Annotated in this window: 51 protein-coding genes, 1 tRNA gene, 1 other RNA gene and 1 pseudogene (1 of these 54 cut by a window edge); 40 read left to right on the top strand and 14 right to left on the bottom strand. The window is 68.9% G+C overall.

What is annotated here, in order from left to right; translation table 11 throughout:
- The first annotated feature begins 3 nt into the window (after nt 1-3).
- The gene (locus tag RF650_RS03800; RefSeq protein WP_368814113.1) at nt 4-141 is read left to right on the top strand and encodes a hypothetical protein; all 138 of its coding nucleotides are present in this window, start codon (nt 4-6) and stop codon (nt 139-141) included.
- Nucleotides 142-332: 191 nt separating this feature from the next.
- Here the strand turns inward: RF650_RS03800 and RF650_RS03795 are convergent, their stop codons facing one another.
- Entirely contained in the window at nt 333-494 is a 162-nt protein-coding gene (locus tag RF650_RS03795) for a hypothetical protein (protein ID WP_156523380.1), read from the bottom strand.
- Between the two features lie 27 nt (nt 495-521).
- Complete coding sequence (locus RF650_RS03790; protein ID WP_368814112.1) at nt 522-1,694, bottom strand: glucose-1-phosphate adenylyltransferase family protein; 1,173 nt, start codon at nt 1,692-1,694, stop codon at nt 522-524.
- Between the two features lie 80 nt (nt 1,695-1,774).
- Between RF650_RS03790 and prfB the strand changes: the two genes are divergently transcribed.
- Entirely contained in the window at nt 1,775-2,893 is a 1,119-nt protein-coding gene (gene prfB, locus RF650_RS03785) for a peptide chain release factor 2 (protein ID WP_064845828.1), read from the top strand.
- A 110-nt stretch (nt 2,894-3,003) separates the two neighbouring features.
- Entirely contained in the window at nt 3,004-3,492 is a 489-nt protein-coding gene (smpB, locus tag RF650_RS03780) for an SsrA-binding protein SmpB (protein WP_055085472.1), read from the top strand.
- 10 nt (nt 3,493-3,502) lie between these two features.
- Here smpB and RF650_RS03775 read toward each other — a convergent pair whose 3' ends face one another.
- Nucleotides 3,503-5,245, bottom strand: coding sequence for an ABC-F family ATP-binding cassette domain-containing protein (locus RF650_RS03775; RefSeq protein ID WP_368814111.1), 1,743 nt, complete (start codon nt 5,243-5,245; stop codon nt 3,503-3,505).
- A gap of 274 nt (nt 5,246-5,519) precedes the next feature.
- On the opposite strand from RF650_RS03775, the gene ssrA reads away from it, so the two are divergent.
- The 4 genes and pseudogenes from ssrA (at nt 5,520) to RF650_RS03755 (ending at nt 7,765) form a co-directional block, all read left to right on the top strand.
- Nucleotides 5,520-5,887, top strand: a transfer-messenger RNA (tmRNA) gene (gene ssrA / locus RF650_RS03770).
- A 199-nt stretch (nt 5,888-6,086) separates the two neighbouring features.
- Nucleotides 6,087-6,407 (top strand): DUF3237 family protein, encoded by a 321-nt coding sequence (locus RF650_RS03765; protein ID WP_368814110.1) that lies wholly within the window; start codon nt 6,087-6,089, stop codon nt 6,405-6,407.
- Nucleotides 6,347-6,598 (top strand): annotated as a pseudogene (locus RF650_RS03760) (DUF3237 family protein); the annotation flags it as partial. The gene RF650_RS03765 and the pseudogene RF650_RS03760, both read left to right, overlap by 61 nt.
- Nucleotides 6,599-6,928: 330 nt before the next feature.
- Nucleotides 6,929-7,765: a DUF4190 domain-containing protein gene (locus RF650_RS03755; protein WP_131332652.1), complete on the top strand. Its 837-nt coding sequence runs from the start codon at nt 6,929-6,931 to the stop codon at nt 7,763-7,765.
- Nucleotides 7,766-7,838: 73 nt separating this feature from the next.
- Here RF650_RS03755 and hisN read toward each other — a convergent pair whose 3' ends face one another.
- The 4 genes from hisN to RF650_RS03735 are packed head-to-tail and all read right to left on the bottom strand — an operon-like array spanning nt 7,839 to nt 11,664.
- A complete protein-coding gene (gene hisN / locus RF650_RS03750; RefSeq protein ID WP_131332653.1) occupies nt 7,839-8,645 on the bottom strand; it encodes a histidinol-phosphatase in 807 nt (268 codons plus the stop codon).
- A 4-nt stretch (nt 8,646-8,649) separates the two neighbouring features.
- Nucleotides 8,650-9,765 carry a ribosome small subunit-dependent GTPase A gene (gene rsgA / locus RF650_RS03745; RefSeq protein ID WP_311254109.1) on the bottom strand — a complete coding sequence of 372 codons (1,116 nt, stop codon included), beginning with the start codon at nt 9,763-9,765 and terminating at the stop codon, nt 8,650-8,652.
- Nucleotides 9,766-9,769: 4 nt separating this feature from the next.
- A complete protein-coding gene (aroA, locus tag RF650_RS03740) occupies nt 9,770-11,110 on the bottom strand; it encodes a 3-phosphoshikimate 1-carboxyvinyltransferase (RefSeq protein ID WP_368814109.1) in 1,341 nt (446 codons plus the stop codon).
- A 17-nt stretch (nt 11,111-11,127) separates the two neighbouring features.
- Nucleotides 11,128-11,664 carry a DoxX family protein gene (locus tag RF650_RS03735; RefSeq protein ID WP_064845833.1) on the bottom strand — a complete coding sequence of 179 codons (537 nt, stop codon included), beginning with the start codon at nt 11,662-11,664 and terminating at the stop codon, nt 11,128-11,130.
- A gap of 210 nt (nt 11,665-11,874) precedes the next feature.
- Here RF650_RS03735 and RF650_RS03730 point away from each other — a divergent pair, with 210 nt between their 5' ends.
- Both RF650_RS03730 and rsrA read left to right on the top strand, forming a co-directional pair.
- Nucleotides 11,875-12,555 (top strand): sigma-70 family RNA polymerase sigma factor, encoded by a 681-nt coding sequence (locus RF650_RS03730; RefSeq protein ID WP_131332656.1) that lies wholly within the window; start codon nt 11,875-11,877, stop codon nt 12,553-12,555.
- Nucleotides 12,556-12,558: 3 nt separating this feature from the next.
- Entirely contained in the window at nt 12,559-12,825 is a 267-nt protein-coding gene (rsrA, locus tag RF650_RS03725) for a mycothiol system anti-sigma-R factor (RefSeq protein WP_131332657.1), read from the top strand.
- A gap of 454 nt (nt 12,826-13,279) precedes the next feature.
- Here the strand turns inward: rsrA and RF650_RS03720 are convergent, their stop codons facing one another.
- Together RF650_RS03720 and RF650_RS03715 are read right to left on the bottom strand one after the other, a co-directional pair.
- The gene (locus RF650_RS03720; RefSeq protein ID WP_098054024.1) at nt 13,280-13,879 is read right to left on the bottom strand and encodes a GDSL-type esterase/lipase family protein; all 600 of its coding nucleotides are present in this window, start codon (nt 13,877-13,879) and stop codon (nt 13,280-13,282) included.
- 131 nt (nt 13,880-14,010) lie between these two features.
- Nucleotides 14,011-17,961: a multifunctional oxoglutarate decarboxylase/oxoglutarate dehydrogenase thiamine pyrophosphate-binding subunit/dihydrolipoyllysine-residue succinyltransferase subunit gene (locus RF650_RS03715; protein WP_131332658.1), complete on the bottom strand. Its 3,951-nt coding sequence runs from the start codon at nt 17,959-17,961 to the stop codon at nt 14,011-14,013.
- Nucleotides 17,962-18,184: 223 nt separating this feature from the next.
- Between RF650_RS03715 and RF650_RS03710 the strand changes: the two genes are divergently transcribed.
- The 4 genes from RF650_RS03710 (at nt 18,185) to RF650_RS03695 (ending at nt 22,565) form a co-directional block, all read left to right on the top strand.
- Complete coding sequence (locus tag RF650_RS03710) at nt 18,185-19,642, top strand: GuaB1 family IMP dehydrogenase-related protein (protein WP_131332659.1); 1,458 nt, start codon at nt 18,185-18,187, stop codon at nt 19,640-19,642.
- A gap of 115 nt (nt 19,643-19,757) precedes the next feature.
- Entirely contained in the window at nt 19,758-20,717 is a 960-nt protein-coding gene (locus RF650_RS03705; protein ID WP_131332660.1) for a metal ABC transporter solute-binding protein, Zn/Mn family, read from the top strand.
- A gap of 4 nt (nt 20,718-20,721) precedes the next feature.
- Nucleotides 20,722-21,573: a metal ABC transporter ATP-binding protein gene (locus RF650_RS03700; RefSeq protein ID WP_193519888.1), complete on the top strand. Its 852-nt coding sequence runs from the start codon at nt 20,722-20,724 to the stop codon at nt 21,571-21,573.
- On the top strand, nt 21,570-22,565 hold the full coding sequence (locus RF650_RS03695) for a metal ABC transporter permease (RefSeq protein ID WP_367404761.1): 996 nt from the start codon (nt 21,570-21,572) through the stop codon (nt 22,563-22,565). The genes RF650_RS03700 and RF650_RS03695 overlap by 4 nt, the downstream gene beginning before the upstream one ends.
- On the opposite strand, the gene RF650_RS03690 is transcribed toward RF650_RS03695, so the two are convergent.
- Entirely contained in the window at nt 22,487-23,437 is a 951-nt protein-coding gene (locus RF650_RS03690) for a diacylglycerol kinase family protein (RefSeq protein ID WP_368814108.1), read from the bottom strand. The genes RF650_RS03695 and RF650_RS03690 overlap by 79 nt on opposite strands.
- Nucleotides 23,438-23,442: 5 nt before the next feature.
- A complete protein-coding gene (locus RF650_RS03685; RefSeq protein ID WP_368814107.1) occupies nt 23,443-23,904 on the bottom strand; it encodes a Fur family transcriptional regulator in 462 nt (153 codons plus the stop codon).
- A 105-nt stretch (nt 23,905-24,009) separates the two neighbouring features.
- Here RF650_RS03685 and RF650_RS03680 point away from each other — a divergent pair, with 105 nt between their 5' ends.
- Both RF650_RS03680 and RF650_RS03675 read left to right on the top strand, forming a co-directional pair.
- Nucleotides 24,010-24,672 carry an MBL fold metallo-hydrolase gene (locus RF650_RS03680; RefSeq protein ID WP_313361899.1) on the top strand — a complete coding sequence of 221 codons (663 nt, stop codon included), beginning with the start codon at nt 24,010-24,012 and terminating at the stop codon, nt 24,670-24,672.
- 46 nt (nt 24,673-24,718) lie between these two features.
- Nucleotides 24,719-25,147 carry an HIT family protein gene (locus RF650_RS03675; RefSeq protein WP_368814106.1) on the top strand — a complete coding sequence of 143 codons (429 nt, stop codon included), beginning with the start codon at nt 24,719-24,721 and terminating at the stop codon, nt 25,145-25,147.
- 79 nt (nt 25,148-25,226) lie between these two features.
- Here RF650_RS03675 and hrpA read toward each other — a convergent pair whose 3' ends face one another.
- Complete coding sequence (gene hrpA / locus RF650_RS03670; protein WP_368814105.1) at nt 25,227-29,354, bottom strand: ATP-dependent RNA helicase HrpA; 4,128 nt, start codon at nt 29,352-29,354, stop codon at nt 25,227-25,229.
- Nucleotides 29,355-29,519: 165 nt separating this feature from the next.
- On the opposite strand from hrpA, the gene RF650_RS03665 reads away from it, so the two are divergent.
- Genes RF650_RS03665 through RF650_RS03650 form a run of 4 tightly spaced genes read left to right on the top strand, consistent with a single transcriptional unit; the run spans nt 29,520 to nt 32,760 of the window.
- Complete coding sequence (locus RF650_RS03665) at nt 29,520-30,506, top strand: ABC transporter substrate-binding protein (RefSeq protein WP_064845344.1); 987 nt, start codon at nt 29,520-29,522, stop codon at nt 30,504-30,506.
- A 5-nt stretch (nt 30,507-30,511) separates the two neighbouring features.
- Nucleotides 30,512-31,471 (top strand): ABC transporter permease, encoded by a 960-nt coding sequence (locus RF650_RS03660; RefSeq protein WP_311254110.1) that lies wholly within the window; start codon nt 30,512-30,514, stop codon nt 31,469-31,471.
- Between the two features lie 4 nt (nt 31,472-31,475).
- Nucleotides 31,476-32,384 (top strand): ABC transporter ATP-binding protein, encoded by a 909-nt coding sequence (locus tag RF650_RS03655; protein WP_131332667.1) that lies wholly within the window; start codon nt 31,476-31,478, stop codon nt 32,382-32,384.
- Between the two features lie 4 nt (nt 32,385-32,388).
- Entirely contained in the window at nt 32,389-32,760 is a 372-nt protein-coding gene (locus RF650_RS03650) for a hypothetical protein (RefSeq protein WP_131332668.1), read from the top strand.
- A gap of 97 nt (nt 32,761-32,857) precedes the next feature.
- Here RF650_RS03650 and RF650_RS03645 read toward each other — a convergent pair.
- Nucleotides 32,858-32,933, bottom strand: a tRNA-Arg gene (locus tag RF650_RS03645).
- A 123-nt stretch (nt 32,934-33,056) separates the two neighbouring features.
- Between RF650_RS03645 and argS the strand changes: the two genes are divergently transcribed.
- The 9 genes from argS to RF650_RS03600 all read left to right on the top strand — a co-directional run bounded on the left by argS (nt 33,057) and on the right by RF650_RS03600 (nt 45,458).
- Nucleotides 33,057-34,727, top strand: coding sequence for an arginine--tRNA ligase (gene argS, locus RF650_RS03640; protein ID WP_165489777.1), 1,671 nt, complete (start codon nt 33,057-33,059; stop codon nt 34,725-34,727).
- A gap of 4 nt (nt 34,728-34,731) precedes the next feature.
- The gene (lysA, locus tag RF650_RS03635; RefSeq protein WP_368814104.1) at nt 34,732-36,162 is read left to right on the top strand and encodes a diaminopimelate decarboxylase; all 1,431 of its coding nucleotides are present in this window, start codon (nt 34,732-34,734) and stop codon (nt 36,160-36,162) included.
- 165 nt (nt 36,163-36,327) lie between these two features.
- A complete protein-coding gene (locus RF650_RS03630) occupies nt 36,328-37,644 on the top strand; it encodes a homoserine dehydrogenase (RefSeq protein ID WP_131332670.1) in 1,317 nt (438 codons plus the stop codon).
- Between the two features lie 62 nt (nt 37,645-37,706).
- Complete coding sequence (thrC, locus tag RF650_RS03625; RefSeq protein ID WP_064845337.1) at nt 37,707-38,816, top strand: threonine synthase; 1,110 nt, start codon at nt 37,707-37,709, stop codon at nt 38,814-38,816.
- Between the two features lie 95 nt (nt 38,817-38,911).
- Nucleotides 38,912-39,874, top strand: a complete 963-nt coding sequence (gene thrB, locus RF650_RS03620; protein WP_231885434.1) for a homoserine kinase — start codon at nt 38,912-38,914, stop codon at nt 39,872-39,874.
- 291 nt (nt 39,875-40,165) lie between these two features.
- On the top strand, nt 40,166-42,292 hold the full coding sequence (gene rho, locus RF650_RS03615) for a transcription termination factor Rho (RefSeq protein WP_368814103.1): 2,127 nt from the start codon (nt 40,166-40,168) through the stop codon (nt 42,290-42,292).
- Between the two features lie 48 nt (nt 42,293-42,340).
- Nucleotides 42,341-43,447, top strand: a complete 1,107-nt coding sequence (gene prfA / locus RF650_RS03610; RefSeq protein ID WP_064845335.1) for a peptide chain release factor 1 — start codon at nt 42,341-42,343, stop codon at nt 43,445-43,447.
- A 6-nt stretch (nt 43,448-43,453) separates the two neighbouring features.
- Nucleotides 43,454-44,320 (top strand): peptide chain release factor N(5)-glutamine methyltransferase, encoded by an 867-nt coding sequence (prmC, locus tag RF650_RS03605; protein WP_312917770.1) that lies wholly within the window; start codon nt 43,454-43,456, stop codon nt 44,318-44,320.
- Between the two features lie 109 nt (nt 44,321-44,429).
- Nucleotides 44,430-45,458: an L-threonylcarbamoyladenylate synthase gene (locus RF650_RS03600; protein ID WP_368814102.1), complete on the top strand. Its 1,029-nt coding sequence runs from the start codon at nt 44,430-44,432 to the stop codon at nt 45,456-45,458.
- Between the two features lie 127 nt (nt 45,459-45,585).
- On the opposite strand, the gene RF650_RS03595 is transcribed toward RF650_RS03600, so the two are convergent.
- Nucleotides 45,586-46,554 carry an NAD-dependent epimerase/dehydratase family protein gene (locus tag RF650_RS03595; RefSeq protein WP_368814101.1) on the bottom strand — a complete coding sequence of 323 codons (969 nt, stop codon included), beginning with the start codon at nt 46,552-46,554 and terminating at the stop codon, nt 45,586-45,588.
- 244 nt (nt 46,555-46,798) lie between these two features.
- Between RF650_RS03595 and RF650_RS03590 the strand changes: the two genes are divergently transcribed.
- The 12 genes from RF650_RS03590 to RF650_RS03535 form a co-directional block, all read left to right on the top strand.
- Nucleotides 46,799-47,731, top strand: coding sequence for a glycosyl transferase (locus tag RF650_RS03590; RefSeq protein ID WP_368814100.1), 933 nt, complete (start codon nt 46,799-46,801; stop codon nt 47,729-47,731).
- Entirely contained in the window at nt 47,718-48,575 is an 858-nt protein-coding gene (locus tag RF650_RS03585; protein WP_064845331.1) for a glycosyltransferase, read from the top strand. Before RF650_RS03590 ends, RF650_RS03585 begins: the two co-directional genes overlap by 14 nt.
- A 26-nt stretch (nt 48,576-48,601) precedes the next feature.
- Nucleotides 48,602-50,560, top strand: a complete 1,959-nt coding sequence (locus RF650_RS03580) for a polysaccharide biosynthesis protein (protein WP_368814099.1) — start codon at nt 48,602-48,604, stop codon at nt 50,558-50,560.
- The gene (locus RF650_RS03575) at nt 50,557-51,687 is read left to right on the top strand and encodes a glycosyltransferase family 4 protein (protein ID WP_368814098.1); all 1,131 of its coding nucleotides are present in this window, start codon (nt 50,557-50,559) and stop codon (nt 51,685-51,687) included. The genes RF650_RS03580 and RF650_RS03575 overlap by 4 nt, the downstream gene beginning before the upstream one ends.
- Nucleotides 51,684-52,277 (top strand): hypothetical protein, encoded by a 594-nt coding sequence (locus tag RF650_RS03570; protein WP_368814097.1) that lies wholly within the window; start codon nt 51,684-51,686, stop codon nt 52,275-52,277. Before RF650_RS03575 ends, RF650_RS03570 begins: the two co-directional genes overlap by 4 nt.
- The gene (locus tag RF650_RS03565; RefSeq protein WP_207387886.1) at nt 52,274-52,654 is read left to right on the top strand and encodes a hypothetical protein; all 381 of its coding nucleotides are present in this window, start codon (nt 52,274-52,276) and stop codon (nt 52,652-52,654) included. The genes RF650_RS03570 and RF650_RS03565 overlap by 4 nt, the downstream gene beginning before the upstream one ends.
- Before the next feature lie 30 nt (nt 52,655-52,684).
- Nucleotides 52,685-53,476 carry a F0F1 ATP synthase subunit A gene (gene atpB / locus RF650_RS03560; RefSeq protein WP_064845326.1) on the top strand — a complete coding sequence of 264 codons (792 nt, stop codon included), beginning with the start codon at nt 52,685-52,687 and terminating at the stop codon, nt 53,474-53,476.
- A gap of 113 nt (nt 53,477-53,589) precedes the next feature.
- Nucleotides 53,590-53,790: an ATP synthase F0 subunit C gene (gene atpE / locus RF650_RS03555; RefSeq protein WP_035964663.1), complete on the top strand. Its 201-nt coding sequence runs from the start codon at nt 53,590-53,592 to the stop codon at nt 53,788-53,790.
- A 49-nt stretch (nt 53,791-53,839) separates the two neighbouring features.
- Nucleotides 53,840-54,391, top strand: a complete 552-nt coding sequence (locus RF650_RS03550) for a F0F1 ATP synthase subunit B (RefSeq protein ID WP_064845325.1) — start codon at nt 53,840-53,842, stop codon at nt 54,389-54,391.
- 38 nt (nt 54,392-54,429) lie between these two features.
- Nucleotides 54,430-55,203: a F0F1 ATP synthase subunit delta gene (locus RF650_RS03545; protein ID WP_368814096.1), complete on the top strand. Its 774-nt coding sequence runs from the start codon at nt 54,430-54,432 to the stop codon at nt 55,201-55,203.
- Nucleotides 55,204-55,372: 169 nt separating this feature from the next.
- Nucleotides 55,373-56,998: a F0F1 ATP synthase subunit alpha gene (atpA, locus tag RF650_RS03540; protein WP_064845322.1), complete on the top strand. Its 1,626-nt coding sequence runs from the start codon at nt 55,373-55,375 to the stop codon at nt 56,996-56,998.
- Nucleotides 56,999-57,055: 57 nt separating this feature from the next.
- Nucleotides 57,056-57,671 carry the 5' portion of a F0F1 ATP synthase subunit gamma gene (locus RF650_RS03535; protein ID WP_368814095.1) on the top strand. Its footprint extends 296 nt past the window's final position, so 616 of the gene's 912 nt are visible here — the first part of the coding sequence; it begins with the start codon at nt 57,056-57,058; its stop codon lies beyond the right edge, outside the window.

Raw genomic sequence — 57,671 nt, 5'->3', positions numbered from 1 at the left:
GCCATGACCGATGCTTCGACCACCACAACCGACACCGCACGCGCCACCTCCTGGGCCGTCGTCCAGCACGACGGCGCTCCCTCGGTGTCCGTGGGCCTCCTGATCCTGCGCCTGGCCCCGATGCCCCGAACGGCCCGATGACGGGTGCCGTCACGAGTGACGCTCCGCCATGGGCGAGGCCCCCTACAAGCGAGGTGTCGCTATGAACCACGCACCGCTAGGAGCACGGCCACGCTACGCGTGATGCACCGCACTGAACGAAGCACCGATATGACGAAGGCACGGCCGGGGGATTCCCGGCCGTGCCTTCGCCACATTGCAGTGGGCGTGACTCAGCGGCGCAGCATACGCAGCAAGCGACGGGCGGTGGCCACCCGGCGGTATGCGGCCACGGGAGGCACCACGCCGATGAGGCGGCGGGTGGCCTGGCGGCGCACGGTGGAGCGCAGCACCTGACGCAGCACGGGGCCCAGGGTGGATCGGGAACGGCTCATGACAAGACGACCTTTCGAAGGAGGGGATCAGTACTGTTCATGGTTCCGTGGCAGGACCGCGGAGGTGTCGAACGCTTCTCGCTGGCTCACGGTACCGGTGCGGTCGATCACCGTGACGTGCTGCGCGGAACCGCGCTGCGAACCGCCGGTGATGTCCGCACCCGAATCGGCAACCACGTTGATGAGCTCCACCGTGGGACCCACGTGCACGTCGTCGAGCAGCACGGAGTTGCGCACCACGGCCCCGGCCTCGATCACGCAGTTCTGGCCGATGATCGAGTGTTCCACGGTGCCGGCCACCCGCGCCCCGGGGGCCACGTACGAGCGGGAGACCGTGGCGTCGTCGGCGACGAACGCGGGCGGGAGAGCAACCTGGCCGCTCCAGATGGGCCATGCGGGATCGTCGAGGGTCGCGCCGTCGCCGTCGATCAGCTGCATCTGCGCGGTCCAGTAGGACTGGACGGTCCCGAGGTCCATCCAGTACCCCAGGTGCCGGTGCTCGACCACCCGGTGGTGTTCCAGGACGTAGGGGATGAGGTCCTCGCCGTAGTCGCCCAGCCCGCCCAGTTCGGACTGCAGGGTGTCCAGCGCCGAGAGCAGCACGTCCGTGGAGAAGAGGAACATCTCACCGGCCACAAGGTTGCCCTTGGGCTCCTTGGGCTTGTACGCGAACTCGGTGACCTGGCCGGCTTCGCTGGTGCACACCACGCTGTAGCGGGAGGGATCCTCGGGGACCTCGGTGGTGACCATGGTCAGATCAGCGCGCTTGGTCAGGTGGGTGTCCACCACGGACCGGAAATCGATCGTGTAGAGGTGGTCCGCGGAGAGCACGAGGACCAGATCCGGGTCCGCCTCACGGATGATCGTGCTCTGGCGGTAGATGGAGTCCGAGTTGCCGCTCGCGAAACCCTCGCCGTGGGACCCCTCGTAAGGCGGCAGGATCTGCAGCCCGCCGTGGGAGCGGTCCAGGTCCCACGGGCGACCGCCGGCCATGTAGGCGTTGAGGTCGTGGGGCAGGTACTGCTGCACCATCCACACGTCCGGGATGTGCGAGTGCGCCAGGTTGGACAGGGACACGTCGATCAAGCGGTACGTGCCGCCCACGGGCAACGCGGGCTTGACCACGTGATCGGTCAGGGCGCCCAGTCGAGACCCCTTGCCTCCCGCCAGGATGAGTGCGAGTACGGTGGGGCGTTCCATCGGCGGGCTCCTCGGCAGTGGGGTCGCAGGGAATCCTACCGACTCACGGACCCGGGGGCCATGACGTAAAGTGATGTGTCATGGCCTCCATTGACTACGCTGCAGAAATCCGTGCCCTCCGAGCCACCTACGACTCCGTGGCGGCGGTCAGCGACGTCGAGTCCATGAAGAAGCAGATCGCCGTCCTGTCCGAGCAGGCCGCGGCCCCGGACCTGTGGGACAACCCGGACGAGGCCCAGAAGGTCACCTCGCAGCTATCGCACCAGCAGAGCAAGCTGGACCGGCTCAGGAAGATCTCCGGGCGCATCGACGACCTCGAGGTCATGGTGGAACTCGCGGAGGAGGAGGACGACCAGGACACCCGGGACGCCGCCGCGGAGGAACTCGAGTCCATCCGCAAGGCGCTGTCCGAACTGGAGATCCAGACCCTGCTGGCCGGCGAGTACGACGAACGCGAGGCCGTGGTCACCATCCGCTCGGGCGCCGGTGGTGTGGACGCCGCGGACTTCGCGGAGATCCTCATGCGCATGTACCTGCGCTGGGCGGAGCGCCACGGGTACCCCACCAAGGTCCTGGACACCTCCTACGCGGAAGAGGCGGGTCTGAAGTCGGCCACGTTCGAGGTCAAGGCGCCCTACGCGTTCGGGACCCTGTCCGTGGAGGCGGGTACGCACCGGCTCGTGCGGATCTCTCCGTTCGACAACCAGGGGCGGCGCCAGACGTCCTTCGCCGCGGTGGAGGTCATCCCGCTCATCGAGTCCGACGACACGATCGAGATCCCGGAGTCCGAGCTGAAGGTGGACGTGTTCCGCTCCTCGGGTCCCGGTGGTCAGTCCGTGAACACGACCGACTCCGCGGTGCGCATGACCCACATCCCCACGGGCATCGTGGTGTCCATGCAGAACGAGAAGTCGCAGATCCAGAACCGCGCGGCCGCGCTGCGCGTGCTGCAGTCCCGCTTGCTGCTGTTGCGCCAGCAGGAAGCGGACGCCAAGAAGAAGGAGATGGCGGGGGACGTGAAGGCATCCTGGGGTGACCAAATGCGCTCGTACGTGCTCAACCCCTACCAGATGGTCAAGGATCTGCGCACCAACTACGAAGAGGGCAATCCCAGTTCCGTGTTCGACGGCGGGATCGACTCGTTCATCGACGAAGGCATTCGCTGGCGCGCGGACGCCCGCCAGCACGACGAGGACTAAGGGCTCCACGCCGCACGACGACGCCGCCCCGCCCGGCAGGTGCCCCGCGCACCCCGGGCCGGGACAGCGGCGTCGTCCCCGGCGGGACCCGGTGAAGGAAGAACAGGCCGATGGCCAAGAAGAACGCTGATGACGGCCGCCAGATCGTGGCCAACAACAAGAAGGCGCGCCACGACTACAACATCTACGACACCTATGAGGCCGGTCTGGCGCTCATGGGCACGGAGGTGAAGTCGTTGCGCATGGGGCGGGCGTCCCTGGTGGACGCGTTCTGCCAGTTCGACAACCGCGGCGAGCTGTGGCTCGAACACGCCCACATCCCGGAGTACCTGCAGGGCTCGTGGACCAACCATTCCGCGCGGCGGCGGCGCAAGCTGCTGTTGCACCGCTCCGAGCTGGATAAGATCGCGGGCAAGACGCGCGAAGCCGGTTACACCATCATTCCGCTGTCCCTGTACTTCGTGCACGGCAAGCGCGTGAAGGTGGAGATCGCGGTGGCCCGCGGCAAGCGCGAGTACGACAAGCGTCAGACCCTGCGCGAGAAGCAGGACAACCGCGAGGCCCAGCGCGCCATGCGCTACCGCAACATGCGCGGTTGAGCCCTTCGACTCACGGCGTCCCGGCCGGTACCTCCAGTGCGAGGTGCCGGCCGGTCCAGTTCCTGCGCAACCAGCGGTCGTGGGAGGCCACGAGCACGGTCCCCGGGTAGTCGGGCACCGCCGCCTCGAGCTGCGTGGCGAGCACGAGTGAGAAGTGGTTGGTGGGCTCGTCCAGCAACAACACGTGCGGCGGGTCCGCGAGCAGCACCGCCAGGGCGAGCCGACGCCGCTGTCCCACGCTGAGCTCACCGACCCGCCGGTTCTCGTCCCGCCCGGCCAGCAGGCCGAACGTCCCGAGGGGAACGGTCTCCGCGCGATCCTCTCCCACGAGCTCATGGTAGATATGGGCCGCCGTGTGCTCCGGGTCGGCGCCGGGCAGTGTGGCGTCCTGATCCAGTAACCCCACGCGTACGCCGGGTGCGACGTGCACGGAACCGCGCGTGGGTTCCAGTCGCCGGGCGAACAGGCTCAGCAGGGTGGATTTGCCCACGCCATTGGAACCCGTGATGAGCCACGACTCACCCGCGCTCACGGTCAGGGACACGGGTGCCATCCGTCCCGCGACCTCGGCCGCGGAGGCGGTCAGTACCGGACCCGTGCGGTGCAGTGCGGCCTCCGATCCGGACAAACCCGCGGTGAGTCCCTGGAAGTACAGCTCCCGGGGTGGCTTGCGGATCTGCTCGTCTTCGACGGTGGCCAGGCGGGCCCGCGCGTCGTTGACCCGTCGGGAGACCACCGCGGCGTTGCGGTCCGCGTAGAACTTCTTCGCCGCACGACCCTCCGTCTTGGGGGACCGGTCGCTGTGGCCCACGGTCTGCTGCTCCCGCACGGCCGCGCGGAGCTTCTTCAGTTGCGCCTGTTCGTCCCGGTACGTGCGTTCCCAGCGCTCGCGGGTATCCATGCGGGCGAGCACGTACTGGGAATAGGTGCCGCCGAAGCGGGTCACGCCGATGCCCGTCCCGGTGCCGTCACCCACGAGGTCCGAGGTGACGGCATGCGGTCGGGGTGCGGGGTCCAGGTCCACGAGCGAGGTCACGGCGGTGTCCAGGAATGCGCGGTCATGGCTCGCCAGCAGCACCGGTCCGTGCCACGACCGCAGGGTCGCGCGCAGGAAGTCCGTGGCGGCGTCGTCCAGGTGGTTCGTGGGTTCGTCGAGCAGCAACACGTCCGGGGTGGAGAGCAGCAGCCAGGCCAAGGACAGCCGTGAGCGCTGTCCGCCGGACAGGGCACCCGTGGACCGGTCACGATCCACGCCTCCCAGGCCGAGCCCGTCCAGGGTGACGTCGATGCGGGTGCCCACGTCCCACGCGCCGATCCGTTCGGCAGTGTCCAGGGCGGCGGCGTACGCGGTGGCGGCACCCTCGTCCTCCGGGGCGCGGGCGAGAGCGTCAGCTGTGCGGTCGACGGCGGATGCTGCGTCCCGCACGGTCCGCACCGCCGACTCCACGGCCTGGGCCACGGTGTCGTGCGGCGCGAAGGGGGGTTCTTGGTACAGCAGGCCCACGCGCAGCGGATCGCCGGGGCCGACGGCGCGGACCTCACCGGCGTCGGGCGCGCGCAGGCCCGCCACGATGCGCAGCAGGGTGCTCTTGCCGGAACCGTTCTCTCCGATCAGACCCGTGGGATCACCCGCGGTCACGGAGAAGCTGATGTCCGTGAGCACCCGGTGGGAGCCGTAGGAGGCGGAGATGCCGGACACGCGGATGTGCGCGGCCGTATTAGGGGTGGCGGGAGAATGCGGGGGATGAGCCATGGGTGTCCTCGGATAGCCGGGATCCCCGCCGGGCAGCGGCCACGGGCGCGGGGAGGTCGAATGGCTCATCGGAACATGCGTTACACCCTAGGGCATCCCGCGGGGGAGGGCCAGGGCAGGGCAGCACGGGTGGAGCCGGCGCAGTCCGAGGAGCCCGGTCCGCAATCCCTGCCGATTTGACGGTGTGGCTAGGGCGGGCGTATTCTGATGTGTCCACGCGCGGGCGAGTCACTGAGATCCGTCGGCACGTGGAAGCTCATTGAAAAATGAATACGGGGATGATCGGTTTCGACGATGTGAGTTGAGACAGGGGAAGCGGGTCGAGGACGCAGAGTTATCTCGTAAACGCTCTCTGTAAAACAATAAGTGCCAAATCCAAGCGCACTGACTTCGCTCTCGCTGCGTAAGTAGCGACAGCAGTCTGGCAGCCCAGGTTTACCTTCGACCTGGATCCTGCCATCAGCTAGAAGGTCACTGCTGCGGACGCAGGTTACGGGCGTTCGTGGGACTCTTACGTAACTGAGTTCGGCGGTCACTCGTGTGCGAGATGACCGGAACTGAGAAACCTGTAAGCACACTGCACCCGGAGAAGCCCTGACAATGCTGCATCGGACGGGGGTTCAATTCCCCCCATCTCCACTGTCGTCCTGTCCCAGGACGTGAAAAGACCCTGAACCATTGGTTCAGGGTCTTTTTGTTTGCCTGAGCCCGGGAACATCTGAGTCCCGAAAAAGCACGCGGCCGATGGCTCCGAGTGCGTTATCGGGACATATTTGTGTCCAGGGGTCCGCGTTCGGAAGGGCGAGCACGGGAGCCCGGCGGGCCCGAGGCCCATGTCCGCATGCGTGCCCGACCGGCGGGAGTCCTCGGGCCTAGGGTGGAGGCAGGACGGACCCCACAGTCCCCAGTCCTTCGGCACGCGTTCACCGTGCGGGTGGAAGTGGCCGCACCCCTGACCGTGGGCCGGACCGCCGTCGGGACATGCAGGGTCGCACCGATCACCGGCGGCGCAGTGACCGGTCCTCACGGCTCCGGGCGTGTGCTGCCCGCGGGAGCCGATGACCAGGTGGTTGGAACCAAGGCTCCTGGCTCGAGGCCAAGTACGTTCTGGAAATCGCCCACGGTCACCCGGTCTACGTGGACAACCGCGCCGTGCGGGTGACCAGCGCGGAGGACTCCCGGACCATCGCCCAGGGGATCCCGGTGGACCCACAGCGGGTGTGCTTCCGATGCGCGCCCGTGCTCACCGCGGACGAGGACGGTCCGTGGGGGTGGCTCAACCGCAGCGTGTTCGTGGGATCGGGGGAGCGGGACCCGGACCGTGTCCGCCTGGAGATCTTTGCGGTGCAGTGAGGCGTGGAGAAGTGCGGTGAGGTGGGCCGACCTTACCTGGGGGCGGAGGTCCCCGGCAGGGACCTTCCGCACCTTGCAGCGGTGGGCCCGGGCCTGTGCAGTCCGCACATGGAACGAGGACCAGGACCCACGCCCGCGCCCCGGGAACATCTGTGCTGCGATAAAACCGTGTACCGGCCGGTACATGTGCGTGGTGCAGCACAGTGGTTCAAGGCGGCCGGAAGGGGTGTGCCCGAGCGGGGTGGGCTGGGGCGTCCCCCGGTGTTCCCGGCGCGATGTGGAAGACTTGAGCCGGAAACCCATCATCGAAACCGAGAGGTAGGCGCTTCCATGAGTGAGCGGTCCAACGATCAGGCGGGTTCGTCCTCGGCCTCCCACCGGGACCAGCCGCAGTACGGTCAGTACTCCGACGACCGGGTTCAGAGTGCGGGCGGGACGCAGCAGCCCGAGTACGGCCAGTACAGCGATCCGTCCGCTCAACAGGGCGGCCAGGGTTACGGGAACAACGCCTCCCAGGCCGGCGGCTACGGCACCGCCGGACAGTCCGGCACGTCCGATCAGTACGGCTCGTCCAACCAGTACGGTGCCTCCACCCAGTACGGTGGTGACGACCAGTACGGCCAGTCCGGTCAGCAGTCCTACGGAGGCCAGGCTTACGGTAATCATGGCTACGGCAACCAGGGCTACGGCGCCGGCGGCTACCCCCAGCAGGGTTACGGCGTCCAGGGCCAGGACACCCAGGGTCGCTACCCCACGCACTACCAGAACGAGTACAACCAGGGTGGTTACGACAACCAGGACGGCTACGGCAACCCCTACGCTCCGGTGCCGGGCCGCGGGCTGGGCATCGCCTCACTGGTGCTCGGTATCCTGGGCATCCTCACGTTCTGGCTCGCCGGTCTGGGCGGTGTACTGGGCCTCGTGGGCCTGATCCTCGGCATCATCGGCGTGGTCAAGATCCGTAAGTCGCGCCGTGGTTCCCCGGCACTCGCGGTCGTGGGCATCGTACTCTCCGCACTCGCGCTGCTGGGAGGCATCCTGATGGCCGTGCTGTTCGCCTGGGTCTTCGGTCAGGCCGCCGACTGCATGGACCTCGCGGTGGCCGGAAACGACGCCGCGTACCAGGAGTGCGTGCAGAACGCCCTCAACGATTCCTTGAACTCCTGAGGTCCCCGCGGGTGATCCCGCCCCTCGGATGAGACGGACGAGCCCGGTGTCACGCACGTGACACCGGGCTCGTTCAGTCCTGGGGGGCGCCGGTACCGAGGACGTCCAGAGCGGCGTGGTGCAGGAGACCGTTGCTGGCCAGGGCGTTGTCCCCGAAGGGACCGTCCTGCCCGGCCAGGGACGTGAAACGCCCGCCGGCCTCGGTGACGATGGGCACGAGCGCGGCCATGTCGTAGAGGTTGAGTTCGGGTTCGCACGCGAGGTCCACCGCGCCCTCGGCGACCATACAGTAGGACCAGAAGTCCCCGTAGGCCCGCGTGCGCCACACGGAATCGGTGAGCTCGATGAACTGCTGGCGCACACCCAGATCCCGCCATCCGCTCAGGGACGAGTAGGACAGCGATGCGTCCGAGAGCTGGTTGACTGAGGAGACCGACAAGCGCGTGGCCTGCGAGAGTGAGCGCCCCGTGAAGGCCCCCGACCCGGCGGCGGCCCACCAACGGCGGTTGAGCGCCGGCGCGGACACCACGCCCAACACCACCTCACCGTCCTCGATCAAACCGATCAGCGTGGCCCACACGGGTACGCCGCGCACGTAGTTCTTGGTGCCGTCGATCGGGTCGATGACCCACTGGCGGCCGCCCGAACCCGTGGTCCCGAACTCCTCACCGATCACGGCGTCCCGGTTGCGTACGCGCCCCAGTTGCGCGCGGATCACTTGTTCGGCCTCGCGGTCCGCGTCCGTCACGGGTGTGAGATCGGGTTTGGTCTCCACGGTGAGGTCCTGGGACTTGAACCGTTTCATGGTCAGTCCGTCCACGGAATCCGCGAGGATGTGGGCCAGGCGGAGGTCGTCCGTGTAACTGCTGGGTGCACGCATGCGTCTACGTTATCGCTTGTCCGAGCTGCTTCTCGCTGTCCCCCCGCTGTGTCTGCCCGCGCGACGCCGCGAGCAACCTGCGCAGCGATTCGAGCCGCTGCGGGGCCGCCGGGGAGGCCCCCGGGCGGTGCACCCACGCGTCCAGCGCGCACCCGGGGGAATCCTCCGTGTGCAGGCACCCGCGAGGACAGTCTGCGGTGGCGGGGACCAGGTCGGTGAACGCGTTGAGCAGTTCCTCCTCGGGCACGTGGGCCAGACCCAGGGAACGGATCCCGGGAGTGTCCACGACCCAGGTCCCGGGGCGGGTTCCGGGCACCGTGAGAGCGCGCGCGGAGGACGACGTGTGCCGGCCACGGCCCGTGACGTCGTTGACGCCGCCGGTGGCCCGCTGCGCTCCCGTGAGGGCGTTGACCAGCGTGGACTTGCCCACGCCGGAGGGCCCCAGGAACACGCTCACATGACCGTCCAGCAACGACCGCAACCGCTCGAGGGAATCGGGGGACACGGCCAGGGACTGCTCGTGGATGCCGGCCTCGGGTCGTTCGCCGCGGTCGGTCGCGCGCTGCGTGCTGAGGGTGATCACGTCCAGGTCGTGGAGGTAGTCCAGGAACTCCGTGGGATCGGCCAGATCGGACTTGGTCATGCACACCACGGGGGTGATTCCCGCGTCCCATGCCGCCACCAACCCGCGGTCCACGAATCCCGTGCGGGGGGTGGGAGAGGCCGCCGCGAGCACGAGCACGAGCCGGTCCGCGTTCGCCACGATCACGCGTTCCACGGGATCGGTGTCATCGGCACTGCGACGCAGCACGGTGGTGCGCGGTTCGATCCGCACGATGCGTGCCAGGGTGTCCGGGGCACCGGTGACGTCACCCACGACGCCCACGAGATCCCCGGGCACGATGGGCCGGCGCCGCAGCTCCTTGGCGCGCACGCACGTCACCGTGCGCGGTTGTTCCTCGTCCTCTCCCACCACGCACGTGTACCGGCCGCGGTCCACGGCCACCACACGTACGATCACGGCGTCCTCGTGCGTGGGTCGCCGCTTGGTGCGAGGGCGGGAGCCGCGCTTGTTCGCGCGGATCCGGACGTCGGACTCGTCCCAGGTCCTGCGGGCCACTGCGTCAGGAACCCCGCCGCACGAGGCGGTCCCACATGCCCGGGAAATCGGGAAGCGTCTTGGCGGTGGTGGCGACGTTCTCCACCCGGATCCCGGGCACGCGCAGGCCCAGGATGGCTCCCGCGGTGGCCATGCGGTGGTCGTGATAGCTGTGGAAGACTCCGGCGTGCAGCTCAGCGGGGGTGATCAGGAGTCCGTCCGCGGTCTCCTCCACGTTCCCACCCAGCGCGTTGAGCTCGGTGCTCAACGCGGCGAGCCGATCGGTCTCGTGCCCGCGCAGGTGGGCGATACCGCGCAGCACGGAGGGGCCGGTGGCTAGCGCGCAGATCGCGGCCACGGTGGGCGCGAGCTCGCCGGCTTCTGAGAGATCCAGGTCCACCCCGGCGATCTCGTCCGGGCCGGTCACGGTGAACGTGCCGCCCTGCACACGGACGTCCGCGCCGAACAGGGGCAGGATCCGCCGCCACTGATCCCCGCCCTGCGTGGTGTGGGCGGGCCAGTCGGGGATGCTCACGGTCCCGCCCGTGACCACGGCCGCCGCCAGGAACGGTCCGGCGTTGGACAGGTCCGGTTCCACGGTCACGTCCAGGCCGGCGACGTCGCTCGGGCTGACCCGCCACGCGGCGTCACCGATGCGCTCGGCGGCCACACCGGCGTCGCGCAGCACGGACACGGTCATGTCCACGTGCGGTAGTGAGGGCACACCGGAGCCGCCCTCGTGGTGCAGTACGAGCGGGGAGTTGAAGCGCACCGCGGAGAGCAGTAGCGCGGAGACGAACTGGGACGAGCCGCTCGCGTCGATCGTCACGGTGCCCCCGGTCACCGATCCGGTGCCGACGACGCGCAACGGCAGCGTGCCCCGGCCGTCGTCCTCGACGGACACGCCGAGCTCGCGCAACCCCGCGATCACGGGACCCATGGGACGCACGCGCGCTCCGGCGTCGCCGTCGAAATCCACGACCCCGGAACATAGCGCCGCCAGGGGCGGGACGAAGCGCATCACGGTACCCGCAAGACCGCAGTCCACGGCCACGGGCCCGGTGAGAGTATGCGCGCGGGGCAGGGGGGTGATCCGCAGATCCGGACCGAACGGCCCCGGGTAAGGCAGCGCTTCGATCACCGCGCCCAACTGCTCGAGCGCGGTGATCATGAGCCTGCTGTCACGCGAGTGCAACGGCTTGCGCAGCACGGACGGTTCATCCGCGAGGGCCGCGAGGACCAGATACCTGTTGGTCAGGGACTTGGAACCGGGGACGGCCACCGTGCCTCTCACGGCGGCCCCCTCCGAGAAGGGGGCCCGCCAGTGAGCGGCATCCAGGGCTTGCGGTTCGCCGTTGCTCGGCATCACGTGGCGCGGTGCTCCTAGTTGGAAACGGCGTCCTGGACGGCCTTCTCGGCCTGCTCCAGCTTCTTCTTGGTGTCCTTGCCGACCTTGACCGCGTTCTTGCGGACATCGTCGGCGAGGTGGCTAGCGCGCCACACGAGGGACGGGTTGCCCGAAGTGTCCACGGCCGCGATCATCACGGCACCCAGCAGGGACACGTTCTTGAGCAGGTCCGACCGGCGGGCGGCCTTGCCCTCGGTGGTGCTCGCGTCCGCGGAGCGGTATTGGGTGTAGCCGTTGAGCGCGGTGGTGCCGAGCAGCACGGTGGACGACAGGCGCGGGAGCTTGCTCGCGGCGAGCAGCGACGCCGCGACGACCTGGGCGGCGGCGATGCCCTGTGCGACCTGAGCGCGGTTGGCGGTCACGGGGCGCACCTGCGGGGCGGCGCTCTCGAGGGCCTTGAGGACCGGGTCCAACTGCTTCGCGGCAGCGGACGAGTTGCGGAACGCGTTGACGCCCCCGGCGATGTAACCGGTGGCGAGCAGCGGGCGGGCGAGACGACGAACAATGCTCATGGTTCTCCTCCTTACGGCCCCGGCATCTCCGGGTACGCACTGTAGCCATCCTATCGGCCCGAGTTCGCGCCGCCGCCGGGAATACTCGCACGGCGCGTGCGTGTTATCCACGGTGTACAGAAGTGCCACATATGTGACGTAACACTCGGCAACGACCAGGGAAGTGGGTGACGGCGGAGGATGACGGCCCCCACCTTAGACTGGGACGTGATGAACGATCAGCGAACTCACGATTCCCATCCGGTGGAACACCCCGAAGAGGTGCCCGCCGGAGCGGAAACCACGCAGCAGCGCCGTGAGCGTTTCGAACGCGACGCCATGCAGTACGTGGACCAGCTCTACGCCGCGGCATTGCGCATGACCCGCAACCCGTCCGATGCCGAGGACCTAGTGCAGGAGGCCTACACCAAGGCGTTCTCCGCATTCCACCAGTACAAGCCGGGGACCAATCTCAAGGCCTGGTTGTACCGGATCCTGACCAACACGTACATCAACCTGTACCGCAAGCGGCAACGCGAACCGCGCCAGGCCAACACGGACACCGTGGAGGATTGGCAGCTGCACCGCGCGGAGTCGCACACCTCCACGGGACTGCGTTCTGCGGAGGCGGAGGCGTTGGACCACCTGCCGGATTCGGACGTCAAGCGAGCCCTGCAGGAGTTGCCCGAGGAGTTCCGTCTGGCGGTGTACTTCTCGGACGTGGAGGGATTCGCGTACAAGGAGATCTCCGAGATCATGGACACGCCCATCGGAACCGTGATGTCCAGGTTGCACCGTGGCCGCAAGCTTCTGCGCGAGAAACTGGGCGACTACGCCCAAGAACGAGGATTCGACACGTCCAAGGTCCAGAAGAAGACCAAGGACGGCGCACGAGCGAAGGATCGAGGCTAGAGCATGACCGCGAAACCGTGTCACAACGGCTGCACCGACGAACGCATCCAACGGATCTACGAGTACCTGGACGGGGCACTGACCACCGAGGACCTCGAGGAGATCCACGCGCACCTCACGGACTGCGCCGACTGCGAGCGCGAGTACAACCTGGAGTGCGTGATCCGCTCCGTGGTGAAGCGTTCGTGCTGCGAGACCGCGCCGGACGAGCTCAAGCGCTCGATCCTCGCGCGCATCGACGCCCAGTGCAACGAGCACCCCGCTGCCTGAGGACCGGGCGGCGCCGGTACCGGGCGGGATGAATCGCCGGCGGCACCCAGCGGCGTGAGTGCTCAGCCGCGCAGGGACCCGGGGAACGAAGTACCCGGTGACGCGGATCCCTCGGCCAGAGCGAAGCCCCCGTGACCGATGACGGTCACGGGGGCTTCGGGATGCGTTCGCCGAACCTCAGGAATTGGGCCGCTTGCCGCGGTTTGCCGAGTTCTTGCGACGATCCTTGCGCTTACGTCCACGCTTGCTCATGATGTACCTCCTGCGATGATTGGCTGGGACATCGTCTGTCAGTATCTCACATTCCGGGCGGTGCTCATGCCACCGCTTTGGTGTCGCCCATGCCATAGGGGTGCCCCCGGACCCTGCGGCCAGCGCCGCGGGTGGTATCACCCGGAACCGCCGCCACGCATTGCGGCGGTCGCCGCGGTCGCCACGGCGAGAGGCGAGAGCCTCAGCGCGGCTCGGGCAGCTGCAGCCAGTCGTACCACCCGCGGTGCAGCACAAGCCACGCGATGAGCCCGTAGCCGGCCTGACCGGGGTTGCCGTGGTTGGCGGCGAGGTCCTTGCGCCACTGCTCATGGTGCTGCAGGGGGTTGAACGTGTCCACGTACACGTGGTTGCGCCGCGTGGTCACGTCCCCGTAGGCCGCGGAGAGGTCCGCGATCTTGCGGTTGCGCTGCGGGTCCAGGGTGGGCGGGGGACCCACGACGAGTACCTTGGTGTTGTTCTGGGTGGCCTGGTCCACGATGTTGGCCATGTTCAGCCGGGACCGGGCGGAGGTGATCCCCAGGTCGATGTCCAGGGCGGACGGCGCGATCACCAGACGGTTGTCGCACGCGGAATCGAAGCGGCGGGAAGCTTCCGCGAACCAGTGGTCGTTGAGGGTCTCACTGCCCTGACCAGGCGCGGCGAGATTGTAGGCGTCCACGGGAACCACGTCTCGGGGGGTGCGCGCCATGACTCGTCCGAACCAGCCGAGCGCGCGGGGGTCGTCCACGCCGGCCAACAATTCGTCTCCCACGGCCACAATGCGGATCCTGCGTTGGTCCACTCTTCTTACATCCTTCGCTAGCTGGGACCCGGGGGGCCGTCTCGCGACGGCCCCCCGGGCGGATCATGCCCGGTGATCGGGCGGGGGCGTACGACGCCGCGCAGCTCGCGGTCCCGTGCGCCGGGCGGCACTCACTCGCCGCGGGCGAACGCCTGCTGCACCAGGGTCTCCAGCTCCGCCGTGTGGCGCTTGGCCGAGCCGTTGGCGGGGGAGGCCGAGGCGGGGCGGGACGCGAGCGTGACCGGGCGGTCCAGCTGCGGCACGAGGTTCACGGCCATGAACGGCCACGCACCCTGGTTGGCGGGTTCGTCCTGAGCCCACAGGATCCGGGCCTCCGGGTAGCGCGCCAGCTGTTCCTTGATCTCGTCCACGGGCAGCGGGTAGAGCTGCTCCACGCGCACGATCGCGGTGGAGTGGTCGTCCGACTTCTTCCGCTGGGTCACGAGGTCGTAGTACAACCGACCGGAGACCAGGATGACGTCGGTGACCTTGGCGTCGTCGAGCCCGGCGGTGTCCGGGATGACCGTCTGGAAGCCGCCCTGCGTGAACTCCTCCACCGGGGACGCCGCGGCCTTCAGGCGCAGCAGCTGCTTGGGCGTGGCCACGATCAGCGGCCGGCGCGGGCGCGAGTACGCCTGGCGGCGCAGCAGGTGGAAGTGGTTGGCCGGGGTGGAGGGCTGGGCCACGATCATGTTCTTCTCCGCGCACAGCACCAGGAAGCGCTCGATGCGCGCGGAGGAGTGGTCGGGTCCCTGGCCCTCGAAGCCGTGCGGCAACAGCATCACCAGGTTGGAGCGCTGACCCCACTTCTGTTCCGCGGAGGAGATGAACTCGTCCACGATGGTCTGCGCACCGTTGGTGAAGTCACCGAACTGCGCCTCCCACACCGTGAGCGCCTCGGGGCGTTCGACGGAGTAGCCGTACTCGAAGCCCAGCACGCCGTACTCGGAGAGCAAGGAGTTGTAGATCGAGAACCGTGCCTGGTCCGCGGAGAGGTGGTTCAGCGGGGTCCATTCGGCACCGTTCTCGGCGTCGAAGAACACCGCGTGGCGCTGCGTGAACGTACCGCGGCGCACGTCCTGACCGGACATCCGCACCGGGACACCGTCCATGAGCAGCGAACCGAAGGCCATGAGCTCGCCCATGCCCCAGTCGATCCCGCCCTCGCGCGTCATCTCGCGGCGCTTCTCCGCGAGCTTGTGCAGCTTGCGGTGCATCGTGAAGCCCTCGGGCAGGTCCACGTGGGCGTCACCGATGCGGTGAGCCGCTTCCTCGGAGATGGCCGTGGTCTTGGGCACGGACACCCCGGAATCGGCCTGCTGCGCGGACGGCCGCTCGATGTTGGCGATCGCGGCGGCGTCCCCGGTCACGAGCGGGACCGTGGAGGTCTGGGCCTCATGGGTCTCGGCGAAGACCCGCTCCAGACGCTCCTGGTAGTCCTTCAGAGCGCGGTCCGCTTCTTCCTGCGTGATGTCCCCGCGGCCCACGAGGTTCTCGGTGTAGACCTTGCGCGTGGAGCGCTTGCCGTCGATCAGGGAGTACATCAGCGGCTGGGTCATCGAGGGGTCGTCGCCCTCGTTGTGCCCGCGGCGGCGGTAGCACACCAGGTCGATCACGACGTCGCGCTGGAACCGCTGGCGGTACTCGAACGCGAGCTGCGCCACACGGGCCACGGCCTCGGGATCGTCCGCGTTGACGTGGAAGATCGGGGCCTGCACGGTACGCGCGACGTCCGTGGAGTACGTGGACGTGCGGCCCGCAGAGGGCGCGGTGGTGAAGCCCACCTGGTTGTTGACCACCACGTGGATGGTGCCACCCACGTTGTAGGCCTCGAGCCCGGACATCTGCATGACCTCGTAGACGATGCCCTGTCCGGCCATCGCGGCGTCACCGTGGACCTGGATGGGCAGCACGGGGTACTCACCGTTACCCTCCGGCCCGGCGCCCAGCACGTCCGTCTTGGCGCGGGCGATGCCCTCGATCACCGGGTCCGCGGCCTCCAGGTGGGAGGGGTTCGCGGCCAGGTACACCTGGGTCGCGTTGCCGTTGTCGGAGGTGAACACGCCCTCGGTGCCCAGGTGGTACTTCACGTCACCCGAGCCCTCGGCGGCGCGCGGGTCCTGGCTGCCCTCGAACTCGCGGAACACCTGGGCGTAGGACTTCCCGGCGATGTTGGTCAGCACGTTGAGGCGGCCGCGGTGGGCCATCGCGATGCCCACACCCGCGAGGGAAGCATCCGCGGCCTCGGAGATGATCGCGTCCAGCAGCGGGATCAGCGACTCGCCGCCCTCCAGCGAGAAGCGCTTCTGACCCACGTACTTGGTCTGCAGGAAGGTCTCGAAAGCCTCGGCGGCGTTGAGCCGCTCGAGGATGTGGAACTGCTCCTCGCGCGCGGGCTTCTGGTAGTCACGCTCGAGCTTGGACTGGAACCATTCGCGCTGCTCGGGCTCCTGGATGTGCATGTACTCCACGCCCACGGTGCGGCAGTAGGCATCCCGCAGCCGACCCAGGATCACGCGCAGCGTGAGCAGGCTCTGGCCGCCGAAACCGCCGGTGGGCCACTCGCGCTCCAGGTCCCACAGGGTGAGCCCGTAGGTGCGGATGTCCAGGTCCGGGTGCTTGCGCATCACGTACTCGAGCGGGTTGGTGTCCGCCATGAGGTGACCGCGCACGCGGTAGGAGTGGATCAGCTGCTGGATCCGGGCGACCTTGTTGATCTGGATCTCGGGGTTGACCTGGTTGTCCACGGCCCAGCGGACGGGCTCGTAGGGGATGCGCAGGGCCTCGAAGATGTGGTCGTAGAAGTCATCGCCGCCCAGCAGGTAGTGCTCCACGAGCTTAAGGAACTCACCCGAACCGGCGCCCTGGATCACGCGGTGGTCGTACGTAGACGTCAGGGTGATGACCTTGGAGACCGCGTTGCGTGCGATCGTGCGGGGGGAGGCACCCTTGTACTCGGCGGGGTAGTCCAGCGCACCCACGCCGATGATGCACGCCTGGCCCTTGGACAGTCGCGGCACCGAGTGCACGGTGCCGATGCCACCGGGGTTCGTCAGGGACACCGTGGTGCCCGCGTAGTCCTCCATGGTTAGCGCGCCATTGCGCCCGCGCTTGACGATGTCCTCGTACGAGGTCCAGAACTGCTGGAAGGACATCTCTTCCGCACCCTTGATGTTGGGCACCACCAGGTTGCGGGAACCGTCCTTGTTGGGGATGTCGATCGCGATCCCGAAGTTCACGTGCGCGGGATGCACCGCGGCGGGCTTGCCGTCCACCTCGTCGTAGATCACGTTCTGGGACGGGAAGTTGGCGAGCGCGCGGATCACGGCGTAGCCCACGAGGTGGGTGAAGGACACCTTGCCACCGCGGTTACGGGCCAGGTGCGAGTTGATCACCAGGCGGTTGTCGATCAGCAGCTTGGCGGGCACCGCGCGCACCGTGGTGGCGGTGGGCACGGTCAGGGAGGCGTCCATGTTGGCGGCCACGGCCTTGGCGGGACCGCGCAGCTTGACCACGGTGTCCTCGGCGGGTTTGTCCTGGCCCTTGTCCTTCGCACGGTCCTCCGGCTGCGCCCGGATGGGGCGCTTGGTTCCGGAGCCCTCGCTGGTCTCGGTCTCGGTGTCCACGCCTTCGGGTCGTCCCTTCGCCTTGGAACCGGTGGTCGACGGCGCCGGGGACTTGGCCCGCTGCGCCTTCCTGGGCGCCTCCGCGCCGGCACCGGAGGTGTTCTGCTCGGTCTTGGACGAGGTTGACGCCGTCCCGGAGGCGGGCTTGTTCTCGCCGAACGTCCCGGAGGAGGCCTTGTCCGCGGACGTCTTGGCGGCGGCGTCGTCGCGCCGTCCAGCGGGACGATCACCCCCGGACGTCCGCGCAGCCGCCCCCTGGGACGGGGCGGCTGCTGAGGTCTTGGTGTCGGACGTCTGGGTATCGGACTGGTCGTCGCCGACCATCTGTTCGAAGATGGGCCACCACTTCTTGTCCACCGAGTTCTTGTCCGCCTGGTACTTGTCGAACAGCTCGTCCACGAGCCATTCGTTGCCGGCAAATTCTTCAGGGATAAGGTGACGCGGCTGGTCTGGCACTAGTGATACGCCTCTTCCATCTGTGCTGGGTGTCCCGGGCGGCGAGCTGGTCCTTGCGGCCCTCGTGTGGCTCCCACGGAGCTTACCGGCCGCGGGACTTGCGAACTGGCTTCGCGCACGCAAAGCCGTACCGGTTTTTCAGTCTAGTGAGGCATCTGGACGGTTGCCACCTACCCGCCGGCCCGCCCGCCGGCCCGCGGCGGAGCACGTAGACTCTCCTTTTGTGCGATTCCTGACGACACCCACCACGGACCTGACCTACAATGACGTCTTCCTGGTGCCCTCGATGTCCCGGGTGACCTCCCGGTTCGACGTCGATCTGGCCCCCGCGGACGGCACCGGTTCCACCATCCCGCTCGTGGCCGCGAACATGACCGCGGTGACCGGGCGGCGCATGGTCGAGACCATGGCCCGGCGCGGCGGTCTGGGCATCCTGCCCCAGGACATCCCGCTGGACGTGATCGCGGAGGTGACCTCGTGGGTCAAGCAGCGCTCGCCGCGCTACGAGACCCCCGTGGTGATGCACCGCAGCAACACCGTGCACGACGCCCTGGGGATCATGCACAAACGCCCCCACGGCGTGGTCATCGTCGTGGACGCGGACGAGCACTACGCCGGCATGGTCCTGGACTCCGACTGCCGGGACGTGGACCGCTTCACCCAACTGGGGGACCTGGCGCATTCGGAGGGCCCCGAGTTCCAGGACAGCGACTTCCCCGTGGACTCCGACCCGGAGGTGTTGCGCGCCGCCTACGAGACGATGTCCGCCGCGCGCGTCAACGTGGCCCCGGTGCTGCGCGGACGCGAGGTCGTGGGCATCCTGACCCACCAGGGCCTGGTGCGTTCCACGATCTACGCACCCGCCCTGGACGACGACGGCCGGTTGCGCGTGGGTGCCGCGGTCGGAATCAACGGGGACGTCTCCGGCAAGGCCGAGCAACTGCTCGAGGCCGGGGTGGACGTCCTCGTGGTGGACACCGCCCACGGTCACCAGATCAAAGCGTTGGAGGCCGTGTCCACCGTGCGGGCCCTGCACCCCCGGGTGCCGATCGTGGCCGGCAACGTGGTCACCGCGGACGGCGTGCGGGACCTCGCGGGCGCGGGTGCCGACATCATCAAGGTGGGCGTGGGCCCCGGGGCCATGTGCACCACGCGCATGATGACCGCCGTGGGTCGCCCCCAGTTCTCCGCCGTGGTCGAGTGCGCGGAGGCCGCGGCCGATCTCGGCAAGCACGTGTGGGCCGACGGCGGGGTCAAGCACCCGCGCGACGTCGCCCTCGCGCTCGCGGCCGGCGCGAGCCAGGTGATGGTCGGATCCTGGTTCGCGGGCACGCACGAGAGCCCCGGTGAGATCAATATTGACGCCAACGGGCGCGCCTACAAGGAGTCCTTCGGGATGGCCTCGGCGCGCGCCGTGCGCCACCGCACTGCCGGGGAGGACCGCTTCGCGCGGGCCCGCAAGGCCCTGTTCGAGGAGGGCATCTCCAACTCCACCATGTACCTGGACCCCCAGCGCCCCGGCGTGGAGGACCTGCTGGACCACATCACCTCCGGGGTGCGCAGCTCCATGACGTACGCCGGTGCGGCCACGCTCGAGCAGTTCGCGGCGCGCGCCGTGGTGGGCATCCAGTCCCAGTCCGGGTACGACGAGGGCCGCCCCCGCTCGGAGTCCTGGGCCTGAGCGGCCCGTTCTCACCACGCCCCTTATTGAGAATGGTTCATGATATGCTCACGCACGGCTACATGACATTGATTCTCATTGGCGGGAGACGGGGGTCGGACGAGGGAGATGGACGATGACCGCAGGGCGCAGCGTGCGCAGGGGTAGGACGAGCGTGTTGGGCGCGGGCGTGGTGGTGGGTCTCGCGCTCGCCGGGTGTTCGAGCGGGACCGCGTCGGACGCGCAAGGTTCGCCCGGTGCGGGGAAGATCGCCGTGGTCACCTCCACGAACGTCTACTCGGACCTCGCGTCCCAGGTGGGTGGCGACAAGGTCTCCGCGACCCCCGTGATCGACTCGAGCGCCCAGGACCCCCACTCCTACGAGGCCACCCCCCAGGACCGGCTGAAGGTGGAGAAGGCGGACGTCGTGGTGTGCAACGGGGGTGGGTACGACCAGTTCATGACCGATCTGGCCTCCGGCGGCCAGCACGTGGTGGACGCCGTGGAGGCCTCCGGTCTGCAGCGAGAAGAGGACGCGCACGACGACCACGACCACGGCTCCGGGCACCACCACCACGGCGACTTCAACGAGCACGTGTGGTACGACGTCGAGAGCATGCAGATGGTCGTGGACCGCATGGCCGAGCAGCTCGGCCAGGTGGACCAGCAGAACGCCGAGTACTACCGGGACAACGCCGCACGCGTGAAGAACGAGCTCGGCACGGTCGAACAGAAGGTCGAGGGGATCAAGGCCTCGGGCGGATACATCGCGACCGAGCCTCTGCCCGGGTACCTCCTGCAAGACGCCGGCCTGCACGACGAGACCCCGCAGGCGTTCACCGAGGCCATCGACGCCGGCTCCGACGCCGCACCCGCGGTGCTCAACGACACCCTCGGGCTCGTCAAGGGCAGCGACGTGAAACTGCTCGCCCTCAACAAGCAGACCTCCACGGGGCAGACCGACCGGTTGCGCTCGGACGCCGGGGACGCCGGCAAGCCCGTGGTGGAGTTCACCGAGACCATCCCGGACGGGCTGAACTACCAGCAGTGGATGACGCAGAACGCGGACCGCGTGGCCCACGCGCTCCAGAAGTAGGGACATGAACGCACCCCAATCCGCACCCGAGGTGGCCGCCCGTTCCGGGGCCGACGACGCCGTCGTCCGGCTCAGGGACGCGCGCCTGGCCTTCGGGGACCGCACCCTGTGGTCCGGTCTGGACCTGGACGTCGCCCCGGGGGAGTACCTCGCGGTCCTGGGCTCCAACGGGACCGGCAAGACGAGCTTCCTGCGCGTGCTGCTGGGACTGCTCCCGCTCACGAGCGGGACCGTACGCGTCAACGGGACCCGTCCGCGGGCCGCCTCCGCCCGCGTGGGGTACGTGCCCCAACAGCGCGGCTTCCCGGCGCGCACGCCGCTGCGGGCCCGGGACCTCGTGGCGCAGGGCGTGGACGGGCACCGCTGGGGGATCCGACTGCATCCGCGCCGCGTGCACCGCACCGTGGACGAGTTGCTCGAACGCGTGGGTGCCACCGACTACGCCGACGCCCCCGTGGGCGTCCTGTCCGGGGGCGAGCAACAGCGCCTGCGCGTGGCCCAGGCGCTCGCTGCGGACCCCACGCTCGTGCTGTGCGACGAGGCCCTGCTGTCCCTGGACCTGCATCACCAGCACGTGGTGAGCGAACTCGTGCACGAACAACGTGAACGCAGCGGGTGCGCCGTGGTCTTCGTGACCCATGACGTGAACCCGATCATCGAGCACGTGGACCGGATCCTCTACCTGGCCAACGGCTCGTTCCGGATCGGCACGCCGGAGCAGGTGCTGCGTTCGGACGTGCTCTCCGAGCTGTACGGGACCCGCGTCGAGGTGCTGCACAGCAACGGTCGCATCCTCGTGGCCGGGCGCCCGGACAGCTCCCACCACACCGATTCCCCGGAGGAGCTGATCCTGTGAGCCTGGCCGCGATCGACTGGAACTCATTGTTCGGTTCCGTGTTCGTCTTCGACAACTACGGCGAACTGCTGTCCCTGCTGCGCAACTCCGTGTGGGCGGGCGCGGTGCTTGGCTTGGTGGGCGGGCTCGTGGGCACGTTCGTGATGATGCGCGATCTCGCGTTCTCGGTGCACGGGATCGCGGAGCTGTCCTTCGCCGGTGCCGCCGCGGCCCTGTTGGTCGGCTCCGATGTGGTCACCGGGTCCCTCGTGGGGTCCGTGCTCGCCGCGCTCATCATGGGGTTCATGGGCCTGCGCGCGCGGGAGGGCAACTCGTTCGTGGGCGTGCTCATGCCCTTCGGCCTGGGGCTCGGGATCCTCTTCCTGTCCCTCTACGAGGGCAGATCCTCCAACAAGTTCTCCTTGCTCACGGGCCAGATCGTCTCCGTGTCCTCCCTGCAGTTGACGTCGATGATCGTGCTGTCCGTGGTGGTGCTCGCCACGCTGCTTGTGGTGTGGCGGCCGCTGACGTTCGCGAGCACGGACCCGCTCGTGGCCCAGGCCAAGGGGCTGCCGATGCGCTCGTTGGCGATCGTGTTCATGGTCGTGCTGGGGATCTCGGTCGCGATGTCCGTGCAGATCGTGGGCGCGCTGCTCGTGCTCGCGCTTCTGATCACCCCGGCCGCGGCGGCCATGAACCTCACCTCGAGTCCCGCGCGCACCGTGGTGCTCTCCGTGGTCTTCGCCGAGCTCGCCATGGTGGGCGGGATCCTCCTGGCGCTGGGCGGCAACGTCCCGATCAGCCCGTACGTCACGACCATCTCGTTCGTCGTGTGGCTCGTCTCGCGGTGCGTGCGCGCGGCGCGTGAGCGCTCGTCGTCGTATCGCCGTTCGACACCGCGGTCGACGACGCCGCTCGGCGCCGGTCGCGCGGTTCAGAGCAGGACGCGCACCGCGGCGGGGAGCACCTTGAGCGAGGCGGGCAGCGGACCCAACCGTTCGCCGTCGCCGTAGGCCGCGTCCCGCGGCTCGGAAGGGATACCGTGGGCCGCGACGGTCGCGGCCGTGGCGGGCACCACGGTGACCTCCCGCAGGGATTCGTGCGTGCCCAGGAACAAGCGGGGGAATAGCCACGCGAGCCGCAGCGCGCCCACGTCGGAGACCATGAACAGCTCACCCGAGCCGTCCGTGGGATCCGCGCGGGGAACGATGGTCAGCCCGCCCCCGATCGACGAGGTGTTGGTCAGTGCCAGGAAGGTCAGCGTGCGGTCACTCACGTGGCACGCGCCGTCCGGGCCGGTCCAGCTCAGGTCGTAACGCCGCGCGCGCATTGAGACGGCCTCCACGGCGAGCGCGGCGACGTACTTGACCGAGTGCGTGACGCTGGACCAGCGGTTGGCGCGCGCGTTCACGCGGGCGTCGAGGCCGAGGCACACCGCGGTCGCGCACACGTGGTGGCTGCCGTCCGCGCACGTGACGTGCACGAGGTCCATGCTGCGTTCGGGGGACTCGAGTCCGCGCAGCACCCGGCCCGCCGCGCGTTCGACGTCCCCCACGGGTACACCGTGGAACCGGGCCAGATCGTTGCCGGAACCGGCCGGGATCAGCCCGAACGGGAACTCGACGCCCTGCTCGCGCAACCGGTTCAGTGACTGCAGGACCAGGTGGACCATGCCGTCTCCGCCGACCGCGACGACCGCGGCGATCCGGGTGGACGCGTTGCGCAGGGTCGCGGTGAGATCGCGGGAGAGGGCCTGGGCGGTGGCCGCGCTGAGCGGTCGGGGGTCGAAGCCGCCGGCCCGCAGGATGCCCACGGCGCGCTCGCACGCGTTCCGGCCCACGAGGGAGGCGCCGTTGTGGACGAGCAGGATCTCGCGGCGCGACATCCGGGTCACCGGGCGGGTTTCGCGGTTTCTCGGGCGTCGGAGGACTCGACGCGGCCCCGGGTCCCGCACTCGGCACAGATCCCGGAGATCTCCACGGTGTGGTCCACGTCCGCGTAACCGTAGCGGCGCGCGGTCTCCTCCGCCCATGTCTCGACGTCCGGAGCTTCGAGTTCCACGGCCGCGCCGCACGAGCGGCACACGATGTGATGGTGGTGGTGCTCGGCCTCGCACCGGCGGTAGATGGCCTCGCCCTCGGCGTTGCGCAGCACGTCCACCTGACCCAGCTCGGCCATGGACTGCAGGATCCGGTACGTGGTGGCCAGGGACACCGACTGTCCGCGATCGCGCAACAGCCGGTGCAGGTCCTGCGTGGAGATGAAGTCCTCCAACCCCTGCAGCGCGCCGGTCACGGCACGGCGCTGCTTGGTGTTGCGAACCTCCGCGGTTCCGGTGGTCTTGGTGCTCAACCCAGGTGTCCTTTCCGCGAGCGGTCGTCCGGGACATCTTAACGTGCGGCGCGGACATGCACAGGCGGCGTCGTCACGGCCGGGCCGAGCCGCTAGGGTGAAGCCATGTTGCTGACCAAGTTCACCCACTCGTGCGTGCGCCTCGAGAAGGACGGCGCGGTGCTCGTGATCGACCCGGGTACGTTCTCCGAGGTCGAGGAGGCACTGCGCGGAGCGGACACGGTCCTCATCACCCACGAGCACCCGGACCACTACGACGCCGAGCGGCTGGGCGCCGCCCTTTCGGCGGATCCCGAGCTCACGGTGCATGCCCCGGGCCAGGTGATCGAGAAGCTCGCGGAGCACATCACGGACACGGACCGGTTGCACGCCGTGTCGGCGGACACCACGTTCACCGCGGGGCCGTTCTCCGTGGCCACGTACGGGGGTCAGCACGCACTGATCCACCCCCTCATCCCCACCATCGCCAACGTGGGCTACGTGATCGACGACGCCGTGTTCCACCCCGGGGACTCCTTCACCGTCCCGCACGGGCTCACCGTTCCCACGGTCCTGGTCCCGTTGCACGCCCCGTGGTCCAAGATGTCCGAAGTCATCGACTTCATCATCGCGACCCGCGCGCAACGGGTGTACCAGATCCACGACGCGCTGCTCTCCGAGACCGGCTTCGGTGTCGTGGAGAAGCAGGTCAAGCATTTCTCGCAGGTCTACGGGACCGAGTACCGGCACCTGGACACGCGCGAGAGCGTGGAGCTCCGCACCGCATGACCCATCCGGCCACCAGCCGGTTCCACCCGACGGAAAGGACATCACCGTGAGTTCAGTGTTCACCAGGATCATCGAGGGCGAACTGCCCGGCCGGTTCGTCTGGGCGGACGAGCACTGCGTGGGCTTCCTGTCCATCCAGCCCCTGTCCCAGGGCCACGTCCTGGTGGTCCCGCGCCAGGAGATCGACGCGTGGGTGGACCTACCCGTGGAGCTGGCCATGCACCTCATGAAGGTCAGCCAGTTGATCGGCAAGGCCATCGACTCCGCGTTCACGCCCAAACGGGTGGGGCTCATGATCCAGGGCTTCGAGGTGCCACACACCCACCTGCACGTGTGGCCCACCAATTCGATCGAGGAGTTCGACTTCGCCCAGGTGGATCAGGACCCGGACCCCGCGGTCCTGGACGAGTCGGCCCGCCGGATCCGCGAGGCCCTCGAGGCCCAGGGCCACCACGACGAGGTCCCGCAGCAGTAGCGACCGACGGCCTCGCTCACGGGCACCGGCGGCAGGTCCATTGCACCCGTCGCCGGCGGGCTTCAACCGCCGGTGTCACTCAGCCGAGCTCGCGCAACCGCTTGCGGATCCGCTTCTCCGACACCGTGTGCGCGGTGCCCAGTTCCTGCGCGAAGAACGAAATGCGCAGTTCCTCGAGGTCCCAGCGCACGGCCCGCAGCGCAGAGGGCGTGGGTACGGTCGAGGGGACGGCGTCCACCGCGGCGCGGTACTCGGCCTCGAGATCGTGCACGGTCTGCATGGCCACGGCGTCCCGCTGCAGGTGGCCGGAGAGTTTGTCCAGGCGCACGTTGATCCCCGCGAGGTAGCGTGGCACGTGCTGCAGGGCCCGCCACCCGGTGCGGGCCACGAAGCCGGGATAGATCAAGCGGGAGAGCTGCTCGGACATGTCCTTGAACGCGGCGACCGCCCCGAGTGACCCGGGTTTCTTCAACCGTTTGCGCACGGTGTTGGACTCGGTGAGCGCGGTGGTCACGAGCGCGGTGACGGCGAAGACCGTGTCGATCAGCTCGGCGCGTACGTGCTCCGCGACCGCCCGGAACTGGTCCCGCGTGAACGGCGGCTCCGCGGGTACCAGCCGGTCGATCGCGGCGATCGTGCAATCGGTGATGAGCGCCTCGACCGAACCGTGGGGGTTCTGGGTAAAGATCAACCGTTCCTTCTGGCTCAGGTGGTCCACCACGTAGCGGTGCACGGACGGCAGGGTCCGGTGCAGCAGGGCGATCACGCCGTCGCGTTGCGCGGCGCGCTGTTCCTCCGCGTCGCTCAGGATCCGCAGGTCCACGCGGGGTGGCTGCGAAGCATCGGTGTCCCGCACCGCCACGAGTGTGGGGTATCCCGTGACCGTCTGACCCGCCACGGTCGTCTCCACGCGGCGCGGAGGATCGGGTTCGGGCCACGCCGTGAGGTCGGTGCGTTCCAGCGAGGCGGCCCGGGGTGCGCCGGATCCGGGGGAAGTCCCTGGGACCGGTCGCGCCGAGCCCCGCTTGCCGCGACCGCGACGGGCCGCGGCGGCGTCGTCACCGGACGAGGCCGAACCCTCGGTGCTGCCCCGAGCGGCGTCGTACAGCTGGGCCGCAGCGCCCCCGAGGGACTCGGCGAGCGCGGCGCGGACCTTGGGCCGCAGCCGCTGTTTGAGCTCCGTGAGGTCGTCGCCCCGGCCCAGTACCGAGTTGTGGGCGTCGCGCACCTCGAAGCGCATGCGCAGGTGGGCGGGCAGGGCCTCCGGGTGGAAGTCCGAGGCCTGGACGGGGTGGCCCCGCAACCGCCGCAGAACGGTGGCCAGGGACTCCAGGAGGGAATCGCGGGCCGGATCGAACTCGGCGTCCAGGTGCTTCACGGCGGTGACGGCGGTGTCCGGGGCGGGCACGAAGTTGCGCCGCACGGCCTTGGGCAGCGATTTGATCAGCGCGGTCACGAGCTCCACACGCAGCCCGGGGATGTGCCATTCGAACTGCTCGGGGGCCAGGCGGTCCAGGAACAGCACGGGAACCCGCACCGTGACGCCGTCCGCGGTCTCCGCCCCGGGCGCGAATTCGTAGTCCAGGTCCAGACTCAGCTCGCCGTCCGGGGATGCCACGGTCCAGGACCGCGGGAAGGAGGCCGTGTCCAGCTCCGCGACCTCGGGTGCGATCAGGTCCTCGGGAGTGAGGTCCAGCAGGTGCTCGTCCCGCTGGCGGGCCTTCTTCCACCACGCATCGAAATGCCGCTGGGAGACCACGTCCGCGGGCACGCGCGCGTCGTAGAAGTCGAACAGCACCTGGTCGTCCACGCGCAGGTCCTTGCGGCGCATGCGGTTCTCGAGCTCCTCGACCTGGGCCAGGGCCTTGCGATTGCGCTTGACGAACGTGTGGCGGGTCTGCCAGTCGCCCTCCACGAGTGCGTGGCGGATGAACAGTTCCCGGGAGAGTTCGGGATCGATCCGGGAGAACAACACGGGCCGCTCGGACACCACGGGCAGCCCGTAGAGCGTGACCTTCTCGTACGCCATCACGGCCCCGCGGGAACGGGACCAGTGGGGTTCGGAGTAGCTGCGCTTGACGAGCTGCGGCGCGATCTCCTCGGCCCACTCGGGCTTGATCGCCGCGTTGGTGCGCGCCCACAATCGGGAGGTCTCCACGAGCTCCGCGGACACGAGCCAGTCCGGGGACGTCCTGAACAGGGCCGAGCCCGGGAAGATCGCGAACTTGGTCCCGCGCGCGCCGCGGTACTCGCGCGTGCGTTCGTCCCGCGCGCCGATGTTGCTCAGCAGCCCGGACAGCAGGCTCTTGTGCACGGCCTCCTGGTGCGAGGCGACGTCGATCTCCCGGGACGCCCCGGCATCGATCCCCACCTGGCGTGCGATCTGTCGCAACTGCGCGTAGAGGTCCTGCCACTCGCGGATCCGCAGGAAGTTCAGGTACTCGCGTCGGCACAGCTTGCGGAACTGGGACGAGGACAGCTCGCTCTGCTGCTCCTGCAGGTACTGCCACAGCAGACCGTAGGACAGGAAGTCGGAGGTCTTGTCGCGGAAGCGCGCGTGGAACTCGTCCGCCGCCTGGCGCTTCTCGAGCGGGCGTTCCCGCGGGTCCTGCACCGTGAGCGCGGCCGTGAGCACGAGCACCTCGCGCACGCACCCCCGGCGCTGCGACTCCACGATCATCCGGCCCAGTCGCGGGTCCACCGGCAGCGCGGCGAGCACCTCGCCCGTGCGGGTCAGCGGACCCCGCGGTCCGCTCTGCCGACCGCGGTGGCGCCCGGACCGCGAGCGCCGCCCCCGGTGCCCGTCACGCGCGGACGACGACGCCGCGTCGTCGCCCGCGTCCGCCACGCCCGAGCGCAGGGCACCGAGTTCGCGCAGCAGCACCACGCCGTCCTTGACCGCGCGCGCATCGGGTTTCTGCACGAACGGGAACTGGGTGATGTCGTGGGGTTGCTCCACCACGCCCACCGAGATCATCTGCAGGATGACCGCAGCGAGGTTCGTGCGCAGGATCTCCGGGTCCGTGTACTCCGGCCGGGACTCGAAGTCCTCCTCGGAGTACAACCGGATGCACACGCCGTCGGACGTACGCCCCGAGCGCCCCGCGCGCTGCCGCGCCGACGCCTGGGAGATGCGCTCGATGGGCAGGCGCTGGACCTTGGTGCGCGCCGAGTACCGGGAGATCCGGGCGGTGCCCGGGTCGATCACGTACTTGATGCCCGGGACCGTGAGCGAGGTCTCGGCCACGTTGGTCGCGAGCACGATCCGGCGGTGCGAGGACGGCGCGAACACGCGGTTCTGTTCGGCCATGGACAGCCGCCCGAACAGCGGCAGGATCTGGGTCCCGGCCAGGGAGCGGTGCGAGTCGATGACCTTGTGCAGCGCGTCCTGGGCGTCCCGGATCTCACGCTCGCCCGCGAAGAACACGAGGATGTCCCCGCGGGGTTCGCGCGAGAGTTCCACGACGGCGTCGCACACGGCGTCGATCGGGTCGCGGTCCTCGTCCACGAGCCCGTCGCCGGTGTTGTCCTCGTCCTCGCCGCCGTCCCCGCTGCGCTCCTGGGCCAGTGGTCGGTAGCGGATCTCCACGGGGTAGGTGCGCCCGGAGACCTCGATGATCGGGGCGGGCTCTGGGTCGGCGTCCGGGTGCTGCGGGTCCGCCAGCACGAAGTGCTCGGCGAAGCGTTGCGGGTCGATCGTCGCGGACGTGATGACGACCTTCAGGTCCGGGCGCTGGGGGAGCAGTCGCTTGAGGTAGCCCAGCAGGAAGTCGATGTTGAGGGAGCGCTCGTGGGCCTCGTCGATGATGATCGCGTTGTAGCGCGACAGCTGCGGGTCGTGGCCGATCTCGGCCAGCAGGATGCCGTCCGTCATGAGCTTGATCCGCGAGTCCTTGCCCACCTCGGACGTGAAGCGCACCTGGTAGCCCACGGTGTCGCCCACGCGCTGCCCGAGTTCATGGGCGATGCGCTCGGCCACCGAACGCGCCGCAATCCTGCGCGGCTGGGTGTGACCGATCAGACCGCCGTCCCCCAGACCCAGCTCCAGACACATCTTGGGCAGCTGGGTGGTCTTGCCGGAACCGGTCTCACCCGCGATCACCACGACCTGGTGATCGCGGATCGCGGCCATAATGTCCTCCCGGCGCGCGCTGACGGGGAGGTCGTCCGGGTACACGATGCGGGGCTGGATGCGGGGCTCAGTCATGTCAACGGAAGAGTCTACGGGCCCCGGCCGACACGCGCCCACGGGCCGCTGCGGGAGCCCGACGACGCGCCCGATTGTCAGCACATGTGAGCTGCGTCTCTTTTTCGACCGATTGTTAGATAATATCCACTCATCATTGATCCTCGGGGAAAGGAATTACCCGTCATGAAGCGTTTACTCCCGGTCGCCGCCGTGGCCACCACCGCGGCGTTGCTGCTCACGGGTTGCGGATCCGACAACGGTGGGCAGTCCGGTGAGACCAAGAAGGTCACCGTGGGCATCTCGCAGTTCGTGGAGCACCCCTCGCTCGACGCCGCCCGCGAAGGTTTCGTGCAGGCCCTCAAGGACGGCGGCTACACGGAGGGTGAGAACCTGACCCTGGACGTGCAGAACGCCTCCGGCGACCAGGCCACCGCGACCAACATCGCCTCCAACTTCGCGTCCTCCAACGACGATCTGATCCTGGGCATCGCCACGCCGTCCGCCCAGTCCCTGGCCCAGGCCGTCACGGACAAGCCCGTCCTGTTCACCGCCGTGACCGATCCCGTGGACGCGGGGCTCGTGAATTCCATGGATGCGCCCGGCGCCAACGTCACCGGCACCACGGACATGAACCCCGTGGCCGAGCAGATCCAGCTCATCAAGAAGCTCAAGTCTGGCGCCAAGTCCGTGGGCATCATCTACAGCTCCGGTGAGACCAACTCCCAGGTGCAGGTGGACGAGGCCAAGAAGGCCGCGCAGGCCGAGGGTCTGAAGGTTGAGGAGAAGACCGTGACCACCACGGCTGAGGTGGCCCAGGCCGCCGAGTCCTTCGACACCGACTCCATCTACGTGCCCACCGACAACAAGGTCGTAGCCGGGCTCGAGGCCGTGATCTCCGCCGCGGAGGCCAAGAAGATCCCGTTGATCGCGGGTGAGGGCGACTCCGTGGAGCGCGGTGCCCTGGCAACCCAGGGGATCAACTACACGGACCTGGGCAAGCAGACCGGTGAGATGGCGGTGCGCATCCTCAAGGACGGCGCCAAGCCCGGCGAGATGGCCGTGGAGTCCCAGAAAGAAACCAAGCTCATCATTAACGCCAAGGCCGCCAAGGCCATGGGCGTGGAGATCCCGCAGAGCCTGCGGGACCAGGCCGACCAGGTCATCGAGTAACGCCGGTGATCGCTGGAATCGAACTGGGGCTGATCTACGCGATCATGGCCCTGGGCGTGTACCTCACGTTCCGCGTGCTGGACTTCCCGGACCTGACCGTGGACCAGTCCTTCACGAGCGGGGCGGCCACCGCGGCCATGGTGATCCTGCACGGCGGCAGCCCGTGGTTTGCGACCGTCGTGGGCTTCGTGGTCGGCGCCTTCGCCGGACTGATCACCGCGCTGCTGCACACCAAGGCGCGGATCAACGGGTTGCTCGCGGGCATCCTGACCATGACCGCCCTGTACTCCGTGAACCTGCGGCTTATGGGTGGCAAGGCGAACCTCGCGCTGTTGCGCGAGGGGACCGTCTTCACGCCCCTGCGCGAGGCCGGGCTGCAGGGGACGGTCGTGGGAGTGTTGTTGTTGTTGGTCGGTGTGCTGCTCGTGAAGCTCGCATTGGACTGGTTCCTGTACACGGACGCCGGCCTGGCCATGCAGGCCACGGGTGACAACCCGGAGATGATCCGTTCCTTCGGGGTGAATACGGACCGGCAGAAGATCCTCGGTCTGTGCCTGTCCAACGCCCTCGTGGGCTTGTCCGGTGCCCTGATCGCGCAGTACCAGGGCTTCGCGGACATCGGCATGGGCATCGGCATGATCGTCGTGGGCCTCGCCTCCGTGATCCTCGGCCAGGGCATCTTCGGCACGCGCACCGTGGTGATCGCCACGCTCGCGGTGATCCTCGGCTCGGTGCTGTACCGCCTGGTGATCACCGTGGCGCTGCAGGCGGGACTGAACCCCTCGGACATGAAGCTGATCTCCGCGGTGCTCGTGGTGATCGCGCTCGTGCTGCCACAGCTCGGCGTGTACAAGCGGTGGAAGCGCCACCGCACCCTCAGGGCCGCGCAAGCGGTGCAGGCGGACGTGCGATCCCGCGCCCGGCGCACCGTGGACGCCGGTGTGTCCGGACGAACGGGAGCGTGATCGGATGCTGAACATACAGGACGTGCGCAAGACGTTCTTCGCCGGGACGGTCAACGAACGCGTGGCGTTGAACGGGGTGAGCCTCACGGTCAACCCCGGGGACTTCGTCACGGTCATCGGCTCCAACGGTGCGGGCAAGTCCACCCTGCTCAACACGGTGTCCGGGACGATCATCCCGGACAGCGGCCGGATCATGGTGGGGGACCGGGACGTCACGCGGCTTCCCGAACACCGCAAGGCCACGTGGATCTCCCGGGTGTTCCAGGACCCCATGAAAGGATCCTCGCCCACCCTGAGCATCGAGCAGAACATGGCCATCGCGCAGCGCCGCGGTCGCTCCCGTGGTCTCGCGCGTGGCGTCACCCGCGCCCGACGCCACGAGTTCGAGCAGGAGCTCAAGACCCTCGAACTGGGTCTGGAGCACCGGCTCGGGGCCAAGGTGGGGTTGCTGTCCGGCGGGCAACGCCAGGCGCTGTCCCTGCTCATGGCCACGTTCTCCGCACCCGAGATCTTGTTACTGGACGAGCACACGGCCGCACTGGATCCCCAGCGTGCGCAGCACGTCACGGAGATCACCGAGCGGATCGTGAACGAGCGTCACCTGACCACGCTCATGGTCACGCACAACATGGACCAGGCCCTGCGGCTGGGCAACCGGCTCATCATGATGCACGAGGGTCGCATCCTCTTCGAGCTGGACGCGCAGCAGAAGGCCGAGGCCACCGTGGCGGACCTGCTCGCCGAGTTCCGCACGCTGCAAGCGACCACGGGCGAACCCGCACTGGATGACGCTACGCTTCTGGAGACAGCTCGCAGCGCCGAACCGGCCGGTGCCCCGTCCCGGGGTGCCCCCGCCCACGGCGCCCCAACGGGTGGTTCCTCCGCTCCGGGGGTGTCACCGGAAGGCCATTGATCTTATGAAGCAGCCCCACCGCAGACAACGTTTCACGTCCGTCATCACCGCGGTGGGGCTGCTTTTGTTGTTCGTGTGTTGTTTCACCCTCCCGGAGGCACTCGTGGCCATGAGCCGGGCCGCGGCGGACCACGGCGGGGAGCCCTTGAACACTCGCGGGTGGACCATGATTGCGGTGGGTTTCGGAACCCTCGCGGCGGGTGGCCTGCTCACGATCGTGGGGGTCGTGCTGCGGCGCACGGCTCCACCCCGCCCGGTGGAGGAGGACCAACTGCTCGAAGAGCACTACGGCAGCGACTCCGTGGTCAATGAGTACGACCCGCTCGAGCTGAACCCCCACCTGAGGACCCGCCAGCAGCGCCGCGGTCACCGCTGACCCGCTAGCTCGAACCACCCACGATCCGGGTGCCGGCCCCGTAGGGCGTGGGGGTCCCCGAAACGCGAAAATGCCCTCCCCGAGGGGAGGGCATTCGTGGTGCCCGCGACAGGATTCGAACCTACGACCTTCTGCTCCGGAGGCAGACGCTCTATCCACTGAGCTACGCGGGCGTGCGGTGTCACAGGACCCGAGAACGAGGCCCGCGACGACAACTCGACGATACTACCAGGTCGCGCGGGCGCACCAATCGACGCGGATCGAGCGGGGTGCTCCCGCGCCGTTACACTGGCACAGTGACTCCTGAAGAACTTTCCTCCGCCGTGTCCGCATGCCTGCAAGACGCCGTGGCCGCCGGTGAACTGACCCCGGTGGACGGCGCCGAACTCCCGCACGCGAAGGTGGAGCGACCCAAGAACCGTGAGCACGGGGACTGGGCCACCACCGTGGCCATGCAGGTGGCCAAGAAGGTGGGCCGTTCCCCCCGGGACGTCGCGCAGATCCTCTCCGAGCGCCTGTCGGCCGTCCCCGGTGTGAAGACCGTGGACATCGCCGGTCCGGGCTTCCTCAACGTCACGCTCGACGCCGCCGCGGCCGGTGAGCTCGCGCAGTCGATCGTGGAACAGGGGCGCGCCTTCGGGACCGCGGACACCCTGTCCGGCACGACCATCAACCTCGAGTTCGTCTCCGCGAACCCCACCGGTCCGATCCACCTGGGTGGCACGCGGTGGGCCGCCGTGGGTGACTCCCTGGCCCGGATCCTGGATGCGCAGGGTGCCTCGGTCGTGCGGGAGTACTACTTCAACGACCACGGCAACCAGATCGACCGCTTCGCCCGTTCCCTGCTGGCCCGCGCCCGCGGGGAGGCCGCCCCGGAGGACGGCTACGGCGGGCAGTACATCTCCGAGATCGCGGACGAGGTCCTGGCCCAGCACCCGGACGCCCTGGAGTCCGAGGACCCGCAGGAGGTCTTCCGCGCCGCGGGCGTGGAACTGATGTTCGCCCAGATCAAATCCTCGCTGCACGATTTCGGCGTGGACTTCGACGTCTTCTTCCACGAGAACTCGCTGTTCGAGGACGGCCAGGTCGAGACGCTGCTCGACCAGCTGCGTTCCTCGGACGCGCTGTACTTCGAGGACGGAGCGTGGTGGCTGCGCTCCACCGACCACGGGGACGACAAGGACCGCGTGGTCATCAAGTCGGACGGTCACGCCGCGTACATCGCGGGGGACATCGCCTACTTCAAGAACAAGCGGGACCGTGGCGCGGACCTGTGCATCTACATGCTCGGCGCGGACCACCACGGCTACGTGGCCCGGCTCAAGGCCGCCGCGGCCGCGCTCGGGGACTCCCCGGACGCCGTCGAGGTGCTGATCGGTCAGATGGTCAACCTGGTCAAGGACGGCACCGCGGTGCGGATGTCCAAGCGCGCGGGCACCGTGGTGACCATGGAGGACCTCGTGGAGGCCGTGGGCGTGGACGCCGCGCGGTACTCGCTGACCCGCTACTCCGTGGACTCCAACATCGACATCGATTTGGACGTGCTGACCAAGCGCTCCAACGAGAACCCGGTCTTCTACGTCCAGTACGCCCACGCACGCACGTGCGCTGTGGAACGCAACGCCCACGCCGCCGGTGTCGCGCACACGGACGAGGCCGGCGCCGCCCGGTTCGACGCGTCCCTGCTCGAGCACCCGCGTGAAGCGGACCTGTTGGCCGCGCTCGGACAGTACCCGTCCGTCGTCGCCCAGGCCGCGGCCCTGCGCGAACCGCACCGCGTGGCGCGCCACCTCGAGGCCCTGGCCGGGGCGTACCACCGCTGGTACGACGCGTGCCGGGTCACCCCGCAGGGCGACGACCCCGTGGCGCCCGTCCACCACACCCGCCTGTGGCTCAACGACGCCGTGCGCCAGGTCCTCGCCAACGGGCTGGACCTGCTGGGCGTCTCCGCTCCCGAAAGGATGTGATCCCATGACCGAACTCGCTCCCGCCCACCCGCTCGCCCCGGCCTGGCTGCAGGTCCCCGCGGACCCCGCGGCACTGGACCCCGTGGTCTTCACGTCCCAGTACGCCCGGGATGACACGGGGTGCGTCACCGTGGATTCCGTGCCCGTGACCGAGATCGCCGCGCGCCACGGTTCCCCGAGCTACGTGGTCTCTGAACGGACCTTCAGGGACCGCGCCCGCGGTTTCCGCGAGGCGTTCGAGGCCGCCCTGAATCCTCTCGGCGTGAAACTCGAGGTCTACTACGCCTCCAAGGCCCTGCTGAACACCGCCGTGGCGCGGTGGGCCACGGAGGAGGGCCTCAATATCGACACCGCCTCCGGCGGGGAACTCGCCGTGGCGCTCGCCGCGGGTGTGGCCCCGGGCCGGATCGCGTTGCACGGCAACAACAAGTCCGCGGAGGAACTCGACCGGGCCCTCGAGGTGGGCGTGGGACGCATCGTCGTGGACTCGCTCGCCGAGATCGAGCTCGTGGCACGGCTGGCCCGCGACCGCGGCACCCGCGCGCCCGTGATGATCCGCGTGACCCCGGGGGTGCACGCGTCCACGCACGAGTTCATCGCGACCGCCCACGAGGACCAGAAGTTCGGACTCTCGCTGAACCCGGTGCAGGAGGGGGAGGACTCTCCCGCACTCGTGGCCGTGGCTGCATGCGTTGACGCCTCCGATGCACTGGACCTGCGCGGGCTGCACTGCCACATCGGATCCCAGATTTTCGCGGCGGAGGGCTTCGGTCAGGCCGCCGAGCGCGTCTTCGCGCTGCGCGAGACCGCGGCCGAGCGCTGGGACGTGACGCTGCCCGAGATCGACCTGGGTGGCGGCCACGGTGTGGCGTACACCGCCGCGGACAGTCCGCGCGAGGTCGCCACGATCGCCGCGGACCTCGCCCCGTTGCTCGCCTCCGTGCTCGAGTCCTCGGACCTGCCCGCCCCGCACCTGTCCTTCGAACCGGGCCGGTTCATCGCCGGACCCTCCGGGTGCACGGTCTACACGGTGGGCACCGTCAAGACGGTCACGGTCAGCCCGGGCGTGCAGCGCCGGTACGTGTCCGTGGACGGCGGCATGAGCGACAACGCCCGTCCCGTGCTCTACGACGCCGACTACACCGCCGTGCTCGCCAACCGCGTGTCCGAGGAGACGCCCGTGCTCTCGCGCGTGGTCGGCAAGCACTGCGAGTCCGGTGACATCGTGGTCAAGGACGTCTACCTCCCCGGGGACGTCACCGCGGGTGACCTGCTCGTGGTGCCCGTGACCGGCGCGTACTGCTGGTCCCTGTCCAGCAACTACAACTGGCTGCCCCGCCCCGGGATCGTGGCGGTCGCACCGGACGGGGACACCCGCGAGATCGTGCGCCGCGAGTCCCTCGCGGATCTGCTCGCCCGCGACACCGGGGTGTGAGCCGGCCGGCGCGGTCGAGGTACGCGAGCGACGTCGTACCCCGCCCCCGCGCCCACCGCGCCGGACGCCGCCCCGCCGTGCCCACCCCGCCGCGACCGCCCGTGGGGCGCGGCCCCACCCACTGACACGCCCCGACAGCAAGCCCCCGACAGAACACCAGGAGCCATGAACACTTCACCCGCAACCGACCGCGAGACGCCCGTGCTGAAAGTGGGCCTGTTGGGTGCTGGCACCGTGGGTTCCCAGGTGGCCCGCGTGCTGCTCAACCACGCCCACGAGCTGGCCCTGCGCAGCGGTGTGCGCCTGGAGCTGAGCGGCGTGGCCGTGCGCAACCCGCGGGCCCCGCGGGACACGGAGCTGCCCGCGGAACTGCTGACCACGGACGTGGACGCGGTGATCGACGCCGCGGACGTGGTGGTGGAGCTGACCGGCGGGATCGAACCCACGCGCACGCGAGTGCTGCGCGCCCTGAACGCCGGGAAGTCCGTGATCACGGGCAACAAGGCGCTGCTCGCGGAGCACGGGCGCGAACTGCACGACGCCGCGGCGGCCTCGGGCGCCCAGTTGTCCTACGAGGCCGCGGTGGCCGGCGCGATCCCCATCGTGCGCCCCATGCGCGACTCGCTCGCGGGGGACCGGGTCAACCGTTTCCTGGGCATCATGAACGGGACCACCAACTTCATCCTGGACCAGATGGACACCACGGGGGCCGCGTTCGACGACGCCCTCGCGCAGGCTCAGGAGCTCGGCTACGCCGAGGCGGACCCCACCGCGGACGTCGAGGGGCACGACGCCGCCGCCAAGGCCGCCGTGCTCGCGTCCCTCGCGTTCCACTCGACCTACACGATCGCGGACGTGCACTGCGTGGGGATCACGGGCATCACGGCGCAGGACGTCGCGGCCGCCCGCGAGGCGGGGTACGTGATCAAGCTGCTGTCCGTGGGCGAGCGCTGCGGTGACGGCGTGAATCTGCGCGTGAACCCCGTGATGATCCCGCGCGACCACGTGCTCGCGGGTGTGCACGGCGCGTACAACGCGGTGTTCGTGGAGGCCGCGAACGCGGGTTCCCTCATGTTCTATGGACAGGGCGCGGGTGGTCACCCCACGGCGTCGGCGGTGCTGGGCGACCTCGTCTCCGCGGCGCGCGCGATCGCGCTGGGAGCTCAGGGCATCCCGCTCAACGCCTACGCGGCGCTGCCCGCCGTGAGCATGGACGACGCCACCACGCGGCTGTCCATCACGGTGGCCGTCACGGACCGACTGGGTGCGCTCGCGCAACTGGCCCAGGTGTTCGCGGACCACGGGGTCTCGATCTCCACGATGCTGCAGATCGAGGACCCGGACGCCCCCGGGATGTCCCAGCTGCGGCTCGTGACGCACAGCGGCCGACACGCGTCCCTCATGGCCACGGTCGCGGCCCTGCGCGAGCTGGACGTGGTGCGGGACATCGTGTCCGTCACACCGGTGGAAGCCGGAGAATAATTCTTGAGCGCCCGGCGCACCACGCGGCGCGGGGCCACGAGTCGAACCGAGGAGCACGCGGCATGGCACACGTCTGGCAGGGCGTCATCAACGAGTACAAGGACCGGTTGCCGGTCACCAAGCAGACCGAGGTCATCACCATGGGAGAGGGTGGCACCCCTCTGATCCAGGCGCGGGCGCTGTCCGAGCTCACGGGCTCCACGGTGTGGCTCAAGTTCGAGGGCATGAACCCCACCGGTTCGTTCAAGGACCGCGGGATGACCATGGCCATCACCAAGGCCAAGGAGTCCGGGGCCAAGGCCGTGGTGTGCGCGTCCACCGGCAACACGTCCGCGTCCGCGGCCGCGTACGCCAAGCAGGCCGGGATGCGCAGCGCGGTGCTCGTGCCGGAGGGCAAGATCTCCATGGGCAAAATGTCCCAGGCCGTGGCCCACGGCGCGGACATCATCCAGATCGACGGCAACTTCGACAACTGCCTGGAGGTCGCGCGCAAGCTCTCCGAGTCCTACCCGGTCTTCCTGGTCAACTCCGTGAACCCGTACCGGATCGAGGGTCAGAAGACCGCGGCCTTCGAGGTCGTGGACACACTGGGCGACGCCCCGGACATCCACGTGCTGCCCGTGGGCAACGCCGGGAACATCACGGCGTACTGGAAGGGCTACCGAGAGTACGCGCAGGAGACCCCAGCCACCTCGGGTGAGACCCTGCCTGCGGTGTCCACCCGCACGCCCGCCATGTGGGGCTTCCAGGCGGAGGGTGCCGCACCTCTCGTGCTGGGCCATCCCGTGACGGAACCGGAGACCATCGCGACCGCGATCCGGATCGGCAACCCCGCGTCCTGGGACACGGCCATCGCCGCGCGTGACGAGTCCGGCGGGCTCATCGACTCCGTGAGCGACGTCGAGATCCTCGAGGCCCACCGCTGGCTCTCGTCCCGCGAGGGCGTGTTCGTGGAACCGGGCTCCGCGTCCGGAGTGGCGGGTCTGCTCAAGAAGGCCCGGGCCGGGGAGGTACCCACGGACGCGACGATCGTGGTGACCGTCACGGGTCACGGCCTGAAAGACCCCCAGTGGGCGATCAAGGGCGCCGAGGCCGAGGACCCCACGGCCGCCGAGCCCAAGCGCGTGGCCTTCGACGTGGTCTCCGTGGCCTCGGCCCTCGGCCTGGAATGACCGGCCCCGCCGTGAATAACGCACCATTGCACGCCACCCGCACCGACGCGCCCGACACCGACAGCGCACCCCGCACCGGGAACGTGCCGGGCGCCATCACGCCCGTGGGTACCACCGTGAGCGTGCGGGTCCCCGGCTCCACGGGCAACGTGGGCCCGGGCTTCGACTCGCTCGGTCTCGCGCTGGGTCACTACGACACCGTGACGCTCACGCGCATCGAGCGCGGACTCGAGTTCGACCTCTCGGGGGAGGGCGCGGCGGGCGTGCCGCGCGGTCCCGAGCACCTGGTGATCCGTGCCATGCAGGCCGCGTTCGACGCCGCCGGGGCCGGTGAGCTGCCCCCGCTGCGCTTGCGCGCCCACAACGCGATCCCGCACGGCCGGGGCATGGGCTCCTCGGCCTCCGCGGTGGTCGCCGGTGTCCTCGCGGCCAACGCGCTGCTCCCCGCGTCCCACCGGCTCTCACCGGATGCGGTGCTGCAGGTGTGCTCCCACATGGAGGGTCACCCGGACAACGTGGCCCCCACCCTGCTGGGTGGTCTGACGATCTCGTACGAGGACGAAGGCCGTTTCCACAGCGTGCCCGTGCGCGTGCACCCGGACGTGGTCCCCGTGGTCGCGGTGCCCGACTTCGAAGTCGCCACGTCGGTGGCCCGCGGGCTGCTGCCGGAGATGGTCGCGCATCGCACGGCGGCCGTGAACGCCGGCCGCGCGGCGCTTCTGGTTGCGGCCCTGGGCGAACGGCCCGAGCTGCTCGTGCCTGCGACGTTCGACCTGCTGCACCAGCCCTACCGTGCACAGGCCATGGCACCGAGCTGCGAGCTCATGACCCGATTGCGCGACCTCGGTCACGCCGCCCTGATCTCGGGTGCGGGCCCCACCGTGCTCACGCTCGCGAACGGCGCGGAGCACGCTGGGCGCGTGGCTGCGGCGATCGAGGAGATCGCGGCGGACGCGGCGTCGTCGGCTCACGAGTACCAGGGGCGAACGGTGACGTGGCGTGTTCATGTCCTGCGGGTGCCCGAAGAGGGTGCTAAAGTGAGCGTATCCACGCAATAGGCCCCGGGTTCGCGTCCGTGCCGGACAGTGCAGCCCCGCAGCCGAGCCTCGTGCGCAGTTCCTCAACGCAGGTGTTCGACCGCGTCGCCTCTCTGCGATCCTCTTCCGCGTAGACCAGCCACCTCTGTAATGTGGCGTCCCGGCTCCGCGGGAGATTCGGGGGACTTCATTGCTGATGACGCGCGCCTCCGGCGCGCACTTTCGTGGCCCGCCGCGGGTGGCCCACACCATCATCGTCGGGTTGCTGGCGATCTGAGTGCCGCAACCCTCATCGAGTCAGAAGGAAGCTTCGTGACAGAAACCACCGCCCCCGAACAGGGAACGGACACCTCGAACGCCCAGAGCACCGGTCTGTCCGGGCTCAAACTCGCGCAGCTGCAGGCCCTCGCGGCCCAGTTGGGCATTACCGGCGCGCGCCGCATGCGCAAGTCCCTGCTGGTCGAGGCCATCGAGGCCCACCAGCGCGGGGGCGCCGTCGCCGAGCGCGACAAAGCCGTGGAGGCCAAGATCGAGCAGACCGCTCGCAAGGCCTCCCAGCGCCACTCCTCCGACGCTCCGCGGTCGTCCTCCGCCGACGACGCTCCGGCCGCCGCGTCCGCGGAGGCGGCGTCATCGGACTCCTCCTCGAAGCCCCAGGAGGGCTCGGAGGGCGAGAACGGCGAACAGAACGTCCCGCGGCAGAGCGGTTCGCGCCGTTCCCGGCGCGCCACGGCCAGCGGCACCGGTGAGCACGGGCGCACCGGCCAGGACCGTTCCGCCCAGAACCAGCAGGACAAGGACCAGGCGGAGAAGGGCCGGGACGAGTCCGGGCAGGACTCCGCCCAGGGCTCTGACGACTCCGGCAACGAGTCCGGGCGCGGCCAGCGCAACCAGCGCGGTCGCCGCAACGAGAAGTCCGAGCAGAACGGCTCGTCCCAGGACGAGAACCGGCGCGAGAACAAGCAGGGTCAGGTGGACGGTTCCCGCCACGCCAACCACCAGAAGGATTCCAAGGACAACGGTCAGGACCGGGACAACCGCCGTGACTCCAAGGGCCAAGGCGGTTCCAACGATTCCGGTGACCCCAAGGACGGCGGTCAGGACAACCAGAACCGCAACGACCGGCGCAACCGCAACAACAACGATCGCAACAACGACGGTGAGGGTAACTCCCGCCGCAACCGGCGCAACCGCAATCGCAACGACCGTAACGATCGAAACGACCGCAACGAGCGGCGCAACCGGCGCAACCGGCACAACGGTCCGGACGTGGACGACGTCGAGATCACCGAGGACGACGTCCTGCTGCCCGTGGCGGGCATCCTGGACGTGCTCGACAACTACGCGTTCGTGCGCACCTCGGGCTACCTGCCCGGCCCCTCGGACGTGTACGTGAGCCTGTCCCAGGTCAAGAAGAACAACCTGCGCAAGGGCGACGCGATCGTGGGCGCCATCCGTGCTCCCCGCGAGGGCGAACAACACAACAACTCGCGCCAGAAGTTCTCCGCGCTCGTGCAGCTGACCACGGTCAACGGCCGCAAGCCCGAGGAGAACAAGGACCGGGTCGAGTTCAACAAGCTCGTCCCGCTGTACCCCCAGGAGCGGCTGCGCCTGGAGACCGAGCCCAAGAAGATCGGTCCCCGCGTGGTGGATCTCGTGGCCCCGATCGGCAAGGGCCAGCGCGGTCTGATCGTTTCCCCGCCCAAGGCCGGTAAGACGCTCATGCTGCAGTCGATCGCCAACGCGATCACGACCAACAACCCCGAGGTCCACCTCATGATGGTGCTCGTGGACGAGCGCCCCGAAGAGGTCACGGACATGCAGCGCACGGTCAAGGGTGAGGTCATCGCCTCGACCTTCGACCGGCCTGCGGACGACCACACCACGGTCGCGGAGCTCGCGATCGAGCGGGCCAAGCGCCTGGTGGAGATGGGCATGGACGTGGTGGTCCTGCTGGACTCCATGACCCGCCTGGGCCGCGCGTACAACCTCTCGGCACCGGCGTCCGGCCGCATCCTCTCCGGTGGTGTGGACTCCGCCGCGTTGTACCCGCCCAAGAAGTTCTTCGGCGCCGCGCGCAACATCGAGAACGGTGGCTCGCTGACCATCCTCGCGACCGCGCTCGTGGAGACCGGGTCCAAGATGGACGAGGTCATCTTCGAGGAGTTCAAGGGCACGGGCAACATGGAACTGCGCCTGTCCCGCCAGCTCGCGGACCGGCGGATCTTCCCGGCCGTGGACGTCAATTCCTCCGGTACCCGCCGTGAGGAGAACCTGCTGTCCGCGGACGAGATCAAGATCATGTGGCGGCTGCGCCGCGTGCTCTCCGGTCTGGAACAGCAGCAGGCCCTGGAACTGCTCACGAGCAAGCTGCGGGATACCCAGTCCAACACCGAGTTCCTGCTGCAGGTCCAGAAGACCACGCTGGCCGGCCACTAGGAACCCGCGAGCACCGCGTTCCACCCGTCGATCCCAGGAGAGCACCGTATGTCCGACCCCGTTCAGCCGCTGCTGGATGAGCACGCCGAGCTCCAGCGCGCCCTGGCGGATCCCGCCGTCCACGCGGACGCGAGCAAAGCCAGGAAACTGGGTCGGCGCTACTCCGAACTCAACGGCATCGTCGAGGCGCATCGCCGGGTGGAACGCATCTCCGAGGACCTGGGCGCCGCGCGCGAGCTCGGGAGCGTGGATCCCGAACTCGCCGCGGAGGTCAAGCCCCTTGAGGACGAGCTCGTCGTGGCGCGCGAGGAACTGCGCCGCAAGCTCATCCCGCGGGACCCGGACGACGGCCGCAATGTGATCCTCGAGGTCAAGGCGGGTGAGGGCGGGGACGAATCCGCCCTGTTCGCCGGGGACCTACTGCGCATGTACATGCGCTTCGCGGAACAGTCCGGGCTCAAGACCGAGATCCTCTCGTCAACCCCCACCGAACTGGGCGGCTACAAGGACGTCCAGCTCGCGGTCAAGGGGTCCTCCTCCGATCCGGCCGAGGGCGCGTGGGCCCGGTTCAAGTACGAGGGCGGGGTGCACCGCGTGCAGCGGGTGCCCGTGACCGAGTCCCAGGGGCGCGTGCACACGTCCGCTGCGGGGGTGCTGGTCTTCCCCGAGGTGGACGAGCCGGACGAGATCGACATCAACCAGAACGACCTCAAGATCGACGTCTACCGGTCCTCGGGTCCGGGTGGGCAGTCGGTGAACACCACGGACTCCGCGGTGCGGATCACGCACGTCCCTACGGGCATCGTGGTGTCCATGCAAAACGAGAAGTCCCAGCTGCAGAACCGTGAGGCGGCCATGCGCGTGTTGCGCGCCCGGTTGCTCGCGCACCAGCAGGAACAGATCGACGCCGAGAACGCCGCGGCCCGCAAGTCGCAGGTGCGCACCGTGGACCGTTCGGAACGCATCCGCACCTACAACTTCCCCGAGAACCGCATCGCGGACCACCGCACCGGGTACAAGGCCTACAACCTGGACCACGTCCTGGACGGCGCATTGGAACCCGTGATCGCCTCCGCCGTGGAACTGGACGAGAAGCACCGGTTGGAACAACTGGGTCAGGACTCCGCGCAGCACGGGTCCGCGGGCGGGAAGTAACTTCCCGTGGCCACAACTCTCGCCCAGGCGATCGCGTGGGGCCGGTCCCGGTTGCTTCGCGCGGGTGTGGCCTCCCCGGACGTCGACGCCGTGTTGCTCGCCGCCCACACGCTGGGCCTGGGCCGCGGGGACACCGAAGCGCGGGCCATCCTGGGCGCGCCGGAACCGGACGGGTACCGCGACCTCGTGGAACGCCGCGCACGGCGTGAGCCCCTGCAACACATCACGGGCACGGCCCCGTTCCGTAAGCTCGAGCTCGCGGTGGGTCCCGGGGTCTTCGTCCCCCGCCCGGAGACCGAACTGCTCGTCCAATTGACCCTGGATCTGGTGCGCGTATGGCGCGGGGCCGGCGAGACCCACCCGGGGGTCATCGACCTCGGGACGGGCAGTGGCGCGATAGCCCTGGCCGTGGCGAGCGAGGATCCCGCGAGTAGGGTCACCGCCGTGGAACGCGAACCGGCCGCATTGGAATGGACCCGGCGCAATCTGGCGGGCTCCCGCGTGCGCTTGCTCGAATCTGACTACCGCGATGTCACGGTCGAGTCGGCGGGGCGGTTCTGCGTGGTCGTGACCAACCCACCCTACGTCCCGGACGGTGAGATCCCGGAGGATCCCGAGGTACGCGATTACGATCCACCCACGGCGCTGTACGGCGGGGACGAGACCGGGATGACGTTCCCGTGCGCCGCGATGGACACCGCCGTGCGGATCCTGCGTCCGGGCGGTTCGTTCGTCATGGAACACGCCGAGTCCCAGGTCGCGGCCGTCGCCCGCGCCCTCGAGGACCGGGGGTTCCGGGACATCCGCACGCACCACGACCTGACCGACCGCCCGCGGGCCACGACCGCCACGCTGCCGGGGCCGGGGGGCTGAGAGACCGGGGCGCCGCAGCGCCGTCGTGCCGGGAGACGTACCGTGAACGGGACGGCCGGGTGCGTGGAGCACGGGAAGAACACGAAACACGTCAGCAGAGGAGTTGCTCGTGAGTGAGATCCGATCCTGCGGGACCCCGCAGGAACTCGAAGCGGCCGTGACCGAGGCCGCGGGCGTCGTCGCGGACGGCGAATGCCTCGTGCTGCCCACGGACACCGTCTACGGCATCGGCTGTGATGCGTTCTCGGCGCCCGGTGTCCAGGGACTGCTGGGCGCCAAGGGCCGCACGCGGGAAATGCCCCCGCCCGTGCTGATCGCCCGCCCCGAGGTGATCGACGGCCTCGCGGACCAGATCTCCGACGACGCCCGCGCGCTCGCGCAGGCGTTCTGGCCCGGCGCCCTCACGATCATCTGCTGGGCCCAGCCCACCCTGGGCTGGGACCTGGGGGAGACCCATGGGACAGTGGCGCTACGCGTTCCCGACGACGCCGTGACCCGCGCGGTCCTCGAACGCGTGGGTCCCATGGCCGTGTCCTCCGCCAACCAGACGGGGATGCCCGCCGCACGCACCGCCGAGCAGGCCCGCGAGATGCTGCAGGACCGCGTGGCGCTCTACCTCGACGACGGTCCGCGGCCCGCGGGTGAGGTCCCCGCCGGTGCGCAGGACGTGGCCTCGACCATCGTGGACTGCACGGGGGAGACGCCCGTGGTGCTGCGCCACGGCGCGATCACGCTGGCGCGGCTGCGCGAGGTCGTCCCGAACGTGGACGGCGGCACCGAACCGGCAGCTGCGGCGACCGGTGAGAGCCCGGAGGCGGCCGCTGCAGCCGGCGGTGCCGGCGCGGCGGTCTCGGACGACGACGCCGCGGCTTCGACACAGTCCGCGCGTCAGAACCCCGAAGCGAATGCACCGGAATCGTTCGGCGAGGGCGCGCCCCTCTCGGACGGCTCGACTCCCGCGGACGAGGACCTCGTGGCCGACCTGGTCCGCAGTTCCCCCTCGGAGGCCCGTCCGTTCGTGGACCAGGGACGGGAACGCACACCGGACACCGAGCCGCGCTGGGACGGGACCGGGGCACTGAGCATGGAGGAGGCGCAGCGGCTCGTCGCCGGGGAACCCGAGAACCACGGGGCCTGAACAACAGGCGACCTGACGAGACGATCCCCGCACCATCCCATGACGGGTACGGTGCGGGGATCGTTCTGTCAGCGCGGGAGTGCTCCGGACCGGGCGCGGCCGCGCTGCGAAGAATCCAACGCGCGGCTCAGCGACCCAGCGCGAGGTGCGCCTGGCGCAGCACCTCCTGCACGTGGGGCTCGGGGAGCACACCGTTCTCGTGGGCCCACCCGGGGACCTGGCGCTGACCGAACCACGTGACCTCCAGGCGGCGGATGAGCCCGCCGTAGCGGTAACCGGCAGCGGCCGAGGCCGTGCGCGCGGTCGCGATCACCGCCCGGCACACCCAGGACGGCAGCTGCAGGGGGTGGCGGCGTCCGGCGTCGCGCAGCACGGAACCGGTCGTGGCGCCCTCCCACGGTTGCAGGATCACGGGGGGCAGGACCTCAGGGAACTCGCCCACGGCCACCGTGAACTGCGCGAGGGCGGTCACGGAGGTCACGGGGGTGGGGGCGGAGCCATCCCCGGCGACCGAGCTCAGGGGCGAGGACGCGAACCGTGCGAGCATGCGCGTGGTGCGCCGCCCGCTGCCCATCACGGACGTCGCGCGGATGACGCTCAACTGCGGAGCGCCGGATTCCTCGCGCCATTGGGAGCGCAACCGGTAGAGCGCGGACTCGCCCAGGGCCTTGGAGAAGGAGTAGGGGGAGAACGGTGCGGTGCGGATGGACTCGTCCAGCACGGGTGCGTCCGCCTGCACGGATGCGGAACTCATGTGGATCACCCGGCGCACGCCCGTGCGGTGGGCGGCGAGCGCCACGAGGACGGGAAGCAGCGCGTTAGCCCCGGTCAGGGACTGCTGGTGCGTCTGATCGGGGGCGGCCAGACCGGCGGCGTTGACCACCACGTCCGCGCCGGCGAAGGAATCGGCCAGGTAGTCGATCACGGACTCGAGGCGGTGCGCGTGCCCAATGAGGTGGTGCACCGTGGTCGCGGGCGAGGCCAGTCGGGGGGTGGCCACCGGGGTGACCGGGATGTTCCGGGCCTGCAGGGCAGTGGTGATGGCGGAACCGATGAACCCCGTGGCGCCGAGAACGCGCCAGCTGTGAGCCGTCACTGTTGTGTCTCCTCCTGTGATGGTGTCTTCATCGTACGGTAGCGCCCCGGACCCGTTCTTGGTGGTCAGCCCGTGGTCGTCAGCGCGGCACATCACCCGTGCGGGTGACGTCGAGGTGGCGTCAAGGTACGCGTTGATAGACTCCCGGAGTTCACCGGCGTGCCGGGCGCCCGCGCGAGCGGCTGCGCGTGCGCCGCGGTCGAGCACATCTTCCTTGCACAACACGAGTCGTCCCGGGGGCGCCATGACCGAATCCACCGCGCGGGCGAGCGACCGTCCGGACGCGAACGTGAGCGTCGCGTGCGTCACGCAGGACCGCCCCGAGGACGTCGCGGCGCTGATCGACGCGCTGCGCGTCCAGACCGACCCGATCGCGAGTCTGTGTCTCGTGGACGCCGGGCGCACTGCCCTGGACGAGGCCGCGCTGGGGGAGCGGATCGGGGGAGCCTTCACGCTGCACTACCGCCGCTCCGTGGCCAATCTGGGCGGGGCGGGCGGATTCGCGCTCGCCATCCTCACGGCGCTCGCGAGCGGCGCGGACCAGGTGTGGCTCATGGACGACGACGCCCATCCCGAGGACCCCGAGTGCCTACACACCCTGCGCGAAACAGCGCGCGAGCGGGGGCTCGCCGTGGTGTCGCCGCTCATCGTGGCGCCCCAGGACCACGACGCCCTCGCGTTCCCGTTCCGCTTGGCCGGTGGGATCACCCACCGTCGCGCGGACCTGGAACCGCTGGGCTTCATCGATTCCTACGCCAATTTCTTCAACGGTGCGCTCATGGACGAGTCCGTGTTCTTCCGGGTGGGGTTGCCGGACCTGAAACTGTTCCTGCGCGGGGATGAAGTCGACTTCCTCGTGCGCCTGCGCAAGAGTGGGCTGCCGTTTGGCACGGTCACGACCACGGCCGTGTCCCACCCGCCGGGCTGGGCCGAGGAACACGTGGTGATCCCCGGCAAGCTGCAGGTGTTGATCCCGCCGGGGGAGTTCAAGCAGCGCCACTTCTTCCGTAACCGCGGGTACGTCTCGTGGCGTTACAAGCGCGTGGTGCAACTGGTCGCGGACGCGATCGGCTACCCCGCCCACTACGCGCGCCGCCGTGACCTGCCCGGACTGGTGCGGTGGGCGCGGCTCTACGGCAACGGCATGCGCGGACGTGGTTTCGGTGGCCCTCGCTGACCCGCTGACCCCCGCGCAACTGCCGGCTCGGTTCTCGGTGCTGATCCCCGTGTACGCCGCGGACACCGCCGAGCGGATCCGGCGCGCGGTGGAGTCTAATTCGGTGGAGCAGACCCGCCCGCCCGCGGAGGTGCTGCTCGTCCAGGACGGTCCGGTGTCGGCGTCGGTCACGGCGGAGCTCGAGCGGCTCGCGAAAGAATCCCCGATCCCCGTCCGTGTGCTGCGGATCCCGGAGAACGGCGGCCTCGCCCAGGCGCTGACCGTTGCGTTGCCGCGGTGCGCGTACGACGTCGTCGCGCGCGCGGACGCGGACGACGTCTCCTACCCCCGCCGGTTCGAGAGGCAACTGCCCCTGATCGAGGACGGCGCGGACCTCGTGGGTGCGTCCATGCACGAGATCGGCGACGACGAGACCCGGCCCGTCGCGCTGCGCACAGCCCCCGTGGGGGCCGCGCGGATCGCCGCGGTGAGCCGATACCGCAACCCCATCTCCCACCCCACGGTCGTGCTGCGCCGCAGTGCCGCGCTCGCCGTGGGTGGTTACGAGGACGTCCCCATGGCCGAGGACTACTGGTTGTGGACGCGCATGCTCCATGCCGGCGCGGACGTGCGCAACGTGGCGGAACCGCTCGTGGGTTATCGCGTCTCCGCGGGCTCCTACGAACGCCGCGGCGGGTACCGCGTGCTGCGGGCCGAACTGACGTTGCAGCACCGGTTGCGCACCCTGGGCCACGTGGGGTTCCTACAATGGGCCGTGAACGTCATGGTGCGCGGCGGCTACCGATTCGTCCCCCTGAGGGTACGGGAAACGGCGTACCGGCTCATGGTGGGTCACCGCGACTGACCCGCACCCGAAAGGACTACGACTGCATGGTCACCCCCGCAAGCCCCACCCCTCGAGCGGACAAACCGGTCGCGTGGCTGTGGATCCAGATGATCTTGGATTCCATCGCGTGGATCGTGGCGCTGTGGGTCGCGGCGTTCCTCCGGTTCGAGATGAACGTGGAGCTCATCTCCGTGGGGGGCGTGATCATCACGTGCGTGGTGGCGGTCGTGCTGCAACTGCTCGTGGGCTTCTCGTTCGCCCTCTACAAGGGCCGGTACTCGTTCGGCAGTTTCGAGGAGGCCAAGCTGCTCGTGGTCGTGACCGTGATCGTCACGGCACTGCTCGAGGCCGTCCTGCTGGTCTTCGGTGTGGCCCTGTGGATCCCGCGCTCGCTGGGGTTCATCGCGTTCCCGTTCGCGTGCCTGCTGATGGCCGCGTTCCGCTACCTCAAACGCATGTACCAGGAATCCACAGCCAAGCCGGGCGAGCAGGCGCAGAACGTGGTGATCTTCGGTGCGGGCGCGCTGGGCACGTTCCTGGTACACCGCATGATGCAGGACCCCGCCTCCGGTTTCCTGCCCGTGGCCCTGCTCGACGACGACCCCGCCAAGAAGCACCTGCGCATCTCCTCCGTCCCGGTCATGGGTACGCTGCACGACGCCGCGTCCGTCCTGGAGCACACGCGCGCCGGCGTGCTGATCGTGGCCGTCGCGGACGTGGACCCCCGCACCATGCAACGCGTCTCGGAAGCCGTGGAGGGCACCGGGACTCGCGTGATGACCGTCCCGCCCCTGACCGAGATGCTCACCGGCGCAAACCAGAGCGTGGACCTTCGTGACATCTCCATGGAGGACCTCATCGGACGGCGGCCCGTGGACATCCACGTGGAGGCCATTGCGGGGTACGTGACCGGCAAGCGCGTGCTCGTCACGGGCGCGGGTGGGTCGATCGGTTCGGAACTGTGCCGCCAACTCGTGGGTTTCGAACCCGCGGAGCTGATCATGCTGGACCGTGACGAATCCGGATTGCAGGCCACCCAGATCTCCATCACCGGGCGTGGCCTGCTGGACGGCAACGACACCGTGCTCTGTGACATCCGCGATCCGGACGCGCTCACCCGGGTGTTCCAGGACCGCCGGCCCCAGGTGGTCTTCCACGCTGCGGCGCTGAAGCACGTGTCCCTGCTCGAGCAGTACCCGGACGAGGCGTGGAAGACCAACGTCATGGGCTCGCTGCACGTGCTGAGCGCCGCGGCCGCCGTGGACGTGGACGTGTTCGTGAACATCTCCACGGACAAGGCCGCCAACCCCACCACGGCGCTCGGTCACTCCAAGCGCGTGGCGGAGAAACTCACCGCGTGGATGGGGGACCGCACGGGCAAGCGCTACGCGTCCGTGCGCTTCGGCAACGTCTTCGGTTCGCGCGGGTCCATGCTGCCGCTGTTCGCGGAACAGATCCGCCAGGGCGGGCCGATCACCGTGACCCACCCGGATGCCACCCGGTACTTCATGACCATCCCCGAGGCGTGTCAGCTCGTGATCCAGGCCGGTGCGATCGCGCACGGGGGAGAGGTACTCATCCTGGACATGGGGGAGCCCGTGCGGATCCTGGACATCGCCCGCCGGTTGCGGTCGATGTCCGGGCGCGAGGACATCAGCATCGAGATCACCGGGCTGCGCCGCGGTGAGAAGCTGCACGAGGACCTCATCGGCACGGGTGAGACCGACGAGCGGCCCTTCCACCCCAAGATCTCCCACGCCAAGGCCGAGCGCCTGGATCCCGCGAACCTGGACCGTCACGTGTGGAAGGTGCGCGGCGGGATGATGTTCACGGGGTCCATCCCGCAGGTCGTGGTGAGCACCCAGCCCAAGGTCACAGACTTCTCCGTGCCGCGCGCCGCCGAGTGCGCCCCGGCCACCGGACCCCGCGCCGAGGACGCGGACGCTGACGGTGCGGACGGCGACGCCGCCGAGGGACACACGGGCTGGAGGCGCCACGCATGAGCACCGTCCTCGTGTCCACCGCGTTCCTGCCCGCCCACGGCGTACCCACGGCCACCGCGGTCGACACCGGCACCGCCACTCTCACGGACGGCCAGGCGCTGAACCTGTTGTTGGCCCTCGCCCCGTGGACACTCGCCGCTGCCTTCGTGCTCTCAGTGCTCCTGCCGTTCGCGGTCAAGCCGTTGCTACGCCGGTGGGGCGTGATCGACATCCCGTCCGACCGGTCCTCGCACTCGCGGCCCGTACTGCGCGGGATGGGACTAGCGGTGGCCATCGCCCTGATCCTCACGTACGGGCTGTCCCTGGGGTTCGGTCTGATCCCCGTGGACCGCTCGCTCGCCCTGTCCGTGCTCGCCATGACCGCGGCCAGCGCGGCCCTGGGCTGGGCCGAGGACTACCGCGGCGTGTCCATCGGAGTCCGGTTGGGCATGCAGGTCCTCGTGGGCGCGCTCGGGACCGCCGCCATGATCGTGGCCCTGGGCATCCCCGCGTGGTGGTGGCCCGTGGGTGTGCTCGCGACCGTGGCCTACGTCAACATCGCCAACTTCATGGACGGTATCAACGGGATCTCCGGGCTGCACGGCGGCGTGGTGGGGCTGTTCTACGCGTGGGCCGGTGCGGCAAACGGGATGCCGTGGATGGTGTGCGCGGGCCTCGCGCTCGCCGGTGCGTTCCTGGGCTTCCTACCGTGGAACCTGGGGCGCGGCACGGTCTTCCTGGGCGACGTCGGCTCCTACGTCCTGGGCGGTGCCATCGCCGCGATCGCGATCGGCGCGTTCCTCTCGGGCGTCTACGTGGAGTACCTGCTGTCCCCGCTGCTGGTCTACCTCGCGGACACCGCCGTGACGCTCGTGCTGCGGATCCGCCGCGGGGAGGTCTGGTACACACCGCACCGGCAGCACGTCTACCAGCGCCTCACGGACGTGGGCCTGTCCCACGTGCAGTCCGCCGCGGTGGTCACGACCGCCACGGCGTGCGTCAGTCTGATCTCCCTCTACGGTCTGCGGGCCGCGGGCACGGGTTCCGTGCTCGCCGGTGTGGCCGTGGTGCTCGTGATCGTGCTGTACCTCGTGTCCCCGGTGCTGCTCGACCGCGCCCGGAGCACCGCACGGAGTCTGCACCCGTGACCCCTGACCGCGCTCCGCGTTCGTCGGCGGAATCCGCCGCGCACGACGCCGCCCGCTCCCGACCCCCTTCCTACGCCCGGGGTGTGCGGGCCGGGGCCGTCATGTTCCTGATCCTGGGTGTGATTCTGCTTACACTTTCAGCCGTCGTGGACATGCTCCCGGCACCGCGCTCGGCGCTGCTCGGGGCGGGGATCATCGCGGTCAGCTCCGCAGCCACCGCCCTCGTGGCGGCTCAGATGTACCGCGTGGCACCGGCGGCCACGGCTCCCGCGCTCGCCGCGCTGTACCTCCTCAAGGTGCTCGTGCTGGGCTGGTTCCTGCTGTTCCTGGGGGCCCCGCCGTGGCTCGCCCCGCGCGTGTTCGCCGTGACCGTCCTGGTGTGTCTCGTACTCGCCCTGGCCGGTTTCACCGTGCTGACCCGCGGTGTCACCCGGCAGGACGCGCCCGAGCCCGCACCCCACGCGGCGTCGTCGGCCGTCGAACACGCCCACGACGACGCCGCTGCCGCCCCGTCCGTCCCTCCCGCCCGTGACTCGAGTGGCGGCCGGGCGGGGCACGACCGACCCACTCACGAAAGGCGAACGCCATGAGTTCCGCACCGAACGAGCCGGGAGACCGGCGCCCCACGGACCTGCGGGGGATGTCAACGCGCATGCGGGACAACGCGCGCAAGGAAACCCTCCACACCGCGGGGGAGCTCGTGGAACGTGGCGGTCTGGGTGGTGGGATCGCGGTCCTGCTGTACATCGTGGTCGGTGCGGTGTTTTGGAGTTTGGTAGGCTGGTTCCTGGATCACCTACTGGGAACTCGGTGGATTGTGATCGCGGGAGCTGTCTCCGGGGCGGCCGCCGGGGTGTACCTCGGTTATCTTCATATGAGGGACGCCTTGAACCGCAGTACCGCCCCGCAAAAGACCCCGTCGGAGACGAAGAAGTCATCCGGCATGGGCCCCGAGCCCAGAGTGTGACCGGTCTGGATACCGCAGAAAGGACCCGTATTGAACCCCGCCCTGAGGATTCCGGCCGAATTCGTGGCCCCGTCCACGGAAGATGCGCATCTGCCCCCGTTCTTCGAAGTGGGTTCCTTCGCCCTCGGTAAGCACTCGTTGCTGATCCTGTTGTCGGTGGTTCTGATCGCCGCGTTCTTCATGTACGTGGTGCGGCGGCGAGCGCTGGTCCCCACCAAGGGCCAGTACCTGGGTGAGATGGGCTACGGGCTCGTGCGTAACCACCTGGGTCGCGACATCATCGGCGAGAAGGACTTCCGCCCGTTCGTGCCCCTGCTGTTCACCTTCTTCTTCTTCATCCTGGTGAACAACCTCTTCGGGTCCATCCCCGTCCTGCAGCTGCCCACGTTCTCGCACCCCGGCACCGCGTACGTCTTCGCGGCCATCGCCTACGTCGTGTGGGTCGGGGTCGGCATCAAGCGCCACGGTCTGGGCCACTTCATGGCCAAGATGACCATGCCGCCGAACGTCCCCAAGGTCCTGTACCTCATCCTGATCCCGCTCGAGTTCCTCTCGAACATGATCATCCGCCCCGTGACCCACGCACTGCGTGTGTTCGCCACCATGTTCGCCGGCCACATGGCCATCATGGTCGCGGCGGCCTTCATGGCGTACCTCGCCACCGAGGTGGGCGGCGCCCTGGGCATCGGCGGCTCGATCTTCGGTCTGGTCCTCGGACTGTTCATCTACTTCCTGGAGGTTCTGATCCAGATCCTGCAGGCCTACATCTTCACCCTGCTGTTCGCCGTGTACGTACAGGGCGCACTGCAGGAGGGGCACTAGCCCCACGAAGGAGCGCGACCTCCGGGCCGCTCACGTGACCATCGACCATTCACGGTTTCCCGTAATGGCACCACGGCCCGCTCCAGCGGGCACCCAGAAAGGAAATATCCATAATGGAAGGTTCGCTCAGCGTTATTGGCTACGGTCTCGCTGCCATCGGCGGTGGCATCGGTGTGGGTCTCATCTTCGCGGCTTACATGCAGTCCGTGGCCCGTCAGCCCGAGTCTCAGCGCGTGATCCAGCCCATGCTGTTCATGGGCTTCGCCGTGGTCGAGGCGCTCGCCATTCTGGGCTTCGTCCTGGCGCTGCTCTAAGGGCTCTCCCTTTCGCACTCGCCCTAACTAGAGAACAGGAATCGCGCTCATGAACGCAATGGTGTTGGCAGCTGAAGAGGGGCAGAGCCCTCTGCTCCCCAACGGCTGGGAAATGCTGATTACCTTTGTGGGGTTCGCAATTCTGCTCTTCATCGCGTACAAGTTCATCGTCCCGGCGTTCGAGAAGGTCTTCAGGGACCGCGCTGACGCCATCGAGGGTGGACTGGCCAAGGCCAAGGCTGCTCAGGCCGAGGCCAAGGCCGCTCGCGACGAGTACAACCAGCAGCTCGAAAGTGCCCGGCTCGAGGCCCAGAAGATTCGTGAGGAAGCTCGCTCCGAGGGCGAGAAGATCCTGGCGGACTTCAAGGATCGCGCCAACCTCGAATCCGCGCGGATCACCGAGAACGCGCACAAGGCCATCGAGGCCGAGCGTGCGGCCGCTGTGGTCTCACTGCGTGACGAGGTGGGCACTTTGGCAACACAGCTCGCGTCCAAGATCGTCGGGGAGTCCTTGAACGACGACGATCGCGCCAACCGCGTGGTCGATCGTTTCCTGGCTGATCTCGAGGCCGAGCAAGGTCGCACGGGAGCTGCACGGTAATGGCAGAAGCATCGAACGAACCCTATCGTCCGCTCTCCGTGGACGTTGACCGCTGGGCATCTGCCGCGAGTCCCGAGATCGCACACCAGCTGTTCGAGATCCTGGACATCGTGGACGAGAACGGCGCACTGCGCCGCGCTCTCACGGATCCCTCCCGGCCCGCAGAGGACCGCGCCCGGTTCGTGCACACGCTGCTCGACGGCCGCGCGCACGAGGTGGCCGTGGAGGTCGTCGCCGAACTCGCATCCCAGCGCAGCGCCACCGAGCGCCAGCTGGGTGACGGGATCGAACGCACGGCCGTGTTGTTCGCGGCCGCGTCCGCCGAGAACCGCGGCGGCGTGAACGCGCTCGAGACCCTCGTGGACGAACTGATCCGGTTCAAGTCCGTACTGGATCACTCCACCGAGGTGCAGAACGCGTTCTCGGACTCGCGCGCGAGCGCGCAGGCCAAGGTCACCCTGGCCCGTCGTCTCATGACGACGAGCTCGGAGGAGGTGTCCTTGCTGATCGAACGCGCGGCGAGCGAACCCCGGGGCGCACTACCCGGTCGCCTGCTCGGGCACTTTGCCGAGTGGGTCGCGGACCGTCAGCAGCGCTGGATCGCGCGGATCACCACGGCTCGTCCCCTCCGGGAGGACCAGACGGAGAAACTGCGCCAGGGTCTGAACCGGCTGTACGGACGGGACCTGAAGCTCACCACGGAGGTGGACCCGTCGTTGGTGGGTGGCCTGCGGGTGCAGGTGGGCGAGGAGGTCATCGACGGATCGGTGACCCACCGGCTGGAACAGTTGCAGCAGCGGATCGCAGCCTGATCCCCGCGCGCAGCGGGGATCGCGGGGAGTCGGTCGATGCCGGCATCTCGTCACGTTGCCCCCCGACCGCTGAGGCGGCCGCACGGCGAGGGGGCAACGCATCGCGACAAGTACAACCGTGGTCATGGCTCGAGCGATGATCACAAGACGTAGAGAGCAGGGACAGTAGATGGCCGATGTGACCATCAATGCCGATGAGGTCCGTAGTGCGCTGAATGAGTTCGCGGCGTCCTACGATCCCGGCAATGTGGAACGAGTAGAAGTCGGACGCGTGTCGTCCGCCGCGGACGGTATCGCGCATGTGGAGGGCCTGCCCTCCGTCATGGCGAACGAGTTGCTCAAGTTCGAGAACGGGGTGCTGGGCCTGGCCCTGAACCTCGACACCCGCGACATCGGCGTCGTGGTGCTCGGTGACTTCCAGGGCATCGAGGAAGGCCAGGAGGTGCACCGCACCGGCGAGGTGTTGTCGGTGCCCGTGGGCGAGGGCTACCTCGGCCGCGTCGTGGACCCCCTGGGCGAGCCCCTGGACGATCTCGGACCCATCGCCACCGAGGGTCGCCGCGAACTGGAGCTGCAGGCTCCGGGCGTGACCATGCGTAAGTCGGTGCACGAGCCGCTGCAGACCGGCATGAAGGCCATCGACGCCATGATCCCGATCGGGCGTGGCCAGCGTCAGCTGATCATCGGTGACCGCCAGACCGGTAAGACCGCGATCGCGGTGGACGCCATCCTGAACCAGCGCTCCAACTGGGAGTCCGGTGACGTGGACAAGCAGGTGCGCTGCATCTACGTGGCCATCGGTCAGAAGGCCTCCACGATCGCCGCGGTGCGCCAGACCCTCGAGGACAACGGCGCCCTGGAGTACACCACGATCGTGGCCGCTCCCGCGTCCGAGTCCGCCGGTCTGAAGTACCTGGCCCCCTACTCGGGTTCCGCGATCGGTCAGCACTGGATGTACGGCGGCAAGCACGTGCTCATCGTGTTCGACGACCTCTCCAAGCAGGCCGAGGCCTACCGTGCGGTGTCGCTGTTGCTGCGCCGCCCGCCGGGACGTGAAGCGTACCCGGGTGACGTCTTCTACCTGCACTCGCGCCTGCTCGAGCGTTGCGCCAAGCTCTCCGACGAGCTGGGCGCGGGCTCCATGACCGGTCTGCCCATTATCGAGACCAAGGCGAACGACGTCTCGGCGTTCATCCCGACCAACGTCATCTCCATCACCGACGGCCAGATCTTCCTGCAGTCGGACCTGTTCAACGCCAACCAGCGTCCCGCCGTGGACGTGGGCATCTCGGTGTCCCGCGTGGGCGGTGCCGCGCAGGTCAAGGCCATGAAGAAGGTCTCCGGCACGCTGAAGCTGGACCTCGCGTCCTACCGATCCATGCAGGCGTTCGCCATGTTCGCCTCGGACCTGGACGCCGCGTCCCGTCAGCAGCTGATCCGCGGTGAGCGGCTCATGGAGCTGCTCAAGCAGCCCCAGTACACGCCGTACCCCGTCGCGGACCAGGTCGTGTCCATCTGGGCCGGTACCACGGGCCAGCTCGACGACGTCGACGTCGCCAACGTCGCGGACTTCGAGCGCGCGCTGCTGGACCAGGTCCGGCGCACGACCAACGTGATGGACTCGATCAACTCCACGGGCAAGCTCGAGGACGACGCGGTCGAGGCGCTCAAGACGGCCGTGGCCGAGGTCAAACGGGACTTCCACGGTTCCAAGCACGGGATCGAGGCCGGGGTCGAGGAGCACGAGTCCCTGGGCGCGACCGCTGTGAACCAGGAAACGATCGTCAAGAAGTAACCGTTCTCGTGGTGCGCCGGGATCCGGCGCACCACGGCGGTGCCGAAAGGAAATTTCATGGGAGCGCAGATTCGGGTCTACCGACAGAAGATCGCGTCCACGTCGTCGATGAAGAAGATCTTCAAGGCGATGGAGATGATCGCGACCTCGCGCATCAACAAGTCCCGTCAGAGTCTCGAAGCCGCGTACCCGTACGCCAATGCGCTGACCCGCGCGGTCTCCCAGATCGCCACGCAGCACAACATCTCCCACCCCCTGACCACCGTCCCCGACGATGTGCGGCGTTCGGCCGTCCTGGTGTTCACGTCGGACCGCGGGCTCGCGGGGTCCTACTCCTCCAACGTGCTCAAGCGCACGGAGGAGTTGCTCGAGCTGTTGCGTTCGCAGGGCAAGGAAGCGCGCGTGTACCTCGTGGGCCGCAAGGCCAAGGCGTACTTCGACTTCCGGCACCGTGACTACGACGAATTCTGGACGGGCAACACGGACAACGCCACGACCGAGCGCGCCGAGGAACTCACGGAGCAGTTGATGCGCGACATCAACGCCCCGTACGAGGACGGTGGCGTGGACGAGGTGCTGCTCGTGTACACGCAGTTCAACTCCATGGTGAACCAGGAGCCCCGGGTGTTGCGCCTGCTGCCCCTGGAGGTCGTGGACGCGAACGACCTCGGGG

The sequence above is a fragment of the Kocuria sp. CPCC 205297 genome (assembly GCF_040981035.1).
GTDB classification, from domain to species: Bacteria; Actinomycetota; Actinomycetes; order Actinomycetales; family Micrococcaceae; genus Kocuria; species Kocuria marina.
Note: the sequence above shows the minus strand (reverse complement) of the source record. Positions and strands in the feature narration are given on the sequence as shown.

Bases quoted from the DNA above. Each gene is read 5' to 3' on its own strand.
- RF650_RS03800 (WP_368814113.1), top strand. From the start codon at position 4: ATGACCGATGCTTCGACCACCACAACCGACACCGCACGCGCCACCTCC.
- RF650_RS03795 (WP_156523380.1), bottom strand. From the start codon at position 494: ATGAGCCGTTCCCGATCCACCCTGGGCCCCGTGCTGCGTCAGGTGCTG.
- RF650_RS03790 (WP_368814112.1), bottom strand. From the start codon at position 1,694: ATGGAACGCCCCACCGTACTCGCACTCATCCTGGCGGGAGGCAAGGGG.
- prfB (WP_064845828.1), top strand. From the start codon at position 1,775: ATGGCCTCCATTGACTACGCTGCAGAAATCCGTGCCCTCCGAGCCACC.
- smpB (WP_055085472.1), top strand. From the start codon at position 3,004: ATGGCCAAGAAGAACGCTGATGACGGCCGCCAGATCGTGGCCAACAAC.
- RF650_RS03775 (WP_368814111.1), bottom strand. From the start codon at position 5,245: ATGGCTCATCCCCCGCATTCTCCCGCCACCCCTAATACGGCCGCGCAC.
- RF650_RS03765 (WP_368814110.1), top strand. From the start codon at position 6,087: ATGCGTGCCCGACCGGCGGGAGTCCTCGGGCCTAGGGTGGAGGCAGGA.
- RF650_RS03755 (WP_131332652.1), top strand. From the start codon at position 6,929: ATGAGTGAGCGGTCCAACGATCAGGCGGGTTCGTCCTCGGCCTCCCAC.
- hisN (WP_131332653.1), bottom strand. From the start codon at position 8,645: ATGCGTGCACCCAGCAGTTACACGGACGACCTCCGCCTGGCCCACATC.
- aroA (WP_368814109.1), bottom strand. From the start codon at position 11,110: ATGCCGAGCAACGGCGAACCGCAAGCCCTGGATGCCGCTCACTGGCGG.
- RF650_RS03735 (WP_064845833.1), bottom strand. From the start codon at position 11,664: ATGAGCATTGTTCGTCGTCTCGCCCGCCCGCTGCTCGCCACCGGTTAC.
- RF650_RS03730 (WP_131332656.1), top strand. From the start codon at position 11,875: ATGAACGATCAGCGAACTCACGATTCCCATCCGGTGGAACACCCCGAA.
- rsrA (WP_131332657.1), top strand. From the start codon at position 12,559: ATGACCGCGAAACCGTGTCACAACGGCTGCACCGACGAACGCATCCAA.
- RF650_RS03705 (WP_131332660.1), top strand. From the start codon at position 19,758: ATGACCGCAGGGCGCAGCGTGCGCAGGGGTAGGACGAGCGTGTTGGGC.
- RF650_RS03700 (WP_193519888.1), top strand. From the start codon at position 20,722: ATGAACGCACCCCAATCCGCACCCGAGGTGGCCGCCCGTTCCGGGGCC.
- RF650_RS03690 (WP_368814108.1), bottom strand. From the start codon at position 23,437: ATGTCGCGCCGCGAGATCCTGCTCGTCCACAACGGCGCCTCCCTCGTG.
- RF650_RS03680 (WP_313361899.1), top strand. From the start codon at position 24,010: ATGTTGCTGACCAAGTTCACCCACTCGTGCGTGCGCCTCGAGAAGGAC.
- hrpA (WP_368814105.1), bottom strand. From the start codon at position 29,354: ATGACTGAGCCCCGCATCCAGCCCCGCATCGTGTACCCGGACGACCTC.
- RF650_RS03665 (WP_064845344.1), top strand. From the start codon at position 29,520: ATGAAGCGTTTACTCCCGGTCGCCGCCGTGGCCACCACCGCGGCGTTG.
- RF650_RS03655 (WP_131332667.1), top strand. From the start codon at position 31,476: ATGCTGAACATACAGGACGTGCGCAAGACGTTCTTCGCCGGGACGGTC.
- RF650_RS03650 (WP_131332668.1), top strand. From the start codon at position 32,389: ATGAAGCAGCCCCACCGCAGACAACGTTTCACGTCCGTCATCACCGCG.
- lysA (WP_368814104.1), top strand. From the start codon at position 34,732: ATGACCGAACTCGCTCCCGCCCACCCGCTCGCCCCGGCCTGGCTGCAG.
- RF650_RS03630 (WP_131332670.1), top strand. From the start codon at position 36,328: ATGAACACTTCACCCGCAACCGACCGCGAGACGCCCGTGCTGAAAGTG.
- thrC (WP_064845337.1), top strand. From the start codon at position 37,707: ATGGCACACGTCTGGCAGGGCGTCATCAACGAGTACAAGGACCGGTTG.
- prfA (WP_064845335.1), top strand. From the start codon at position 42,341: ATGTCCGACCCCGTTCAGCCGCTGCTGGATGAGCACGCCGAGCTCCAG.
- RF650_RS03590 (WP_368814100.1), top strand. From the start codon at position 46,799: ATGACCGAATCCACCGCGCGGGCGAGCGACCGTCCGGACGCGAACGTG.
- RF650_RS03580 (WP_368814099.1), top strand. From the start codon at position 48,602: ATGGTCACCCCCGCAAGCCCCACCCCTCGAGCGGACAAACCGGTCGCG.
- RF650_RS03575 (WP_368814098.1), top strand. From the start codon at position 50,557: ATGAGCACCGTCCTCGTGTCCACCGCGTTCCTGCCCGCCCACGGCGTA.
- RF650_RS03565 (WP_207387886.1), top strand. From the start codon at position 52,274: ATGAGTTCCGCACCGAACGAGCCGGGAGACCGGCGCCCCACGGACCTG.
- atpE (WP_035964663.1), top strand. From the start codon at position 53,590: ATGGAAGGTTCGCTCAGCGTTATTGGCTACGGTCTCGCTGCCATCGGC.
- RF650_RS03550 (WP_064845325.1), top strand. From the start codon at position 53,840: ATGAACGCAATGGTGTTGGCAGCTGAAGAGGGGCAGAGCCCTCTGCTC.
- atpA (WP_064845322.1), top strand. From the start codon at position 55,373: ATGGCCGATGTGACCATCAATGCCGATGAGGTCCGTAGTGCGCTGAAT.